The organism is Virgibacillus tibetensis, assembly GCF_036026595.1.
Lineage (GTDB): Bacteria > Bacillota > Bacilli > Bacillales > Amphibacillaceae > Virgibacillus_P > Virgibacillus_P tibetensis.
This window is the reverse complement of the sequence record NZ_JARZFX010000012.1, coordinates 1-57,671: the sequence shown is the minus strand read 5'-3', so window position 1 is coordinate 57,671 and position 57,671 is coordinate 1. Positions and strand designations below refer to the sequence as shown.

At 36.2% G+C, this 57,671-nt stretch carries 57 protein-coding genes, 5 pseudogenes and 1 riboswitch (1 of these 63 running past the window's edge); of the genes and pseudogenes, 21 read left to right on the top strand and 41 right to left on the bottom strand.

Translation table 11 applies throughout. The features are described from left to right. Both QGM71_RS17395 and QGM71_RS17390 read right to left on the bottom strand, forming a co-directional pair. Positions 1-1,580, bottom strand: partial view of a type I restriction-modification system subunit M gene (locus QGM71_RS17395; RefSeq protein WP_327608840.1) — the 5' portion only. It extends 13 nt beyond the left edge of the window; only the first 1,580 of its 1,593 coding nucleotides appear in the window; it begins with the start codon at positions 1,578-1,580; the stop codon falls past the left edge of the window. Between the two features lie 21 nt (positions 1,581-1,601). Then, a complete protein-coding gene (locus QGM71_RS17390; protein WP_327608839.1) occupies positions 1,602-2,168 on the bottom strand; it encodes a restriction endonuclease subunit S in 567 nt (188 codons plus the stop codon). A 425-nt stretch (positions 2,169-2,593) separates the two neighbouring features. On the opposite strand from QGM71_RS17390, the pseudogene QGM71_RS17385 reads away from it, so the two are divergent. Further along, positions 2,594-2,710 (top strand): annotated as a pseudogene (locus QGM71_RS17385) (DEAD/DEAH box helicase family protein); the annotation flags it as partial. Positions 2,711-2,733: 23 nt separating this feature from the next. Here QGM71_RS17385 and QGM71_RS17380 read toward each other — a convergent pair. The 5 genes from QGM71_RS17380 to QGM71_RS17360 all read right to left on the bottom strand — a co-directional run bounded on the left by QGM71_RS17380 (position 2,734) and on the right by QGM71_RS17360 (position 6,502). Beyond that, positions 2,734-3,090 (bottom strand): cupin, encoded by a 357-nt coding sequence (locus QGM71_RS17380; RefSeq protein WP_327608838.1) that lies wholly within the window; start codon positions 3,088-3,090, stop codon positions 2,734-2,736. Positions 3,091-3,249: 159 nt separating this feature from the next. After that, positions 3,250-3,561, bottom strand: a complete 312-nt coding sequence (locus QGM71_RS17375; protein ID WP_327608837.1) for a TIGR04104 family putative zinc finger protein — start codon at positions 3,559-3,561, stop codon at positions 3,250-3,252. Between the two features lie 913 nt (positions 3,562-4,474). After that, complete coding sequence (locus QGM71_RS17370) at positions 4,475-4,795, bottom strand: DUF3139 domain-containing protein (RefSeq protein WP_327608836.1); 321 nt, start codon at positions 4,793-4,795, stop codon at positions 4,475-4,477. 289 nt (positions 4,796-5,084) lie between these two features. Further along, positions 5,085-5,639, bottom strand: coding sequence for an alpha/beta hydrolase (locus QGM71_RS17365; protein WP_327608835.1), 555 nt, complete (start codon positions 5,637-5,639; stop codon positions 5,085-5,087). A gap of 248 nt (positions 5,640-5,887) precedes the next feature. Further along, positions 5,888-6,502 (bottom strand): dihydrofolate reductase family protein, encoded by a 615-nt coding sequence (locus QGM71_RS17360; RefSeq protein WP_327608834.1) that lies wholly within the window; start codon positions 6,500-6,502, stop codon positions 5,888-5,890. Between the two features lie 393 nt (positions 6,503-6,895). On the opposite strand from QGM71_RS17360, the gene QGM71_RS17355 reads away from it, so the two are divergent. The 3 genes from QGM71_RS17355 to QGM71_RS17345 all read left to right on the top strand — a co-directional run bounded on the left by QGM71_RS17355 (position 6,896) and on the right by QGM71_RS17345 (position 8,921). Then, complete coding sequence (locus QGM71_RS17355; protein WP_327608833.1) at positions 6,896-7,285, top strand: VOC family protein; 390 nt, start codon at positions 6,896-6,898, stop codon at positions 7,283-7,285. Between the two features lie 135 nt (positions 7,286-7,420). Then, entirely contained in the window at positions 7,421-7,741 is a 321-nt protein-coding gene (locus QGM71_RS17350; protein WP_327608832.1) for a hypothetical protein, read from the top strand. Between the two features lie 352 nt (positions 7,742-8,093). Then, on the top strand, positions 8,094-8,921 hold the full coding sequence (locus QGM71_RS17345) for a dihydrodipicolinate synthase family protein (RefSeq protein ID WP_327608831.1): 828 nt from the start codon (positions 8,094-8,096) through the stop codon (positions 8,919-8,921). A 338-nt stretch (positions 8,922-9,259) separates the two neighbouring features. Here QGM71_RS17345 and QGM71_RS17340 read toward each other — a convergent pair whose 3' ends face one another. Together QGM71_RS17340 and QGM71_RS17335 are read right to left on the bottom strand one after the other, a co-directional pair. Continuing rightward, the gene (locus QGM71_RS17340; RefSeq protein ID WP_327608830.1) at positions 9,260-9,397 is read right to left on the bottom strand and encodes a hypothetical protein; all 138 of its coding nucleotides are present in this window, start codon (positions 9,395-9,397) and stop codon (positions 9,260-9,262) included. 11 nt (positions 9,398-9,408) lie between these two features. Then, positions 9,409-10,686 carry a tetratricopeptide repeat protein gene (locus QGM71_RS17335; RefSeq protein ID WP_327608829.1) on the bottom strand — a complete coding sequence of 426 codons (1,278 nt, stop codon included), beginning with the start codon at positions 10,684-10,686 and terminating at the stop codon, positions 9,409-9,411. A 343-nt stretch (positions 10,687-11,029) separates the two neighbouring features. Between QGM71_RS17335 and QGM71_RS17330 the strand changes: the two genes are divergently transcribed. Further along, a complete protein-coding gene (locus QGM71_RS17330; RefSeq protein WP_327608828.1) occupies positions 11,030-12,268 on the top strand; it encodes a S8 family peptidase in 1,239 nt (412 codons plus the stop codon). Positions 12,269-12,339: 71 nt separating this feature from the next. Here the strand turns inward: QGM71_RS17330 and rbsK are convergent, their stop codons facing one another. From rbsK to QGM71_RS17305, 5 genes are all read right to left on the bottom strand, one after another. After that, the gene (gene rbsK, locus QGM71_RS17325; protein ID WP_327608827.1) at positions 12,340-13,221 is read right to left on the bottom strand and encodes a ribokinase; all 882 of its coding nucleotides are present in this window, start codon (positions 13,219-13,221) and stop codon (positions 12,340-12,342) included. Next, on the bottom strand, positions 13,214-14,209 hold the full coding sequence (locus QGM71_RS17320) for a LacI family DNA-binding transcriptional regulator (RefSeq protein WP_327608826.1): 996 nt from the start codon (positions 14,207-14,209) through the stop codon (positions 13,214-13,216). The genes rbsK and QGM71_RS17320 overlap by 8 nt, the downstream gene beginning before the upstream one ends. An 80-nt stretch (positions 14,210-14,289) precedes the next feature. Beyond that, entirely contained in the window at positions 14,290-15,234 is a 945-nt protein-coding gene (locus QGM71_RS17315; RefSeq protein WP_327608825.1) for a nucleoside hydrolase, read from the bottom strand. Positions 15,235-15,319: 85 nt separating this feature from the next. Beyond that, positions 15,320-16,549, bottom strand: coding sequence for a NupC/NupG family nucleoside CNT transporter (locus QGM71_RS17310; protein ID WP_327608824.1), 1,230 nt, complete (start codon positions 16,547-16,549; stop codon positions 15,320-15,322). 155 nt (positions 16,550-16,704) lie between these two features. After that, a complete protein-coding gene (locus QGM71_RS17305) occupies positions 16,705-17,814 on the bottom strand; it encodes a PfkB family carbohydrate kinase (RefSeq protein ID WP_327608823.1) in 1,110 nt (369 codons plus the stop codon). Positions 17,815-18,000: 186 nt separating this feature from the next. Here QGM71_RS17305 and QGM71_RS17300 point away from each other — a divergent pair, with 186 nt between their 5' ends. From QGM71_RS17300 to QGM71_RS17290, 3 genes are all read left to right on the top strand, one after another. Continuing rightward, positions 18,001-18,915 carry a DMT family transporter gene (locus QGM71_RS17300; RefSeq protein WP_327608822.1) on the top strand — a complete coding sequence of 305 codons (915 nt, stop codon included), beginning with the start codon at positions 18,001-18,003 and terminating at the stop codon, positions 18,913-18,915. Positions 18,916-19,169: 254 nt separating this feature from the next. Next, positions 19,170-20,300, top strand: coding sequence for a carbohydrate kinase family protein (locus QGM71_RS17295; RefSeq protein WP_327608821.1), 1,131 nt, complete (start codon positions 19,170-19,172; stop codon positions 20,298-20,300). After that, the gene (locus tag QGM71_RS17290) at positions 20,284-21,201 is read left to right on the top strand and encodes a pseudouridine-5'-phosphate glycosidase (RefSeq protein ID WP_327608820.1); all 918 of its coding nucleotides are present in this window, start codon (positions 20,284-20,286) and stop codon (positions 21,199-21,201) included. Before QGM71_RS17295 ends, QGM71_RS17290 begins: the two co-directional genes overlap by 17 nt. 546 nt (positions 21,202-21,747) lie before the next feature. On the opposite strand, the pseudogene QGM71_RS17285 reads toward QGM71_RS17290, so the two are convergent. From QGM71_RS17285 to QGM71_RS17275, 3 genes and pseudogenes are all read right to left on the bottom strand, one after another. Continuing rightward, positions 21,748-22,079: pseudogene (locus QGM71_RS17285) on the bottom strand (MFS transporter); the annotation flags it as partial. A gap of 90 nt (positions 22,080-22,169) precedes the next feature. Then, positions 22,170-22,616, bottom strand: a pseudogene (locus QGM71_RS17280) (JAB domain-containing protein). 477 nt (positions 22,617-23,093) lie between these two features. Then, complete coding sequence (locus tag QGM71_RS17275; protein WP_067730864.1) at positions 23,094-23,789, bottom strand: hypothetical protein; 696 nt, start codon at positions 23,787-23,789, stop codon at positions 23,094-23,096. A gap of 133 nt (positions 23,790-23,922) precedes the next feature. Between QGM71_RS17275 and QGM71_RS17270 the strand changes: the two genes are divergently transcribed. From QGM71_RS17270 to QGM71_RS17250, 5 genes are all read left to right on the top strand, one after another. After that, on the top strand, positions 23,923-24,447 hold the full coding sequence (locus tag QGM71_RS17270; RefSeq protein ID WP_327608819.1) for a hypothetical protein: 525 nt from the start codon (positions 23,923-23,925) through the stop codon (positions 24,445-24,447). A gap of 316 nt (positions 24,448-24,763) precedes the next feature. Beyond that, entirely contained in the window at positions 24,764-24,940 is a 177-nt protein-coding gene (locus QGM71_RS17265; RefSeq protein ID WP_084268874.1) for a helix-turn-helix domain-containing protein, read from the top strand. A gap of 257 nt (positions 24,941-25,197) precedes the next feature. Beyond that, the gene (locus tag QGM71_RS17260) at positions 25,198-25,740 is read left to right on the top strand and encodes a GNAT family N-acetyltransferase (protein ID WP_327608818.1); all 543 of its coding nucleotides are present in this window, start codon (positions 25,198-25,200) and stop codon (positions 25,738-25,740) included. A 40-nt stretch (positions 25,741-25,780) separates the two neighbouring features. After that, positions 25,781-26,638: an alpha/beta fold hydrolase gene (locus tag QGM71_RS17255; RefSeq protein ID WP_327608817.1), complete on the top strand. Its 858-nt coding sequence runs from the start codon at positions 25,781-25,783 to the stop codon at positions 26,636-26,638. 36 nt (positions 26,639-26,674) lie between these two features. Beyond that, entirely contained in the window at positions 26,675-27,163 is a 489-nt protein-coding gene (locus QGM71_RS17250; protein WP_407703048.1) for an AAA family ATPase, read from the top strand. A 711-nt stretch (positions 27,164-27,874) separates the two neighbouring features. Here the strand turns inward: QGM71_RS17250 and QGM71_RS17245 are convergent. From QGM71_RS17245 to solA, 4 genes are all read right to left on the bottom strand, one after another. Next, positions 27,875-28,534, bottom strand: a complete 660-nt coding sequence (locus QGM71_RS17245) for a methionine ABC transporter permease (RefSeq protein WP_327608815.1) — start codon at positions 28,532-28,534, stop codon at positions 27,875-27,877. Next, a complete protein-coding gene (locus tag QGM71_RS17240) occupies positions 28,524-29,564 on the bottom strand; it encodes a methionine ABC transporter ATP-binding protein (protein WP_327608814.1) in 1,041 nt (346 codons plus the stop codon). Before QGM71_RS17240 ends, QGM71_RS17245 begins: the two co-directional genes overlap by 11 nt. Positions 29,565-29,669: 105 nt before the next feature. Next, entirely contained in the window at positions 29,670-30,518 is an 849-nt protein-coding gene (locus QGM71_RS17235) for a MetQ/NlpA family ABC transporter substrate-binding protein (protein ID WP_327608813.1), read from the bottom strand. A gap of 34 nt (positions 30,519-30,552) precedes the next feature. Then, positions 30,553-31,707, bottom strand: a complete 1,155-nt coding sequence (solA, locus tag QGM71_RS17230; protein WP_327608812.1) for an N-methyl-L-tryptophan oxidase — start codon at positions 31,705-31,707, stop codon at positions 30,553-30,555. A 100-nt stretch (positions 31,708-31,807) separates the two neighbouring features. Continuing rightward, positions 31,808-31,909, bottom strand: a riboswitch (SAM riboswitch). Positions 31,910-32,209: 300 nt separating this feature from the next. On the opposite strand from solA, the gene QGM71_RS17225 reads away from it, so the two are divergent. Further along, positions 32,210-32,866 carry a 2OG-Fe(II) oxygenase gene (locus tag QGM71_RS17225; RefSeq protein ID WP_327608811.1) on the top strand — a complete coding sequence of 219 codons (657 nt, stop codon included), beginning with the start codon at positions 32,210-32,212 and terminating at the stop codon, positions 32,864-32,866. A 197-nt stretch (positions 32,867-33,063) separates the two neighbouring features. Then, positions 33,064-33,360: a hypothetical protein gene (locus QGM71_RS17220; protein ID WP_327608810.1), complete on the top strand. Its 297-nt coding sequence runs from the start codon at positions 33,064-33,066 to the stop codon at positions 33,358-33,360. A 100-nt stretch (positions 33,361-33,460) separates the two neighbouring features. Here QGM71_RS17220 and QGM71_RS17215 read toward each other — a convergent pair whose 3' ends face one another. Together QGM71_RS17215 and QGM71_RS17210 are read right to left on the bottom strand one after the other, a co-directional pair. Further along, complete coding sequence (locus QGM71_RS17215) at positions 33,461-33,898, bottom strand: GNAT family N-acetyltransferase (RefSeq protein WP_327608809.1); 438 nt, start codon at positions 33,896-33,898, stop codon at positions 33,461-33,463. A 76-nt stretch (positions 33,899-33,974) separates the two neighbouring features. Next, the gene (locus QGM71_RS17210; protein WP_327608808.1) at positions 33,975-34,994 is read right to left on the bottom strand and encodes a serine hydrolase domain-containing protein; all 1,020 of its coding nucleotides are present in this window, start codon (positions 34,992-34,994) and stop codon (positions 33,975-33,977) included. A 493-nt stretch (positions 34,995-35,487) separates the two neighbouring features. On the opposite strand from QGM71_RS17210, the gene QGM71_RS17205 reads away from it, so the two are divergent. Next, a complete protein-coding gene (locus QGM71_RS17205) occupies positions 35,488-35,820 on the top strand; it encodes a hypothetical protein (protein ID WP_327608807.1) in 333 nt (110 codons plus the stop codon). Positions 35,821-35,959: 139 nt separating this feature from the next. Here the strand turns inward: QGM71_RS17205 and QGM71_RS17200 are convergent, their stop codons facing one another. The 14 genes from QGM71_RS17200 to QGM71_RS17135 all read right to left on the bottom strand — a co-directional run bounded on the left by QGM71_RS17200 (position 35,960) and on the right by QGM71_RS17135 (position 47,315). Next, a complete protein-coding gene (locus QGM71_RS17200; RefSeq protein WP_327608806.1) occupies positions 35,960-36,619 on the bottom strand; it encodes a hypothetical protein in 660 nt (219 codons plus the stop codon). Positions 36,620-37,024: 405 nt separating this feature from the next. Next, complete coding sequence (locus QGM71_RS17195; protein ID WP_327608805.1) at positions 37,025-37,912, bottom strand: spermine/spermidine synthase domain-containing protein; 888 nt, start codon at positions 37,910-37,912, stop codon at positions 37,025-37,027. Positions 37,913-38,152: 240 nt separating this feature from the next. Then, entirely contained in the window at positions 38,153-38,863 is a 711-nt protein-coding gene (locus tag QGM71_RS17190; RefSeq protein ID WP_327608804.1) for a class I SAM-dependent methyltransferase, read from the bottom strand. Between the two features lie 129 nt (positions 38,864-38,992). Next, positions 38,993-39,376, bottom strand: a complete 384-nt coding sequence (locus QGM71_RS17185) for a hypothetical protein (RefSeq protein ID WP_327608803.1) — start codon at positions 39,374-39,376, stop codon at positions 38,993-38,995. A gap of 693 nt (positions 39,377-40,069) precedes the next feature. Continuing rightward, complete coding sequence (locus QGM71_RS17180) at positions 40,070-40,579, bottom strand: GNAT family N-acetyltransferase (RefSeq protein WP_327608802.1); 510 nt, start codon at positions 40,577-40,579, stop codon at positions 40,070-40,072. A gap of 49 nt (positions 40,580-40,628) precedes the next feature. Then, positions 40,629-41,147 (bottom strand): GNAT family N-acetyltransferase, encoded by a 519-nt coding sequence (locus tag QGM71_RS17175; RefSeq protein ID WP_327608801.1) that lies wholly within the window; start codon positions 41,145-41,147, stop codon positions 40,629-40,631. A 419-nt stretch (positions 41,148-41,566) separates the two neighbouring features. Beyond that, on the bottom strand, positions 41,567-42,178 hold the full coding sequence (gene wrbA / locus QGM71_RS17170) for an NAD(P)H:quinone oxidoreductase (protein ID WP_327608800.1): 612 nt from the start codon (positions 42,176-42,178) through the stop codon (positions 41,567-41,569). A 210-nt stretch (positions 42,179-42,388) separates the two neighbouring features. Continuing rightward, positions 42,389-42,796 carry a DoxX family protein gene (locus QGM71_RS17165; protein ID WP_327608799.1) on the bottom strand — a complete coding sequence of 136 codons (408 nt, stop codon included), beginning with the start codon at positions 42,794-42,796 and terminating at the stop codon, positions 42,389-42,391. 384 nt (positions 42,797-43,180) lie between these two features. After that, complete coding sequence (locus QGM71_RS17160; RefSeq protein ID WP_327608798.1) at positions 43,181-43,783, bottom strand: alpha/beta hydrolase; 603 nt, start codon at positions 43,781-43,783, stop codon at positions 43,181-43,183. Beyond that, a complete protein-coding gene (locus QGM71_RS17155) occupies positions 43,783-44,727 on the bottom strand; it encodes a ring-cleaving dioxygenase (protein ID WP_327608797.1) in 945 nt (314 codons plus the stop codon). The genes QGM71_RS17160 and QGM71_RS17155 overlap by 1 nt, the downstream gene beginning before the upstream one ends. Positions 44,728-44,763: 36 nt before the next feature. Next, entirely contained in the window at positions 44,764-45,372 is a 609-nt protein-coding gene (locus QGM71_RS17150) for a flavin reductase family protein (protein ID WP_327608796.1), read from the bottom strand. A gap of 22 nt (positions 45,373-45,394) precedes the next feature. Then, positions 45,395-46,330, bottom strand: coding sequence for a ring-cleaving dioxygenase (locus tag QGM71_RS17145; RefSeq protein ID WP_327608795.1), 936 nt, complete (start codon positions 46,328-46,330; stop codon positions 45,395-45,397). 156 nt (positions 46,331-46,486) lie between these two features. Then, complete coding sequence (locus QGM71_RS17140) at positions 46,487-46,942, bottom strand: MarR family winged helix-turn-helix transcriptional regulator (RefSeq protein WP_327608794.1); 456 nt, start codon at positions 46,940-46,942, stop codon at positions 46,487-46,489. A 157-nt stretch (positions 46,943-47,099) separates the two neighbouring features. Beyond that, the gene (locus QGM71_RS17135; RefSeq protein WP_327608793.1) at positions 47,100-47,315 is read right to left on the bottom strand and encodes a hypothetical protein; all 216 of its coding nucleotides are present in this window, start codon (positions 47,313-47,315) and stop codon (positions 47,100-47,102) included. A gap of 313 nt (positions 47,316-47,628) precedes the next feature. Between QGM71_RS17135 and QGM71_RS17130 the strand changes: the two genes are divergently transcribed. Beyond that, the gene (locus QGM71_RS17130) at positions 47,629-48,345 is read left to right on the top strand and encodes a ferredoxin reductase domain-containing protein (protein ID WP_327608792.1); all 717 of its coding nucleotides are present in this window, start codon (positions 47,629-47,631) and stop codon (positions 48,343-48,345) included. Between the two features lie 692 nt (positions 48,346-49,037). Here QGM71_RS17130 and QGM71_RS17125 read toward each other — a convergent pair. Then, positions 49,038-50,663: a Na/Pi cotransporter family protein gene (locus QGM71_RS17125; RefSeq protein WP_327608791.1), complete on the bottom strand. Its 1,626-nt coding sequence runs from the start codon at positions 50,661-50,663 to the stop codon at positions 49,038-49,040. Positions 50,664-50,840: 177 nt separating this feature from the next. Here QGM71_RS17125 and QGM71_RS17120 point away from each other — a divergent pair, with 177 nt between their 5' ends. Next, a complete protein-coding gene (locus QGM71_RS17120; RefSeq protein ID WP_327608790.1) occupies positions 50,841-51,218 on the top strand; it encodes a hypothetical protein in 378 nt (125 codons plus the stop codon). Positions 51,219-51,494: 276 nt separating this feature from the next. Here QGM71_RS17120 and QGM71_RS21880 read toward each other — a convergent pair whose 3' ends face one another. Then, entirely contained in the window at positions 51,495-51,575 is an 81-nt protein-coding gene (locus QGM71_RS21880) for a putative holin-like toxin (protein WP_407703047.1), read from the bottom strand. Between the two features lie 330 nt (positions 51,576-51,905). Between QGM71_RS21880 and QGM71_RS17115 the strand changes: the two genes are divergently transcribed. Then, positions 51,906-53,399: a BCCT family transporter gene (locus tag QGM71_RS17115; protein ID WP_327608789.1), complete on the top strand. Its 1,494-nt coding sequence runs from the start codon at positions 51,906-51,908 to the stop codon at positions 53,397-53,399. A gap of 685 nt (positions 53,400-54,084) precedes the next feature. Here QGM71_RS17115 and QGM71_RS17110 read toward each other — a convergent pair. Beyond that, positions 54,085-54,928: pseudogene (locus tag QGM71_RS17110) on the bottom strand (DUF4317 family protein); the annotation flags it as partial. A gap of 261 nt (positions 54,929-55,189) precedes the next feature. Beyond that, positions 55,190-56,857 (bottom strand): ribonuclease J, encoded by a 1,668-nt coding sequence (locus QGM71_RS17105; RefSeq protein ID WP_327608788.1) that lies wholly within the window; start codon positions 56,855-56,857, stop codon positions 55,190-55,192. 128 nt (positions 56,858-56,985) lie between these two features. Here QGM71_RS17105 and QGM71_RS21875 point away from each other — a divergent pair. Both QGM71_RS21875 and QGM71_RS17095 read left to right on the top strand, forming a co-directional pair. Further along, positions 56,986-57,222 (top strand): annotated as a pseudogene (locus QGM71_RS21875) (hypothetical protein); the annotation flags it as partial. A 22-nt stretch (positions 57,223-57,244) separates the two neighbouring features. Beyond that, positions 57,245-57,523 carry a c-type cytochrome gene (locus QGM71_RS17095; protein WP_327608786.1) on the top strand — a complete coding sequence of 93 codons (279 nt, stop codon included), beginning with the start codon at positions 57,245-57,247 and terminating at the stop codon, positions 57,521-57,523. Positions 57,524-57,671: the final 148 nt, after the last annotated feature.

Genomic DNA, 57,671 nt, shown 5'->3' with positions numbered 1-57,671 from the left:
CTAAACACCTCTAATGCACCCTTAATCCACTCTTCATTTTCTTTATCAAATTGTAGCGAAGAAATTGTCTCATATATGTTAGATTCTAATTCAGCTTTTTCTTTTCGTATCTCTTGAATCGATGAACCAAGTTCTTCCATATCCACCGGCTCTTCTTCTTCAAACGTATCCACATAACGTGGTATGTTTAAATTAAATTCATTCTCTTCAATCTCTTCAAAGGTTGCTAGATACGCAAATTTCTCTACGTCTTTTCGGTTTTTATACGTTTCTACAATTTTTGTAACATGTTCTTTCGTTAACTTATTCTGATTTTTTACTTTTTCAAATTCTTTACTTGCATCAATAAAGAACACATCACGGTTGTCTCGATTTTTCTTTAAAATAATGATGGTTGTTGGAATCGATGTCCCGAAGAATAGATTTGTGGGCATGCCAATAACCGTATCAATACTACCATCTTCTAATAACTTTTTACGAATGACACCTTCCGCAGCTCCTCTGAATAAAACACCATGTGGTAAAATAATCGCCATTTTTCCAGAGCCTTTTAAGTGATAGAATCCATGTAAAAGAAATGCAAAGTCTGCTTTTGATTTAGGTGCTAATTTACCATATCGGTTAAATCGGGAATCATCTAAGAATGACACGTCAGATGACCATTTGGCAGAGTAAGGTGGATTCATTAAGACAGAGTCAAATAGATATGGTTCATCTGTCGGCCAATCTTTATTTAATGTATCACCATTACGCAGACGCATATCTTCTTTACGAACTCCGTGCAAAATTAAGTTCATCTTTGCTAAGTTATATGTTGTTGTATTTAGTTCCTGTCCGTGATATTTCACGCTTTCTGGATAGTTCAGGTAGTTTCGTACATTAAGCATTAATGAACCCGAACCCATCGTTGGGTCATAGACACTGAATAACTTTTTATCCTCTTGATCAAGTGCAACAATTTGTGCCATCATATCTGATACTTTACTTGGCGTATAAAATTCGCCTGCCTTCTTTCCAGCTTCAGAAGCAAACTCTCCAATTAGAAATTCATAAGCGTCACCTATGACATCCCCATCATGACCCATGACATCAATCTCACTTAGCTTCTTCAACACATCAGATATTGTGATATTACGTTGTTGATCGTCTGACCCGAGTTTTTTAGAAGTTAAATCCAAATCATCAAATAGCCCACTAAATTGCTCATAACTCGTAGATAAACCTACGAACGCTTTATTTAAATCATTCAGTTGAAAGACGTTTTTTTTGGCTTCATCAGCCAACACATTAAATAAGTAATCTGGCTCGATATGATGTCCTAGCGTATCCACTAACATTTCTACTAAATCATCTTTTACATCTTCATCAGCAAGAAGTTCCCGATATAATTCAGTCTGTTTTAGTTGTGTGTCATACGTTTCTAGTGATTCATCAGCTAACTCAATCACTTTCACTAGTAATTTATCTGATAAATACTTGTAGAAAATTAATCCCAATAAATAATCTTTGTATTCGGATGCATCCATTTTACTGCGCAAACTATCTGCAGCACTAAATAACTTTGAATTTAATTCTGACATATTGAGTTCCCCACTTTTCTTTTATTCGTCTAATTTTTTCAGTACTTCAAGAAAAAGCAGTTCTTCCAAATCTGCTTGTTTCTTCGCTAGAGCTATTCGTTTCCTTAGCGCTAGATAAGCCTTTCCAATCACTTGCTGCTTCTCTACACTTGGCAACTTCATATCCAAAGACTTTAATATCGCTGGTGTTAATTTTGGAATGGTACTACCTTGCATGGAAATTGCCATTTGTTTCTTCATGGACTGTGATTCATTTAGTGCATAACATAAATAGCTCGGATCCAATTTTTTATCTTCTATCATCAGTTTAGCAAAGTTTTGATTAATAATCTTTCCAGCGTTCTTTTCACTCACGATTGCAGCTTTAGAACTAACAAAGCTAAATACTACATTGCCAACTTCACTTACATGAACATCAATTTTTTCAGCATTTTTATGAGATGGACTAGAATTTGAATCAAGATATAAACCATCTATATCTTCTGTTAAATCCTCGTATGAGTATATTTCTAAAGTTTGATTATGTATTTCATTTATTCGGGAAATATTTCTTCCTACTCTTACGCTTACAAACTCTTCAAGTTTCATGCCTCTCCCCTTCCATTGTGTAATTCTTTTAAATTACTCTGACGCACTCTAATCTTATCACGCATAAAACAACCCGTCAACGATAAATTGTAATTCGTTAAAATTACATAATATATGTTAACAGGTATATCTTATATTATTATTTTTTAATCAAGGACTGCTGATCGTCCTGCACAATTGGCTGCATTACAAGAATTGGATGACACCATGGAAGAGGACTACAATAAAACAATTGTCGTAATGACAACAGACTTGGAAAGACTAATTTGGCAGTATTTTTCGCTCAACGATTCAAAAGAATATTATTTATCGCCCATCGCGAGGTGATTCTTAAGCAGGCCTAAGAAAAACTTTGAACAGGTTCTTGGAAAAAGACTCGAAACACGATATGCTGTTCGTAGCCACTTTTACACTAAGCACCCAGGATCAACTACATAAATTGTGATCCGGAAGAGGTTATTGTTGATGAATTTCACCGTGCTACAGCCAAAAGCTATCAGAAGGTAATCGATTATTTTCAGCCAACGTTCCTTTTAGGATTAACAGCAACCCCTGGAAATGACATCTATTTCTTTAAAGTCATAATTGATGATGGATTTAACACTTCACTTTCTATGACAATAGCAGTTAACCCAACACTTGTTTTTGTTTCGTGCCATTCGTCTTTGTTCCAAAATACTGCATCACCAGTTCCCACTTGGTAATATTCCTCTTTTTCACCTCTTACATGTCCTTCACCATTCATAATTAAAAGAAGTTGAGGTACCACAGCTTTATGATAACCAATAATACCGTTTTCCTCTAAGTATATACACCCAATAGTAGTTGCCTTATCAGTCTGAATAATATGAGACATTACAAAGTCCGAATTAAATTTCGTTATCTTCTTACCATTATCTCTATCAAAATTATAAATCTCCAATACAAATCCCCCTTTTCACGTAACAAATCTTCCTTAATTAATTCTATTGCCTTCTTTGAAATTCATTCCTTTGTTCCCGGAAATAGTTCTCAAATATAAAAACGGACGCAATCCTTTTTAAAGAATAACTCCCGATTCTGGAATATTTTTTTAAAATGCTTATGTCTTAAAAAAGTTACTATACTCTTCCTTGCTGCTTATCTCCACCAAAAACGGGTAAAGTAACATTACTAAGAGGAATAAAACAGGAAATACGCTCAGCAAAATAACTCCCGGAATACTAAAGAAAATGCTGATAAGAAGTGGTAGTAAGATAATCAAGTTTAATGAGCTATTTTTCATTTTTGATTTTTGTGTTTGATATTGCTCTTCCCCGCAATAAGGGCAAGTCATTGCAGGATCCAAAGTAGTGGTTTTTTTGATAGTTTGTTTCCAACTCCACTTATTGTTGCAATTCTGGCAAGTAGGCATTTAATCTCTCCTTCCAAAATAGCCCTTATACGTAAGACATACGCCGACTCTTATTCCATTCTCGCACCCAATTCCATAATGAATTGCTTGCCAATACTACTCTTTTAAAGAAAAGGAACATCAGCTATTTAGCGTTTTGGTTGTCGTCATTGTTCTTACATCTTTTCTGACTGCACTTACATTTAAAATAGTCGAAATTAACGACAGAAATAGTCTTATGATTCCAACCGAAGAACAAAGGAGACATAGGACACTTTTAAATTTTGGTATATCAACATTTTTAAAACAAACGTCTCCTATTCCTGTAGTTAATCTCTTAGTTCCATATGTCGATTGATCTTCGCTGATAACACGCATACATGGGTTAATGACGATCTTAAACTTAGACTTTCGATGGCGCGTATAACCCCTGATCCAAAGAACGCTGGTTGGGAAGACGGGGTACCTGTTCATGAATCCAATTCATTTTGAGGTATATTAATTTTGAGTTGTCCATTAATAGTGCTTCCTTCTTAGGTTTATCTTCACAAGACCCGTATTCAAAACATGCACTTTTACACCTTTTTTTAAAAAGATCTTTTATTTTAATCCTCAGTTAACGTAGCTTACCAAATTCAGGGCGTTCTTTTTAGTCCCTGTATATTTCTCCTAATGCATAATATTGTAGCCTTCCTTGGTGAGTTGTTCCAATTGTCCTTCAATCTTGGTGAACAGTCGACAGCCTGGCATAGCCATATTTCATAAAAATCCCACTACACTTATGGTGCTTAGTTATGACACCTCTCAATATTGCTATTTTACGGGATTTTAATTTAGGTTCAAAACTTCTAAGTCCAATGACACTTAATATTGAAAAAAGGTGACCCTGATATTTAGAGGGCTACCTTATTGACAGAAGTATACATGAAATATATTATTCTATATGTTTATATTCATAATCTGCCTCTTGTTCACGAACAGGGCCAATTTGAATTATCTGTTTATTGTCCTTTTTATACTGGTAAGTAACATTGGGCTCATTTGTAAAAATTACTTCAGCAGTAAACAATGATAACTTTTCAAGTTTAGTCTCGATACTAAGTATATCGTCATCATTATACCCCTTTTCTGTAAGATAGGTATATGTATCTTTTTCTAAGTTATTGTTTTGATATTGGTAGTAACCGTAGGCGGAAATAGGAGTAATTATGATTAAAAAAAGTATTATAACAAAGATCCACTTCACAACGATCATAAAATACACCTCCTTATTTGCTTTTGTAAAAATATAAACATAGTAGCTTTACATATCCAAGCAAAAATTCTACATTTAGACTCGCTACTGGCTCCATTAATATTGCGCCCTTCTTATTTGATGGTTAAAATAAGCCTCCAAAGCAAGTCTGGGTATACCCTTGCAAAACCAAACTCGCTGTCGAATGACGCTTTTTCATTCCATTTACTGGTCCTTATACGCAAGACTTCTGCTTTTTATTCCGGGTTTGCGCCCGATTGTTGCAGATCGTCCCACTATACACTACGAATTACAAATCTTTGATATCGTCGACAAGTTCTGGCAACCCATTACTGAAATAGTGTTCATCACCATCGAGTGCGCGGGTAATTGCTTGTGGAAACCTCCGTGAGTAATGACCCAGGTGTGCAAAAGGCACTATTTCATCGGTACGACTGTGGTAAAAGAACACCTTAGATGTCTGGAGGAGACTCGAAACAAAATTATATGGCAGCGTGTATTCTTTGTTCTGCCAATCTTTGTCTTTGCCCCAGTAAGGTGCTGCAATCATAAATATTCCGGAGATTGATAGTTGGCAAGGTTCTTCTGAAAGATATTTTAACAGGACTGAACAGCCTAAAGAATGACCGATGAGAACCACCTCACCTTCTAATGCTGTGAGTTCTTTTTCAAGCTGAACTTTCCACAGCGTATATTCAGGATTTTCCGGATTGGGCATTTTCGGATACAACAAATTATATTCAGCACCGAGAGCCTTTTGTACATATGCTGCCAACTCATTACTTCCTTGGTGAAATTCTTGAGCTCCAGCACTATGAATGAATAATACTTGTTTCTTCGTCATAATTGTATACTCCCGTCTGGTTCTATTCGTATCACTTCGGTTGAATGTCCATCGATTTATATTTTATACCTTCATGCAGTATGGTTAAACTCACTAATTCCCCAAATGGTTCACATACCATATAGTGTTTAGCAAAGTTTGATTTAACTTCAGCGGGAATTTGTTGAAGACGAATCAATTGATCCTTCAGTTGCTTATTTCGGATTGGCACCCTTTTCTTGAATAACAATACTTCCAATGTATTACTATTACTTTAAAATTCGATATCTAAGATGGGTTACATCAGAGACCTCCGTCACTTTTATTTTCTCCAGTTGAATTTTTTCTGTACCAATATGATCAAACAATCGGATGCCCCTACCAAGTAGAACGGGTACTAAGTGAATCAGAATTTCGTCGACAAGGTTGGCCTTAATACACTGTTGAGCAACATTCGCAGTCCCTACACTGACATTTTTGGTCCCTGCAGCCAATTTCGCCTTCTTTATGGCAGAGCTAATACCATCTGTCACAAACGTAAATTGTGTAGACCCTTCCATAATTTTTTCTGGAACAGAGTGAGTGACAACAAAGACCGGAACACCTGGAATTGGGTGACTACCACCCCAACCATTTACAAGATCGAATGTTCTTCTCCCAACCACCATAGCTCCTGTAGATTCACTTGCTTCATCAAACATCTTCCTATTCGTACTGGATAACTTGAAAAACGTATTAAATTTACTAGGTATATCTCCGCTAAATAGCCAATCGTGAAGCGTCTCGCCTCCCTCACCTAGTCCCTGCTTCTGATTATCGTTCGGGCCGGCGATAAAGCCGTCCAATGACATTGATATGTCTAGAATAACTTTTCCCACTAGCATCCTCTTCTTTCTAATTGTTTCTTTTAGCTTACTTGAATATTGCCAATGAATTCAACCACCTGTGCCATGAAATTAATCCACTTAGGACATCGTTTTTTCCCACCCCTACCATGAAGAGAACTAGTACTATTGATCTCTATAAAGCTGCTATTCATTGTCTAAAATCATTACCACAGAGTCTCCTTGTCAAGAACCCAAAATAATATACCTAAGATAAGATAACTCGTTTCCCTAGATCGAGCCATTTTTTTGAAGGTAAATGGAAAATTTTATGTTAAAATATAAATATATATATTGTAACATTTGTACCAAACTTTCAGTTTAGTAAAGAAGCAATTTTAGCTATTATCATTAAATTTCATATAAGAAAAGAAATGTTTGGAGGAATTAAAATTGATTTTTGAAATGACTATTCAAGTTCGTGTTCAAGACATTAGAAAAGGAAAAAAGTGGTATCAAACCTTATTTAATAGGGAACCGGATTTTATACCCCACGAAGGTTTTGCTGAATGGGAAATTATTTCTGGTTGTTGGTTACAGGTTGCAGAAGGTACGCCGTCTGAAGCTAGTGGTACTTTACGGTTAGGTGTAACCGATATAGAAGGTGAAAGAGAGAGACTTGTTAGAGATTTAAATATTGATAATTTTGACATATATTCAAGGGATCAAGTTCCAGTAAAATGGGGTACATTTATAGACCCTTGGGGTAATCGCCTTGGTTTCTTTGAGTATTTGAATAAAACAGAACAAGAAGAACGTATTAAAACTATTGTTGGTAATTAGAAATAAAATTTATAATTTTTATGATAGGGGGTCATTTCTTAAGGAGTATGAATGCCCCTTTTTTATTGAACTTGTTGAAATAAAGGAGCAGGAATAATAAAAGTAAAGAAGTTAAAGAATTTGGGGGGTGAAATGATGTTTGTAAAGATTTATCAGTACCACATAAAAGAGAATAAAGTAGATGAATATTTATCTATTCAAGATAAGGTATCAAAAATTTATTGCAAGTATATAGATTTTCATACTATGTATTTTAATAGCAAAAATGATGATACAAAATGGTTAGAGATTACAAGATATAAAGATGAGGAAGAATATAACAAAAGTATAAAAATTATAAATGAACAAGAAGAAATTCAAGACCTGTTTAAAGGATTCCAATCGCTTTTATTAACTGATAAGAGTGAGATAAGTGAAGAAGACTTTATTGAAAGACAGGAAAAACGTAATTTTTAGGCTAAGTAGTTCCGTTTTGGTGGAGAAACATACGTAATAGCAAACTAATTAGCAGACCAAATCGCATAAATGACTTTGTCTCTTCTTTCTCCCTTATATATCAACAATTATTGGATACTAACATTTGAATTAGGATTCAACACTGTAACCCAAATAACCTAATAACAACAACTATTGCCAACATGCTAATTTTTGTTAATTGGTATGGGCTATTTGCTATGTTGATTTTTATAAATCAAGTAGATAATTTAAATTTTATGATAAAATAAATGTAGAGTTTGCGGGGATTGTTCTTAAACTAACTGGTTTAAGTAGATAAAAAGTAGATAAAAAGGAATAGGGGGATTACAAAATGCTAACAGAAAAAGTTCATATTGCCGTTCCAACCGCTTTTTTTGAAGATGAATCTTTAAATGTTCAAGGGACAATAAGCCATATAAGAGACCTGTATAAACAAGGAGTAAAATCTGTTCTTGTCTCTGGAACTACTGGAGAACAGCATAGTCTAAACCTCCAAGAGAAATTTGAAATAATAAGCGGTTTAGAACTGGAAGAAGAACTCATTAATAATATGGAAATTTTATTTGGTGTGGCTTCAATTAGACAGAAAGAGGCAGAGGAATTAGCTGAAAAGATTCGACATACAAAAATTTCAGGTATCATGCTTGGGTATTCACCGTATGTTATACCGACACAAGAAGAAGCATTCGCTTATACAAAGAGGATTATACACCTTAGCAATAAACCTACAATTTTATATAACAATCCAAAAAGAACTGGATTTGAATTATCAGAACAAAGTATTATTCAATTAAGTAAGATAGACTTAGTGGTTGGAATAAAAGATGCTGGCAACAAAGAAAAAGTTGAAAGAATAAAAAGCGGTATGCATAAAAACGATTTATATTTTTATGCTGGTGGAGAAGTGGATTTAGAAGAAAAAGTATCATATGGATATGATCGTCTCTCTTCCATAGCTGGGAATGTTTCCTCGACGGAAATTAGTCAATGGTTCCAAAAAATGCTTATGAAGCAAAAATTAAGTAAACAAGAAAGCGAAAAAATAGAATATATTATGGAACAAGTTTATCAAGGAAACGCTATTGTGAATCTGAAAAAAAACATTAATCATAAGGGTATTCCAATGGGGATTTGCAGGAGTCCAATAGGAAATATTTAATTAGATAGTATATTTCAGACTGATTACAAGGATGTTAATCTCATCTAGTAATATGAGGGTTTCGATTTACGTTACATTATTAATTTTCCCACCCAATGTTTTTCAACTGGTACTTAGTTGAACCAGACAATATAAAAAAATGCTTGAACATTTGAAAAAATGTCCAAGCGTTTTTAATTACTATTAGTTGTGCTTGCTATAGTGCGTTTAGTGTAATAATTACACTTTACATTTTCCCTATAGTATCGGGTCTTCTTACGTCAATGAAAGCGCGCCTTTTACCTGACCATACGTTTGGTGTTATTGTTAATGACTTTTCTGGAGCTTCATCCTACTAGTTAATATTCAGGGTGATCTTCATTATTTGCTTCAATTACAATTGTTCCATAAAAAATCATATCATTCGACTTCTCTAGTAAAAAATAACTTCCCATCAAGAGTGTTGACACCACCATAATATTCACCATTTTCTTCATCCTATTCCCTCCTATCTGTTCATTAATTTTTTTCGTAATTCAATGGACAATGAATAGTAGTAGCTGGATTTCTTATATTGAAAGTTCTTAGAATATATGTCAGCCAGTCCCTCGTAAGTTTCACATAAATTTATATTATCTTCTTTCGATTTAAAGAAAGGAACGGCTTCATCTTTGAGATATTCTTTAAGTCTATCATCCTCCCTGATTTCCAAATTTTTAATAGTTAACTTTAACTTGTTGGTAACGTCTTTTGGATGTATTTTTGAAAGGCCCTCATTTATCGTTTTTAAAGCATTTTCACTTTCATTCTTGCTTAAATACCCTTCCACCAGACCATAAACAGTATTGCCATAATTAGCTTCTGTGGGATGTTTATAGTTTAAGCTTTCTAAGTAATACGCAATGGATTGGTCAATATCTCCTTCTTGAGAATATAGATAGCCAAGGTTATTTAGTACTTTACCGGTTAGACCGAGGTCTCCAGATGACTTAGAAATTTCCAGTAAGTTCGTATAATATTCTTTAGCCACTTGGAACTTTTGTACCCTTGTGTAATTAATTGCCAGTATCAGCTGACAATCAATACTTCGAGGGTAATATGCCATTCTATTAAATAACTCCATAGCCTTTTCCCCATAATAAATAGCTAACGTTACATTGCTTACATGACTGTGTGTGAGGGCTAAGTGGTAAAACAACTCTTCATTGGAAATTTTCAGGTGTGTAAATTTTGCCTCTGCTTCACTAAGTAGGGCTAAGCCAGTATTGTGGTTTTTTCCAACACACTGAAATATGCCTTTAAAGTATAAGAAGTAACCAGACTGTTCATCTGAAAAGTTTTTTTCGTATTCGCTAATTTGATTTATAAGTACTTCTGCCTGATCCAAATCATTTATTAATAGGAGATATCTAATTTTGATTAATTCGAACCAGTATTTCAATGTTATTACTTGGACTTCTCCAGAAAAAATTTCTTCTAATTGTATGTAAGCTTCCTTTGCTTTATTGATATTTTTGAATTTAATAGACTTGAACCATTCTTCTAGCAGGTCTTTTGTTTCACGTCTGTATTTCTCCAAGGATTGTAAATCTACTTGTAATCGTTTCATTAATAGAGTTACTGTTTCAGCATTAGCATTATCAAGCTTACTATTTTCTAATTTACTTAAATAAGGAATGGAGCAAATCCCTGAAGCGAGTTTATGTTGGGTAGTCCCGGTATTTACTCTATAGTGATAAATTAGTTTTCCATAGTCAATTACAGGATAATCCTCTATTATATCCACTTCAATGCCCCTTTTTGTTAAAAATAGCCCTTGTAGATCCAATCATTATATAATCGATTATTATTTAAAAATGTTATTTTTTATATATTACCACTTTTTAGATAATTTATGAATGGATAAAAATGCCCATTATTATTAATTTGCTACTACAACTTCTTCATTTATTGAAAAAAATCGATAAATAACAATCTATTAAACTACTTTCTGCGGCATATTTTCTCAATACCAGACTTATGCGTTTTGTGTTAGTGTTAGTGTAGAATATTCAGATAAATAGTATATTCGCAATTTTACTCTTTACTACTGAGTAGAAAAAATTTATTAATAAGGAGAGGATTGGCAGATGAAAAGTTTAAAGTTAATTGGGTTAATGTTAATGATTGTTATTCTTATTGTACCTTCTTTTACCTCACAGGTTGATGCAGCTGAGAATTCAACAAAGTTACGTGTTCTGATTACCTCCACCAATGAAAATGCACAAGAGCGTGCAAAACAGAATTATGGGATGCGTTGGGATTTTAATCAGCAAGGATTTACAACAGATGTTACCACAGCCCAGTACCATGCACTTCAAAAAAATAAGAATCTAAGCGTAGAACTCGTTGACAAAGTTTTCTTGGATGCGAAGCCTGGATCGAATGAATCAACTGCACCTAACGATCAAACTCCATGGGGAATAGAGGCAATTTATCAAGACGATGCAATTAGTTCTACTTCTGGCGGAAGTGGAGTTAGAGTAGCTGTTCTTGATACTGGAGTAAATAAAGATCACGCCGATTTGTCGAGTAACATAGAGCAATGTAAAGACTTTAGCCATAGAAAATCAAATCTAATTGAGGGCGCCTGTGAAGACAAAAACGGTCATGGTACACATGTGTCGGGAACAGTCCTTGCTGATGGTGGTTCGGGTAGTGGTATATATGGAGTAGCTCCTGATGCGAAGTTATGGGGTTATAAAGTGCTAAATAACCGTGGATCCGGTTATTCAGATGATATTGCAGCAGCAATCCGACATGTTGCAGACGAAGCCAATCGTTTAAATGTAAACGCAGTTATATCCATGTCGTTAGGATCCAGTTCTGAATCTTCTCTCATTACAGATGCTGTAACTTATGCTTATAACAACGATGTATTAATAGTGGCAGCAGCAGGAAACTCCGGTCCGACTGCTGATACAATTGGATACCCAGCAGCACTAACAAGAGTTGTTGCGGTGGCTGCTCTTGAAGATGTACAGGAAAACGGAACATATCGTGTAGCAGACTTCTCATCCCGCGGTAATCCAGACACGGCTGGGGATTATGTCATCGATGTACGTGATATAGAAGTTTCGGCTCCAGGTCGTAACATTGAATCGACATGGTATGACGGATCGTATAATACGATTAGTGGTACATCGATGGCCACGCCTCACGTATCTGGATTGGCAGCAAAAATATGGGATGCAAACCCAAACTATACTGCTGAACAGGTCCGTACTGAGCTTCAAAACCGTGCAGAAAACAATGATATCTTAGGTGGATCTGGTGCATCGACAGGTGATGACTACGCATCTGGCTTTGGATTCCCAACCGTAAACTAGTCACGTGGAAGCTATTGGGACGTCTGTCATGCTTCAGAATCAAACTGAAGCATGAGAACGTTCCCATGCTCCTATTTTCTTAGAAAAGATTCCACCTCTGTTCGGGTAGGCATACCATCCTGAGCACCAAACTTTTGAATCGATAAGGCTGATGCTGCATTCGCAAATTTTATAGAGGTAGAGATAGGTTTTTTTTCAGAAAGTGCAACGGCTAGTGCCCCATTAAAAGTGTCCCCCGCACCAGTAGTATCTACAGCATTAACTGAATAGGCAGGTAAGGTCATATACTCGTCATTCATGCTATAGGAAACACCATGCGCTCCTTTAGTTACAATTAATTTATCATTAAAACCAGAGCTCCTATCCTTAAAGTCAAATAACTGCGTATATTCACTTTCGTTTGGTGTTATATACGTTGCCTTAGACCAGTAATCAGATGCGATTTTTTTGGCCGGAGCTGGATTTACTATAATTGGAATATTATATTCATTACATAGGTCAAGACAATATATAATGGTATCCACTGGAATTTCAAATTGTATTAGGACAAGATCGCTATTTCGTATGTCTTCTTTAAATTGACTAACATATTCTGGAGTCACTTTATCATTAGCACCCGGAACAATAATGATCCGATTATCATTATTGCTAAGTATAATGTTTGCAATACCTGTATTAATTTTAGGAGCCGTCTCCACCATACGGATAGACACATTTTCCTTCTTTAACGCTTTTAGCATATCAGCGCCATTTTGATCTTGCCCTACTTTGCCAATCATTTGTACGTTAGCACCTAAGCGGGCTGCTGCTACAGCTTGATTAGCTCCTTTTCCTCCAGGCTTCATCTTAAATTGGTCACCTATAACTGTTTCCCCTTGGTTTGGCAAGCTTTCAGTAACTGTTACCATATCTGTATTTATACTTCCAATTACCGTAATAATAGGGCTATTCATTTATAAACCCCCTTGTGTTTTTCGTAGTTTCTCCCTTAATTAATTTAGTTGAGAATTTATAGTGTAATTTCTCTAAATCTAGTTTTTCTATTTGTTTGTATAATAATTCCACCGCCATTGCACCCATCTCATATATTGGCTGCTCAATGGTAGTTAAAGATGGTGACAGCATTTTACCCAACTGTATTCCGTCGAAGCCTACAATCTGAAGATCATGTGGGATTAATAACCCCACATGGTTAGCTGCTCGCATCACTCCAGCAGCAATTAAATCACTACCGGCAAATATTCCATCAATCTCTGGATTATTTTGAAGTAATTGATAAGCAACCTTTTCAGCAGTATAAAGATCATAGTCTGTTTCTACTATTGTATATTTAATAGTAGACTCTTTAACCGCTTTCAAAAATCCTTTTTCCCGGTCATCAGCAGGACCAACTCCACTTGGACCTCGCACATGTGCAATTAATTTGCAATTTACCTCCATGAGATGTTTTGTTGCTTTAAATGCCCCTTCCTCATTGTTGGCCATTACAGTAGGTATTTCATTTTTTATAAATCTATCTAAAGCAACCACTGGAAAATCAAACTGATCATAGTTTTCTACCTCTAATTGACTTGTAGATATTATAAAACCATCGATATATTTTTGTTCTAATGACTTTATATAATCCATTTCTTTTTTTGCATTGCCATCCGCATTACACAGTATTACTGTGAACCCGTAAGATAGTGCTTTATCTTCTATAGCTCGTGCTAAAGCTGGGAAAAACGGGTTAGTAATATCAGGTAAAATCAGTCCAATCATGCTTGATCTTTTTTTATATAACGTTCTAGCAACTAAATTGGGACGATAATTTAAAGCCTCAATTGCTTCTTTTACTATTTTCTCTGTCCCTTCACTAACAGTGTCTTTATTATTTAAAACTCTTGAAACTGTAGCAACAGATACATTTGCATATTTTGCAACATCTTTAATACTCACCATTTTAGTTTATCCACCTTAAGATACAATGTATTTAAAATTACTATAGCAGGTTTTAAATAATAAATCAGTATCCATAAAGCTTAATCAGAATAGGATTTTAGAGCGTTTGTAAATAAACCCCAAAATTTATCTGAATCTAATTGATATGCAAAATTAACATTTGGCACTCTTCCACTTACATGAAGACTATCTACACAAGTCATCCCATAACTAAACTCCCCTTTTGTCTCAATGTCTACACGGACATTTTTTAATTCGAAAATGGAAGGGTCGATTAAATAGGCAGCCGTACAAGCATCGTGTATCGGTGCACCTTCAAATCCGAATACATCTTTATATGTCTTAGCAAAGAACTGTAAAAGCTCAACAACAAAATTAGAAACTGAGTTATCAATAACAGCTAACTCACGAATTATTTCTTGAGTCGCCAATGCTTGATGCGTTACGTCTAGACCAAACATAGCAATCGGTACACCACTTTCAAAGACGACCTTAGCTGCTTCTGCATCTACATATATATTAAATTCTGCAGCAGGAGTCCAATTTCCAAATGTACCTCCACCCATTAATACAATTTCTTTTATTTTGGGAATAATCTTAGGCTCCCTTATCATAGCTAGTGCTATATTTGTAAGTGGACCTGTTGGAACTAACGTAATATCATTATCAGAGTTTAGGACTTTTTCAATAATCAAATCAACAGCATGCTGGCTAACAGCTTTTTTTGCTGGTTCACTTGGAAGTGAAGGCCCATCCAGACCAGAATCGCCATGAATTTCTTCAGCTATTTCTCTTTCTTTAATTAAAGGTTTCTCTGCGCCTTGTGCTACCGGGACATCTTTTAGTCCAACTATGTCACATACATTAAGTGCATTCAACGTATTTTTTTCTACTTCAACATTACCTGCAACAGTTGTAATAGCTTCTATTTCAAGGTTACTAACCTCTGAAGCTGCCAATATAATTGATATTGCATCATCATGACCTGGGTCACAATCTAATATAACCTTTACATTTTTGTTCATTTCAAGCACTCCTTCATTTGAACTGTTGTATTTAAAAGAATAATTATTATGAGCACACTATTCTTTTATTAAAGTTATACGGTTTTTAAATAAACATCCCTGCTATAGCAGCATTTAATAATGATGCTAACGTACCTGCAATCATTGCCCGCAGTCCTAATTTTGATACATCTTTTCTTCTTTCTGGTGCAAGGGAACCTAAAGCACCAATTTGGATTGCGATCGAACCGAAATTAGCAAAGCCAGCCAGAGCAAAGCTTAAAATCATCCCTGTTTTAACTGAAAGTGTATCGATTATCGGTCCAAACCCAGCATATGCCACAAATTCATTAACTACTATTTTTTGGCCAATATATTGTCCAGCTATTACCGCTTCGTCCCATGGTACACCAATTAGAAATGCTAAAGGAGAAAGCAGAATTCCAAGTATTCCTTCCATGGTTAGATTATCTATCCCAATAAAATCTCCTACTATACCAAAAATACCATTGATGAGAGCGATTAATGCAACGAATGCTAATAGCATCCCTGCAATCTCTAACACCATTTTCACACCAGTTGACGCTCCTCTTGCAGCAGCATCAATTATATTTGTTGCCTTTTCTTCATCTTCTTGGATAGTAACTTCTTTTATCTCTTCACTATTGGCTAGACTTTCTCTGAATTCCTTTGGTAGAGGAATAACTATTTTCGCTATTAACAAGCTGGAGGGTGCAGCCATGAAGCTTGCAGCTAAGAGATATTCAAGAGGTATGCCTAACATGGAATATCCTACTAACACCGCACCGGAGACAGACCCCATCCCACCTACCATTATGGCAAATAGTTCAGATTCATGCATTTTTTTAATAAATGGTTTTACTACTAAAGGTGCTTCCGTATGCCCAACAAAGATATTTGCAGCAGCAGCTAACGATTCTATTTTAGTAGTACCTAATAATTTCGATAATGCACCACCAATAATTTTAATAACCCACTGCATAATACCTAAATAATATAGGATTGAAATTAAAGATGAAAAGAAAATAATGATCGTTAACACTTCAAACGCAAAAATGGTACCTTCACCAATTAATGGTCCAAATAAAAAAGAAATACCTTCATTTGAATAGCCGATAATTCCTTGCACCATAGACGACAGTCCCTCTAAAACGGCTCGTCCAATAGTAGATTTTAATGCTAGATATGCAAATAGCAACTGGATCGTTAATGCCAATAAAATAGTTCTCATATTAATATCTTTCTTATTAACACTTAAAAGATATCCAATACCTAATACGGTGATTATTCCAACCAATCCCCATAATAAATTCATCCTGCCACCTCCTCATATGATAATGTAACCCGTTACAGTAACCGGTTACAATATAATAAAAGCTAATTTAATATTTGTCAATAAGAAATCACGACGACGGTTCTCATGCTTCAAAATCATTTAAACTGAAGCAAGCGAACCGTCCCATGATTCTTTTATTTGAAGGTTTTATCACGTAGGTAAACTTCTACTAATTCGTGAATCTTCTCAGGCTTTAAAAGCGTTGAAACTGATCGCTCACTTTGCTGGGTTAGTGCATAACCAGCTAGACCTAACTGGCAAGCGCTTCGTAGTGATTCATCACTCATGATTCCATAAATAGCACATGAAGCAAACGCATCATCACTTCCTGTACTATCCACCATATCAGTCTCAAAAGGTGCCAAATGACCAGACTCCTTAAGGGAAGAATAATAAACACCTTGACTGTCAAGCATAATAATTACTTTTCTAACCCCACGCTGTCTAATTTCTTCACAAGCCTGCTGGCAAACCTCGACGGAATTTATCTTTTCTCCAATTAGCACTTCTGCTTCTTCTTGGTTGAGAAGCAGCACGTCTACACCATCAAGACAATGAGGAAGCTTTTGTACTTTTGCTGCAGATACAGGGTTAATATACAGTACGATATCTTCATCCCTGCACCGTTTAATTAAATAATTTATACAATCTTCTGGAATGTTTGTATCCAAAAAAACAGCCTTTGCTTTCGCAATATAGGACCATTTGTCTTCGATCATTTCAATGGTTATATATTCATATATATTCATATCTGCCATAGAGACAACCATCTTACCCGTAACATCCAATAAAGCAGTATATGTTCCGGTCCGCTTTGAATGCAGCACCCAAGCTTGGCTCACATCCACCCCTTGGTGTTTAGTTTCATTCAGCAGCCAGTCCCCCTCCGCATCATCTCCTACGCAGGTTATTAGGGAAGTACTATAGCCCAGCCTACTTAAGTTCTCAGCGAAATTTCGTGCGACACCACCACAAACTTCAGTTATTTTAACTGGGTTTGATGTGTGCAAATGCACCTTCTGATCTGACTGCGCCTTCCGATCTGTGTTTGTACCACCAATACAGACAACGGATGACTGGTTCTGTATAACATAAGCGCGTCCCTTAATCTCTCCACGCCTTGTCAAATTAGCGATATAATTGGCGACTGCCGAACGTGATAGACCAACCTTTTTTGATAATTCCTGCTGTGAGATGAATGGATTCATTTTAATGTGGTGTAAAATCTGATTTTCCTTATTCACTAAAAATAACCCCATTTCCTAAATAAAAATAGCCTTTATAGATAAACCAGGAATCTATTTGATTCATTTATGTTAATTAAATATTGCACAAAAGTCCAATCTATGATTATATTAAAAGCTATTAATTTTTTTCCTTTTTATCCTTTTTAAAAAATCGATATATATTAAATAGAGGAGGAAGTTCAATTGAGATTATGGTTTTATCCTCTGTTGGTTATTATAGCAGCTAGTAGCTATGGTGTCGTATCAACTATTGTGAAGCTAGCTATGCAAAGTGGTTTTACAGCTTCAGAGGCAATTACGAGTCAGTTTTTTATGGGATTTCTCCTAGCATTGTCTATTTTCCTTTTATCTAACGGAGCAAAGTTAAATATGAATGGCATAAAAATACTTATTACCTCGGGAGTACTAACAGGCTTAACAAACATTTTTTATGGACGTTCTTTAGTCTATTTACCTGCCTCACTGGCAGTTGTCCTTTTGTTTCAATTTACATGGATAGGTATGCTGATTTCTTGTATCGCTAAACGTCGACTTCCAAGCAGAATTGAGTTTATTTCCTTAGTCGTATTATTTGCAGGAACTATCCCAGCCGCTGGTTTGCTTGATGTTGATTTAACCCAAATCGCCATACAAGGATGGTTGTGGGGACTTGCTGCAGCAGTCGTTTTTTCTTTATTTATATTTGTTAATGGAAAACAAATTAAACACATGACCACGTCAAATCGATTATTACTCATTTCTTTCTTTGCATTTATAACGACGGCTATTTTTCAATCACCTGAGATCATTTGGAATGGCACATTATTTAACCAGGGGCTTTGGGTATATGGCGTAGCATTGGGCTTATTTGGCATGATTATTCCGGTTTTTTTATATACAATTGCAGTACCTAAGGTTGGTTCAGGTATGTCATCTATATTAAGTGCTTTCGAATTACCCATAGCTGTCTCTGTGTCTGTATTATTACTAAACGAAGCTGTTACACCTGTACAAATTATAGGAATCCTAGTCATTATTATCGGTATAGGTCTACCGACAACACGAACCAATGAGGTAGTGCATTTTAAAAAACATAAACAAAAGCTCAGAAAATCCTGAATTTCCCCTTGAGCTTTCTTCGATATTTGCCATAGAAAGCTTGCTTAAGATCTTAATAAGAAAAAGAAGTTCGAGCTGGACATGGTTATTTTGTATGATATGCTTGCTGGATTACTTCTTTGCATGCAGAAAAACAAGTACCTCATCTATCATAAATAGATGAGGTTTTTTGGTGTAGAATAAACATGGGAATCTCTTTTAAAAAATCACGATTCCTTCATTGACTTTTTTAAACGATAGCGTATACTAAACCTATGTTTGTAACAACAAACTTTTGTTTAACCTCGGAGAAGGAGGGGGTAAAAATCACATTCAATAGTAAAAATAATCACAACCATATTGTTACCAGCTCTGAAATCAATGAGACAATTACTTCAAGTGAATTAGAGAATTCCACATTATCAAAAGAAAAAATTGCTGAATCAGCTGCTTCTAAGGAAACGCAACCTATTATTTGTATAGGCGGAGCTAACGTAGACAGGAAGCTTTATGCAAAAAATAAAATTGTCAGCGGTACATCTAATCCAGTTCAATCTTCCAGAACAGTTGGAGGAGTTGCAAGAAACATTGCTGAGAACCTTGGTAGGCTGGGAGAGAAAGTGACATTCCTTTCAGTCGGTGGTCTTGATTTAGAGTGGCAGGAAATTTATGAAGCATCTTCTCCTTTTATGAACCTGGATCATGTGGTTCAACTTGAGCATAGATCAACGGGTTCATACACAGCAGTATTAGATACGGATGGTGATCTATCTATCGCACTAGCCGACATGGATATTTATGAGGAAATAACCCCTGCGTTATTGGAGGGGAAAAGCGATATTCTAAAAGAAGCTAAGTGCATTGTCGTAGATTTAAATTGTCCAGGTGAAACAATAAATTTCCTTTGCCAATTTACAGCAAAGCATGAGATTCCTTTGGTTGTAATTCCAGTTTCATCCCCGAAAATGGACCGCCTTCCAGAGTCACTTAGCTCGGTAAGCTGGCTCATTGTAAATAAAGATGAAACAGAATCCTTCTTTAAAGCAAAGCTGCAAAGTTACAATGATTGGGAGAATTCGGTTACAAAATGGCTGGAGCTTGGTGCTAAAAATGTCATTGTCACAAATGGAGCAAAAGGCGTAATCGTTGGTACTGAAACTGGTGTAATCCGTCATTACCCAGCTGTTGAAACGCCATTAGTGGTAGATGTAACGGGCGCAGGAGATTCATTTTGTTCAGCTATTATTTACTCATGGCTAAAAAATATAAAATTAGATAGTATTATCAAATCCGGTTTGGTAAATGCCCACAAAACAATTGTTTCAAAGTATACAGTAAGAAAAGAATTATCCGAAAAACAGATTAAAATAGATATGGAGGAAGTTTTAAATGAAAAAATACATTGAACTGTCAAAAGAAGTTAAAGAAGCAAAAGAAGCAGGGAAAGCGATTGTTGCTTTAGAATCAACTATTATCTCCCATGGGATGCCTTACCCTCAGAATGTTCAAATGGCTCGTGAAGTTGAAGAAATCGTTCGTAATAATGGTGCAGTACCAGCAACAATTGCGATTATGGACGGAAAAATTAAAATTGGCTTAACAGATGATGAATTAGAGCTATTTGGTAAGAGCTCAGGTGTTGCTAAAGTATCCAGACGTGACCTGGCTCAAATTATTGCGACCAAACAACTTGGTGCTACAACTGTTGCTACAACAATGATTTGTGCTGATTTAGCAGATATCAAAACGTTTGTAACAGGTGGTATTGGTGGCGTTCATAGAGGCGCTGAAACTTCTATGGACATATCAGCTGATTTGGAAGAACTGGCGCAAACAGATGTAGCTGTTGTTTGTGCAGGTGCTAAGTCCATTCTCGATTTGGGACTTACTCTAGAATACCTTGAAACAAAAGGCGTTCCTGTAATTGGTTATGAAACAGATTGTCTGCCAGCTTTCTATACAAGAAAAAGTAAGCATCAATTAAACTTTTCAACAGATTCTATTGATGTCATCGCAGAAACAATGAAAACAAAATGGGAATTAAATCTCCATGGTGGTATCGTAATCGCGAACCCAATTCCAGAGGAGCATGCTATGGATGAAAGCTATATCAATGGCATTATAGATCAAGCAATCAAAGAATCCGAAGAAAATAACATTATTGGCAAAGACAGCACTCCTTTCCTCCTAGCAAAAATCAAAGAATTAACTAATGGGAAAAGTCTTGATGTCAACATAGAACTAGTAAAACACAACGCTAAAATTGGCAGTCAAGTTGCAGTTAGTCACAATAACAAAATGAAATAATTGGAATCATAGGAATGTTATTCTCATGCTTCGCAATCAATTAGAACTGAAGAAAAAGAACCGCAGCTATAAACCTAACGGGTTCCGTTACCTATCGTAAACATTAAAAATGTAACGTAAAATGACCATCAATTTGTATGCTAATTTGATGGTCATTTTTTTGTTGGTGTAACAGTATTATCTTTATAATACACATTAAAATTGTAGTGTAATTTGTATCCCAATTTGTTAGGTGACAATGGCTGTATCTACATTTTGACCTACAAATTCGCATGCAAATTTGCATACATAAATTTACCATTAAATTGGATTTTTCGCTTGATTTTATAAGGTAATCTGATTATTTATGTTAAACTAAATATAGATATTGTGAACGATTACACTTAACGGGGCAGGTTAATGAAATAAGAACATAGTGGATATGAGTGATCAAGCTCTTTTATAATAAAGACTTTTTGAATAAGTTTAATGTAATTGAGAAAGTGAAAACGTGTATTTATACAAATAAAACCCGAGCATATTATTACAAGCTCACGGTTTTGTTAATTACTTTTGGGTTTGTTTTGTTAATGAAGGCAAAGTTTCATTTAATCGAATAGCTGCTAGTAGACCTGCACTTAATGGTAATAGAGCTACTAAGCCAATTGCCCAATTAACATTTAGCATATCTGTTAATAACCCTGCAAATAATGCTCCAAATGCATATCCACTATCCGCCAAAAACGATAAACCCCCATTGATGAAGCTCTCCATTCTGGCTGTGCTACATCACTAATTGAAGCTTGTAGGGTTGGATATACCATTGCGGTTCCTAAACCTAAAAGAATAGCTGCTATCAACCATAGGCTATATTGGTTTACAAATAAAATCATCCATAGACAGGAGTTGGCTTAACCGTATCACAAATCGGACTCTTAGTTGCTATTTATCCAGCTTCGTGGGGATTTTTCCAATTATTCACTGGAGCGTCAAGATAAGTAACCTTTTTCCTTCATACTGAAATATTTGTTGGAATTTCTACCAATAATAATGTGATCTAAAAAATCAATTCCAATTATTTCTCCAGCTCTATCTAACCGTTTGGTAATCTGTACGTCCTGGGGGGATGGTTCGGGATAGCCACTAGGATGATTATGAAATCCGATGATAGATGCTGCATTGTTAAGTATAGCTGTCTTGAAAGTTTACATGGGATGAACGGTGGTTGCACATAATGAACCAATATGCGCCCGATGGACAGCTACTATCTCCATCTTTACATTGAGACAAGCGACCAGAAAAACCTCCCTATCTTCATCTCCAATCAAGTCGATTGCCAAATCAGCAGCATCAGGGATTTGTCTAATAATTGACCTTTTAACCTCTACACTCGTAACTACTTGCTTAATTCGTTGGATTTCGTAAATTGTTTCCATGATAATGTCCTCCTTTTTGTGTTAGCTTAGTGAAACCAGAAAGCCACCCTTTAATGAGTGACTTTCGCTACATATGATTATCTAGTAATACCAATCAATCGTATTTGCAAGTTATGCAAGGGGTACCGCCAACATTTTAACGAAAAAATACGCTAATCCAATATTTGGAACATAAAAGCCGAATTCTCCTACGCTAAGAGGATCCGGCCTTGTAAAAAAAGGTAATTTATAATTACCTTTTTTCAATATCCATATTAAATTTATGTAGCTTTAAAATAAAGTTTGATCATTTCTACTTATGTTGTTCCACAAAAGCGCCCTTACTTGAAGAAGCCACTAAAAAGTCGATTCCTTAACGTACAGGGAATCGACTTTTTTAGGTTGAAAATCTGCTTAGCGTACAAAATTTCCGAAATGTTGGCGTATCCCTTACTTGTACTGTCAAGGTTGCCGACGGTTTAAAAGCACAGGGCTTTATTAATGATAGTTAGTACTTTGGCTATTGTTTGAGTCAACCATATCATTTATTTTTTCTCTTGCTTGTTCAACCATTTCATCGGCAATCATGACTATGTCCGTATCGAATTTTCCTTCTGTTGGGACATCAAATTGAAGTTTCTCTGCATAAGGTGCTGGTCTATTCAGCATATAAGCAGACATAACTTCACACAGGAGATCACGAGCTTCTTCAGAGTTTAGCTTTTCTGTAACAATATCATGCATTACGTTAAGGGCAGTAAAATTAGCAGCCTCTATATCACAACGGGAAGATACCTCTCCCCTTGTCTTTTCAACGATAATACTTCCATCAAACTTCGCTAATTCGCTCAACTTCTCTGGTGGCACCTTATAATTAATAACATTTTCGATTACATCGGTATGAGGTTGTGGAAAATCATGTGGAATTTCATCTTGATAAACAATAGTCCGTTTCCATGGCCCATTGTTATACCAGATTAACCGACTTGGAATCGCTTCATTCGGAGGACCATATTGTTCAATTGTAAGATTTGCTGATTTCTTTGACATAGCATTCCAATCATTAACAATCGCATTCACTGACTCCATACTTTCAAAAGCTTTAGTGGTTTTCTCAGCACCCCCAACGGACTGTACTTTAAAATCACTTCTCATGGCAATTGCTGCAGTTTTTAGCTTTTCTTCTTGTTCCATAATATACCTCCATTATAATAAGTTTAGTTTATTATTTGATAAAATCTTTATATTAATCATTTTTATAAAGAAAGAACCTAAATCTAGGCTTCCACATATGTTGATTACTAACTGATGTTTTGGAGGTATAAAAATGAATAATGATTATCAGAGTTGCGTAGACCAAATTTTAAGTGCTTGGGAACCGAAACAAAAAGAAGGTGCTTTAAAAATAATTCAAAAGTATGGTTACCCTCAAGAAGCTACTGCAAGCAGATTGATTTGGTACAATAACGGTGTTTGGAAGAGAACGATTGTTCACCGAGATGCAGTACCACATTGTTTTCCTACTCTTCATCCTGACTTCCTTGAACAAACCATTGATTACAGAACGCCTTTAGATGCCTTTGATGCACTTGCTTATTATGATGGGAGTGTTTACCCCGACAGAACAAAGGGTGAAGTTTCTGTATTTTGTGATAAGGAAGAGATGAATACATTGTCTTTGAACCTATTCCATGATATTGTGACGTGTAAACGAACTGTTGAAGAAGCAAGAAAGTGCTACACAGAAATTGCTAAAAACTACTTGTTGAATGGTATTTCTTCTCCATATTTAGAACAGTTATTGTTCCCTCCTCAACATAATACAGCAGACCCTGATGTTAGATACTTCTAATATCCTTTTTAGACTCGACTGAGTATGATTTTTTGACTAAGTTTAAGTCGATAAGGCGAAAAATAAACAACTCTTTTTTGAAACGCCGCATTTGTCAATTGAAGAATGCGGTTTCTATTGTTGAAAGTAAAATTTGTATTTAACGATCTTCCACAATCGGGCATTTAACGGAACAACTCTATTGTTACTTAAGAGTTGCCTAACCACTTTTCATCTTCACTATAAAAACACCCCTTTTGATATAGTGTGCACCCCTTAAAATAGACGTTGAAAAAACCACCGGTTACAACGTACGATTTTTAAGGGGTGCATTTTTATGGCTATAAAAGGACAAAAGAAAAGAACTTACACATTCGAACTAAAAATGGAAGCATTAACGTTAAAGAAAAAAGGTTGGACGAAACGACAGATTGCCAATAAATTAGGGATTAATGATAAGGATTTGATCAAGGCTTGGGTACGAAAATACCGAGCGCAGGGAGCCATGGACTAATTTTCATCTTTTTATGTGGCAAACATTTAACAAGGTAAATTTCCTCCTGACGTCGCAAAGTGGGGAGAAATAAATAGGAATTAAACAATAAACCTTATTCAACAAACTGGTGCTTTAACACAATAAGGATATCGTTGGTATGGCAGCCTATTCTGTGCTATCTGGCAGAATAGTGGAAGAAGGAGAAGCACCTGTTTTGTCGAATTTATACTATAGGGTAAGTTCAGTCCGACTGTAATTTAAGGAGATGATTATAATTGTTAAGTTCAGAGAGACTTCAGTTTCGAAAAATGGAAGAAAATGATATTGAAAAGTATCACTCTTGGAGAAATGATTTAGATGTAATGAAAACAACAAGCCCATCATTAGATTTATATTCTCTTGATGAAACAAGAAGTTTTGTAGAAAATGTTATTCTTAATTCAACTTCCTCCAAGAGCTATATTATTAAGGAGAGGGTTGGTAATATTGCAATTGGTGTAACGTCACTAATAAATATCGATACAAAAAACAGAAATGCTGAGTGTATTATCGATATCGGTGAAAAGGAATATTGGGGTAAGGGATATGGTACAGAAGCTCTAAAAATGTTACTTGAATATGCTTTTTTAGAATTAAATCTACATCGTGTTTCACTAAGGGTTTTCTCACTTAATGAAAGAGCTATACATATCTATAATAAACTTGGCTTTATGGAAGAAGGAGTAATACGAGAGAGTTTATATAGAAATGGAAAATGGCATGACATAATCATTATGGGTGTTCTTAAAGGAGAGTATTTAAGCAAGCATAAAAAGTGATATGCATTGCTACAAAATAAATTAGGGGAGCAAAGAAAAATTGAATGATGTAAATAACAACACAGTCAATTTAATCAATGCTGATTTTCATGGAATACATGTTAATTTAGTAGGTGATGGTGAAGCTATTGTATTCCTACATGGTGGACCTGGAAGTGAACAAAGTTTTTTCCTACCACATGTTTTACCCTTATCACAACAATTTAAATTAGTGTTTTATGATCAAAATGGTTGCGGTAAATCAGAACCGTCAATTGATAATCAGTATTCAATGATGAATGAAGTAAACACATTAGAATTATTACGGAAAGAATTAAAACTAGAAAAAATTAACCTTTTTGGAGAGTCATGGGGTTCAATGCTAGCTTTGCTGTATGCAACTACTTATCCAGAAAGAGTAAATAAAATTCTTTTAACAGCTGCAATAGGAGTTACAGCTGAAGGCTTCAAAACTTTCGGTATAGAACTTGAAAAAAGGTTATCGGAAAACGATCAATTAAAACTATCTAAATTAGAAGATGGTCTTGAAAGCGGACAATCGTCCATCAATGATATATTATCAATTCTCGATAAATACTATGTTTTTTCTGAAGACTCTTTGAAAAAGAAGGCAAATACATCCATTAAGCCTAGGGTTAACCAGCAAATTGGAGAAGACATTATAAAAAACTATGACATAACCAATAAATTAGATACCCTTCATCATATTCCCATTTTAGTTGCACAAGGTAGTGACGACATATTAACTCCAAGTCTGATTAAAGAATTATTAGTGGATTATATTCCTCATGCAAAACTAATTGAAATAAAAAACTGCGGTCATTGGACTGTTGTCGAAAAACCAGTTGAAATGAATGATATTGCTAAAGAATTTTTTAGCTCTAATATATTAAGCTAAAGGGTGCTTTGCTTGAAATAGAAAGAATGATTTGTTATTAGAATACATATCATTGGCGGTTCAGGAAGTGGGAAGTCATATATAGCCAAGCAAATAAGCAACAAGTTTAATATTCCCCATTTCGATTTGGATGATATATTTTGGGATAACCAGGCTGATGAGTATGGGATTAAAACTCCAGAATTAGAAAGAGATGACAAACTGAAAAAGTTAGTGGAACAGCCCTCTTGGGTAATTGAAGGCGTATATTTTAAATGGGTTAAACCAAGTTTTAAAATGGCTGGTAAGATATTTATTTTAAATATTCCATTGTCACTGCAAGAAGAAAGGATTTGGAATAGGTACGCAAAAAGAAAAATAGGAGAAGTAACTTCTGTTAAGAAAGAAACATTACAAAGTGTTAGAGATTTAATAGAATGGAACAGAAGATATAATCAGGAACACATCCCAAATTTTATTAAAGATAATGAATTTAAGAGCAAAATTATCCACTTGAAAATAATGAAGATATCTTCAAATACCTAATTTAGTTATTAAGTTAACGGGTGCTTTACTTGAATAAGCAATTGAAAATAAATATAAGAGAAACATCAGTTAAGTAACTGAGGATTTTCTACTTTTGATTACAAATCCCCCTACAAATTCGATGCAATTAGTTATGCAATTTTAGGTACATTTTATAGTGTAGTTTCGAGTTTTGCGATAGGTAACGGAACCCGTTACTAAAAATCACCTAAGTCATGTGCATGACTTAGGTGATTTTTTGAGAGGTAAGATAGTATAGATTTTTGGCTGTAATTAATTCTTACACTTAAACAGCCACGTCCACCCCAGCGCCCAGAGACTAGCCAGACTTCCTTCACCTCCGTAATCTAACTCAACATTGGCTTCCTCCGGATAAGGAAGGCCGACTAAAACCGGGCTTGTGCTCAGGCGCCGGCATACCCCTATGAAGGGGCATGTTTCCTTTTAGATGAACTTGACTTATCGCCAGAAATGGCGAAAGTCTAAGTGAATCTTATACTCTGGAGTGAATCTCCTGCGGCAGTGGAAGATCGACTAACTACGCCGCTTTGCGCGGCAACGTCGACCCACCCGCGATGCGCGGGCGCAGTCCGTACGTCCCTAAACGGGCGCTTGCGCTTTTGTTCCTCACGGGGACGGTTCTCATACTCCACTACCATTCAACAATTTCGGGAGTCGACCTTTTAGGACAAGTACTCTCTACTAAATCCATTATTTCCTTCTGATTTTTTTTGAGACTACATTCCCAATCGATTGGACGACTTGGACCATTACAATTAGGGTAATTACGGTTATAATCATAATGTTTGTTTTAAACTGATTATAGCCATAGGTAATGGCCAAGTCTCCGATGCCCCCACCGCCTACTGCACCTGCCATGGCTGACGCACCGATCAGACCGATGGTTGCGATCGTTAAGGCTAAAACGAGGGAACTCAGTGCTTCTGGAAGCAGGAATCTCCAAATAATTTGCCATGGCGTTGCTCCCATAGCCTCCGCTAATTCAATCGTTCCAGCGTCAACTTCAAGCAATGAGTTTTCCACTAAACGAGCAATATAGAAGGCGGTATAAAGGACAAGTGGCACAATGGCCGCAGTTGTTCCAATAGATGTTCCAACAATAAAACGTGTAAAAGGTGTAATGGCAACCATCAAAATAATAAATGGAACCGAACGGAAGATATTAATTACTACACTAAGTATATTAAAAACAATCTTGTTCTGTAAAATGCCATTTTCTCTTGTAATAACAAGGATGATACCGACAGGCAAACCAATAAGTACGGAAATGATAAGTCCGGCAAATACCATGTATAATGTTTCATTCAGTGCGGAAAAAAATTCAGGCCAGAACCAAGGTTCAAATTGCATCTTGTGTTACCTCCTTTATGATTACTCCTTGTGACTTCATATAGTGAACAGCACGATTGATTTCTTCCTTATCCCCTTTTAAGAAAACAATCAAGTTTCCAAATGGCTTCTCCTGGAGTTCTGTTATCATCCCATGGACAACATTGATATCGATTGAAAAATGCTTGGCCGTATTCGATAGCAAAGGGGCTCCTGTTGATACTCCTTTGAAAAGGACTCTATAAAATCCTCCCACACCTATTTGATTTTCATCATTAATAAAGGATTTTACAGATTGTGGTGTATTTGTATTAAGCACAGTCCGCACAAAACTTTCTGCAATGCTTGTTTGCGGCTCTGTAAACACATCGACAACCGACCCTTGTTCAACAATTTCTCCATTCTCCATGACTGCCACTCGATCACAAATATCTTTAATGACATTCATTTCATGTGTAATCATTAAAATGGTCACCTTGAATTCATCCCGTACTCTTTTTAATACCTCTAAAACAGCTTCGGTCGTATTTGGATCAAGGGCCGATGTTGCTTCATCACATAAAAGGATGTCCGGATCTGTTGCTAGTGCACGGGCGATACCAACACGCTGCTTCTGTCCCCCAGAAAGTTGTTCTGGGTATTGATTTGTTTTATCACCCAAACCAACAAAATCTAATAATTCCTCAACCTTCTCTTTTATTTCTTCTTTTGGTTTACCTTCCAATATAAGTGGCATCGCAACATTGTGAAAAATTGTTTTGGATGAAAGTAAGTTATATTGCTGAAAAATCATTCCAATCTTTTTCCTGCTTTTTCGTAAGTCTTTCGGTGCTAGATCCAATAAATCAATACCATTAATGAAAACCTTTCCGGAAGTTGGACGTTCTAGTAGATTCACACAACGGATTAAGGTACTTTTACCAGCACCACTAAAACCTACCACCCCAAAAATTTCACCTTTATCAATGGAGAGATTGATGCCTTTTAATGCATGAACTTTCTTCTCTTTCTTCTTTCCATACTCTTTATAAACATCTTTCAGCAGTATCATATGTTTACTCTCCCCTATAAAGTTCGTAATTTTTAATATAATTTAGCATCTTTAAAAATACTAGCCTGCTAGTAAAACAAACAGGCTAGTATCCAATAAAGCTATTTAATTTTGTTTGTAATCGTCCAAGTAAGAAATCGGTTCTTTAACAGGTACCGCTGCTCCACCGAACTCTTCCTCTATAAAACTAGATACTTCGTCGCTATGATAGATTTCTACAATTTTACTATAGCTTACATTGTCTTTTTCATCTGTAGGTGCAGCAATGATATTAATATAGGATTTATTACCCGAATCCTCCCTGAATACCGGATCATTTGTTGGATTTAAACCGGCTTTAATCGCCATATCTGAGTTAATGACAGAAGCAGCGGCATCCTCTAAACCACGAGCAGTTTGTCCGGAATCAACGGGGGTGATTTCAAGATTTTTAGGGTTTTCTGCAATATTCTCTGTTCCACCTTGTCCATCAAAGTCCTCTTCCAATGTAATGAGTCCTGCTTTTTCTATAAGGAGTAGCGCTCTACCTAGATTTGTCGGATCATTCGGTATAATAATCTGATCGCCTTCTTCCAGGTCACTTATATCCCCTTTATCCTGGGAGTAAATTCCCATCGGCCAAATGGATGTTGTTCCTATCGCTGATAAATCAAGGTCTCTTTCGGTTATGAAGTTATCAAAATACACAACGGTCTGAAAGGCATTTAAATCAATTTCTCCACTATCCAAGGCAAGGTTTGGCTGAACGTAATCATCAAACTTTACAATTTCAAGGGTAATTCCTTCCTCTTCAGCTAAGTCTTTTACAAGATTCCATGTTGGTATTTCTGCTGAACCAACTCCTACTTTAATTACCTCATCCCCTGAATTTTCTGTAGAGCCGCAAGCTGCCAGTAAAAGTAATGATACACCAATTAAAAATACAAACGTCTTTCCAATTAAACTCTTTTTCATTCTATTTTCCTTCTCTCTCATAAATTATGTTTTTTTATTTTTTGTTGAATCGACCTGGATCAAAGATATCGATTGGTAATACAGGCTGTTGACCTGTTGCTAATTGTGCTGCAATTTTCCCCATAACTGGTGCAAACTTGAAACCATGTCCCGCCATTGGTCCAAGAAGTGTTACATTATCATAATTTGGTGCAGGACCGACAACAAAATTTTCATCCGGTGTATTCGTATAAAAGCATGTCTTCGCTTTAATAGGTTCCTCTTTAAGGTTCGGCAAATATTTTTTTACGAGTCGATTCACTGGTTCCAAATCCGTATCATGAATTTCTCTGTCGACATTCTCCGGATGATCAACCGATTCACCACCGTGATGGATGGCAACTTTTACAGTCTTCCCATCAAGGCTTGGGAAACCATAAAAGCCTAGACCGTCCTTAACTCGGGAAAATATCGGAAAGTTTTCCGCTTTAAACAATTCAGGATTTTTCGCATCATACCAAACCAAAACCTGGCGTTCAAGTTCTACAGGCAAGTGAACATCTGGCAAAAGATCTGTCGTCCATCCGCCTGCTGCCACAACAACCTTTTTCACTCTAAAATGCGTATCACCACACCAAATGGATACACCGTCAGGATCTGGCTTGATTGCTGTCACACGGCTGTCAGAATATACAGTCCCACCAAGCTCTTCGCCTCGTTTTACAGCTGTTTCAATTGCTAGTTCTGGTCGAATGAACCCGGCTAATTGTTCATGGATCACTTTATGATGATCCTGAAAATTAATCGTTGGAAAATGCTTTCTTGCTTCTTCTCCCTTCCACGCTTTATGCGGAAGCTTGTACGTATGGACACTTTCCTCTACCGTTTCTATAAATAGATCCCCCTCAGGACCAAACATTGTTCCACCATTTTCAGTATAGATTTCTACGTTTGTTTCAGCTTCAAGCTCTCTCCATAGGCCACGTGCTTCCTGCAGCAATGGAACATAATCTACACCTTCTCCGTAGGCCGTCCGGAAAATCCGTGTTTCCCCATGGCCTGCACCATGTTCATGACCTGGTCTATATTGTTCAAACCCGATTACGCTTTCTTCCATTCTAGCAAGCTGCCAAAATGCAAAACTCCCCATCGAGCCTAATCCAATCACCGCTACATCTGCATCTAGTTTTTGTTGTATTTTCTCAGTCATGTTCCTGTCTCCTTTTCTGATGTTTTTCTCTTGAAATGCAAATGCAAGAACGAAAAAAACTCTTCATTATTAAAGAAGAGTTTAAACTGAGTTATCACTCTTCTCATCTGCCTAGCATCGCTAGCTGGAATTGGCACAGTACAAGCATTTGTCTGTTGCCGAGGCGTCTTCGGGCCAGTCCCTCAACCTCTCTAGATAAGAAAAAAATTAATTATGTAATTTGACAATATTCTACATAGTTCTACACGAATTGTCAAGTTTTCTATCATGGAAGCGATTCTCATGCTTCCAGTATGCGAACAGTGCCTGCCACTGTTCGTACAATTCTACACCATGGTGAATTATACCTTGTTAAACTAACGCACCATAGTTAAAGACCGTAATTTACTAAAAATAAAGATAATTCACTAAAAATAAAGAAAATTGTAGTATAATAATACTGGAACACTACATCCAGAAAGCCTTGTTCAGAAATTAAAATTATTGAAGGAGTCGATGCACGTTGACAAAGGTAAACGAACAAACTTCCGATAAAGAACAAACCGTTTTTCATCACGTCGAAAACCGGTTTCAAACAGAAGATCGAGAGATTCATATTGTTGCCCGTCTGGAAGAACCGCTCGTGGTAGTTTTAGGGAATGTATTGTGCGATGAAGAGTGCGACGAACTCATTCGATTATCAAAAGATAACATGCATCGTTCAAAAATCGGAGATTCCCGGGAAGTAAATGAAATTCGAACAAGCAGCAGCATGTTTTTTGAAGAAAATGAACATGACATTCTGTCTACCATTGAAAAAAGAGTATCCAATATTATGAACATCCCCGCCGAACACGCAGAAGGGCTCCAAATTCTAAAATATACGCCTGGACAAGAGTATAAAGCTCATTTTGATTATTTCTCAGCTACAAGCAAAGCTTCCAAAAATAATCGGATCAGCACGCTGATCATGTACTTAAATGAGGTCGAACAAGGCGGAGAAACCTTTTTCCCCGAGCTGAATTTCTCCGTTTCGCCGAAAAAGGGGATGGCGGTTTACTTTGAATACTTCTATACCAACCACGACCTAAATGAACGAACCTTACACGGTGGATCGCCCGTAATCGCAGGAGAAAAATGGGTAGCTACACAATGGATGAGAAGACAAAGAGTTAGATAATCAATACAATCATAGGGACGGTTCTTCTCATGCTTCCAGTATGCGAACAATGCCTGGCAATGTTTGTATAATTATTCGTCATAAAGAAAGCATGAATCTAGTTGATGGTCTTATCCTTAACCGAACATGCTAAAGACGCTCTCCAGTGTCGTTAACGCCCCCAGTGTTTGCATAGGATAGTCAAGAAGATGGAGGAAATGGGGTCAATTGTTTTCCAAAATGAAATTCTTGAATTATCCACGTCAATAAATGCAGGGTATACCCTTCTTGCAGCAGAATCTGCCTACTATCATCATGACATGCTACAGAGCAATCTGGAAGGATTTGGAACCGATGTCCGTGTTATACTTGAAGTCGGTGTAATAACTAACGCCAACCACTATTTACAGGAGCAGCAAGAACGCCGTTTGTTAGTAAAAGCATTTGAAGATGTTGACGTATTAGTGGGCCCTACCCTTCTAATCACAGCACCACGTATTCAGCCGATTCATTAAATATGTTACTCTCATCACATTAATATAAGGAACGGTTATAGTATGTATTTTTTAATCGTATCATCTTTAACTAAAGAGAGTGCGTTAGTTCGATAGCAACTTATTTCAAAGACGCTTTGAATACAAAACTTACTTTTTCATAACCCATTCTATTTTCATAAAAACGGTGTGCATTCGTACGCTGTAATCCCGAAGACAAAGCAACACTTTCATAATTGTTTTCTTTTGCCCATTCATGAACATATGAAAGTAGCTTTTCACCATACCCTTTTGAACGCTTATTCGTTGCGGTCACTAAATCACATACCCATACAAATCTACCATAATATAATGTTATCATAGGCATAAAACCAGTTACCGCAACTATCTCTTCTCCATCAATTAAAGCAAACATTTTATATCTATCTTTCTCTTTTGCCTCTAAAACTAAATCGACATATGTTTCTTCGTTGAGGTGAGTTCGTAATTGTTTCATAACTGGAAATGCTTCTACTATTTCATTTTTTGATTGAAGTTCTTTAATTGTTAAAGTATCCATCATTATTCCCCTTTTTGAAATTTTAGCTAAGTTTAACATAGCTTCTGTAATTAAAACTGTGTTGACACTTGAGCATTTAGTTAAATAAGCATGTCATTATAGTATCGCCAAATTTTCGAACATCGGCTAAATAATCAAATCCATCAGGAGAGCCAAAACTATTAAATGCACGCACTGCAACGAGATTATGCTGCGGTATAACCAGGAGAGTTACTCCTGTATAGCCTAATATTTGATAGGAGCATTTCGGTACAAGTTGACCAATTTCTGTTTTTCTAGCAGGTAAGTCTTTTACGAACCACAAATAGCCGTTTTGTGGTAGTTCAGTATCTAATAAACTGGGGCTTTGAAGGGATGTAGCCATATCTATAGTTTTATTTGCTATAATTTGTTTCCCATTTACATATCCCTGTTTAAGATGAAAATATCCCCATTTAGCCAAGTCCCTTGGTGATACATACATATTCATCTTGTCGCCGTCGGTACTATTACTTGTAGTCCAACTTTTATCATTAGGTTGTCGTATTACATCAACAAGTTTTTCATTTATTTCACTGTACCATCCTGTCTCCATTAAATTTAGAGGTTTAAGTGCTTTGTTAATTACTATCTCAGCTACCGATTTTCCAGTTGTATTTTTAACGATTTGCGTCAAAATATTAATTCCAATACCTCGGTACGCCCAATTCTTACCTGCCTGAAATTCTCGGGTAATCTCCCCATTAACACTCTTTAAACCATGTGTATGTGTTAATAAATGTCTTATTGTAGTTCCATTTAATATTTGCATCTTATTCAGTGGAAGGTATTTTAGAATTGAGTCATCTATTGAGCCTATGTACCCTTCATTTACCGCAAATGCAACTGCGAAACCTATGTAACTTTTCCGTACTGATGCAACATGAAACTGTGTGTCTTTTTGTATAGGTCTTGCATTGGGTTCCTTAGAATGCTCCCCCCAATATTCTTCTGTAACTATTTTATCATTATGAATAATAAAAGCCGATGCACCTGAACAGTCTACTTCTTCAGATGTTTTCCTTACATTAGATACTACTAAATCAAACCGTTTGTTTTTCTTTTCATCTATTATCATTATTCCACTGCTTTCTTTAGTTTCATGATTGTTACTTTATTCGACATAATAGAAAATAAATCCTCCCCCTTATTGAAATGATTTCTTTAGTTTTGGGTGATTCTCCGGGGACTCACTTGAAAAATAGGAAAGCAGCTCATTTGGCTGGTCTGGAAAATCATATGTAATGACTGCTTCCCGTAAGCGTCAATGCCAATGCAGTCAGCCCATCTGTTCCACAGGTGCCCGCCCGATACCAGGATAAATTCGTCTATGATGCAAAGCTTCTAGTTAAACCGAACGGTGGCAGGAACTGTTCGGTTTTGTGCAACAGGCGTTTCAGCTAAGTTGTTCCCTTCATTATAATGCATAGGACGAGCCCCCGCATTCACTTCGAGTCCAAAACATGACTGAAGCTTTAAAAGTGGATTAACAAGATAAATATATGTTAAAGATAAAGAGAATGAGAATTAATTCTATGCTGATAAACAACTACTTGAAGGGAGTAAAGACAATGGAAGAAGCAATTTCGTTAAGCGCTTTGAAAGCTTTAATCGAAAAGAAGATAAAGAAAAAGACGCTTATAAAAGTAATGTGGAATGACGTTGAAAAGATCACGCTTTTTATAACACCAAATATGAAAATCAACTCTTTTATTTTTGACGATAAAGAAGGCTATTTGTTTTACGATCAGGAAGGAAATCCCGTGTCGTATGAAATCCCATGTATTCTGTCAGAAAGTGATGTGGTGAATGGAAAAGCGATGCTGGAAGGAAGGTTAAGGATTAAGAATCAGCCTTTATCAAAGGAAGAAATACAATTTTTAAAAGAATATCATTTGCAGTAATACGAGCAGAAGGCGTAACATATATCGTTTTGTTCTGGTCGGTCTTTTTTCTCAAAATAAGTATCCCCGCTACATTGCCAAAAAAAGCATGTAACAGGGATTACGTAATAGCTACTAGATTAAAATAAACACATACCTATTAATCTTTATAAGACACAATAACCCCTTCTGCATTCAACGTGACATGCTGCCCATCCTGGAATGTGATTTCAAGCGGATGTGTCTCTGTCTTCCTTTTCGCAAACTCCCACTTCCAGGCTGGTGGTACAAGAACGACAAAGGAATCGCCTCTTCCCAGGTAATTCGCTTCATCAGGTTCAACTTCTGTCCCATGCCGGAGCGGGACTCCGATATCCTGCAGCTCTTCTCCGACCTGGGAAAGATATGGCGTCGTTACTGCAACTTCACTTACATCGAAGAATGCCTCCTTCGTCAAGGGGCCGAACAGATCTCGATTCCTGCGGGCAATTAACTCGATCAGGTTCCCTGCAGGATCTTCAAAATAAATGGAATCTGCACCAAGACTTTGGTAGTAAATTTTGTCTACGCCCCCGCTTAGGTTCAATGTCAATTTACTCTCTATCCATTCTTTCATGATGATAAACTGATTACCTGGAGTATTGATTGCGAAATGGTAAAATGATGGCGTTTCCGAGTGTTGGAATGTAATATCTGTCTCTCCTACATTCACAGTGAAATATTCACTTCCCGAATCCGTAATATCCAATTCCAGTACATTTGCATAAAAACGCTTCATTGGCTTTAATTTGTTTGTATAAAATAATACCGATTTAAACATGACCTCACCCCAATTTGTTTGAACTACATAGGCTAATAGCCCTTTCTATCATTATATCACTTTATGAGACGCACGTTATTTTTTTCATCTCCCGTATGGACAATTATATTACCTTTAAATTCTCCAAGAGGATAGTTATTTAACTACATAGAATGTCGTCTCTTCATCTATGTAACACACATGTTTAGAAAATGTATCTATATATAATAAAATCACCAGCTCTCTACATGGGGATGCTAAACCTTCGCCCGCGAAAAGCGAATATCTTTCCGAAGCACCACATAAGAACCCATCTCTGAAAAGGACTAGCGTGCAGGATCACACCCCACGGACTTCTATATTCTGTTTGGCTCAGAAGACACAAATAAGCGAACCTCTTTTTGAGGATCGCTCACTGTAACTCTGTTATAAATAGCACAAGATAGACTTTTCAATCCAATACGTAAATACAGTATTGGGACTAAGTCTTTCATATTTTTTCATTTTTAAATACATGTCTATTCCATCAGAAACATCATGCCATAAATCTGTAAAAACAAAGTCATATTTACTTGTAGACATGTTTTTTTCTGCGAATTTAAAAGCGTCTGCTTTAATGATCTTAATCTTTTCGGCGTTTTTGAATTGTGGTAAAACATATTTATTAAAAACATTAATAATATCTTCATTAATTTCAACTACCGTGACGCTTTCAACAGTTTCCTTTTCAGAAACCATATAGGCATAATAACCAAGACCAAGTCCAAAAGTAAGTACGTTGCCAAACGCTTTATCAATGTCTTCTTTCATCGTTTCTATTTCATTTGGAGTAATCGTCATCCAGATTCTATCATTTTCTAAAATTGCTGGAAACATGAATTCCGTTTCGAAAAATCCAATTTGGGGAATTTGCCTTCCCTCTTTTGTTTTCATTATGTCATTACAAACAAAACCCTCGAAAGGTTTATATTTTTCATATTTTAATTCCGTATTGCCGATTTTTATAGTTGGTATCTTGATATTTTTATAATAGGCATTGTTATAATAATCATTTGCCTCAAGCTTATGAATCATCTTCTTAAAATACTCGTTGAACAATTCCTTATCCTCAGGATTATCAACAACATCAAGTCCAAAAGCAGCAGCTAGTATTACAAGAAAGGCATATTCATGAGATACACCATCTTTAACAAGCTCATCAATTTCTTCTTTGTTAATAAAGTCAGGTGCATTATTCAAATAATTACTTAGTAAAGCAAATACTTTGTAATTATCTTCTGTTATTTTATCAATTATTACTGTATTGCGTTCCATATCCTCACCTGATTTTTTAATATTTTTAACCCTATCCTCCAGAAAGCTGCTTTGTTTAGCAAATAACTTCTGAGCGCTGTATTTATTTTAACATATATCTTAGAAATCACTTGTAGCATAGGGGAAATTCTATTCAAGTAGAGGCCAATTTATAGCAACTTTAATAAAAAAGATGACACAGTGGAAATTTGAATTATGCTAAAATTTTTCTGATTCCGCTACGAAAAACACACTACGCTTTTACCGCTCCTGGTTCCTTACAACATATGTAATAGCGTTGGTTTTTAATAATAATGATTTTTCATTTCGAGTAATGTTGTATTCTAATGGTTTCACTATTGTTTGCAATACCTCCCACCCTGTATAAATGCTACTTAATTTACTCATCATATCTTCTGTGGAAAGGTTAACCTCCATTAGTGCATCTAATTTCTCGTTGGTTTTAACATCAATTTCTTCAACCTCTGAATTTACTATGAGGCAGTTTATTCCATTTATTCTTGTACCATACGCCATTTTTTCAATCACGGCTTCCAAAATGACTTCTGAATGAACGTGTTCTAATGTTGATACTGCAACGATAAAATCATACTCATCTGGCATTATTTCATAGTATCCTATATCTGCTTTCTCTGTTTGGATTGTATCTTCAACCTTATATTCTTTACTATATTTTTTTAACTTACTTAATGCTGAATCCAATAAATCAACACATACAACTTTACCATTATTATCTCTTATAGCTTCAGCCAAAGGAATACTGTTTCTACCCACACCACACCCTAAGTCAAGTACATTCAGATTCTCTTTATTTTTAAATAAAGGTAATAATTCCATTACAGTTTTAACAGGCTTGTATAACCAAGAACCTTCTTCAAATAATGCATAGTTTTCATAGCAATAATCATGATATTTCTTTTCTTGCTTTCGAATAAACTCTATTCTATTCAACGTTTTTCCTCCAGGGATCGATTTTTATATAAAAATTAACTCTTTTACACCTTGCCCCTTTCGTTATACAAGATCGCCGTATTGACAATCTCCTTATTCCACTAAACACAGCTTAATGGATAACAATTTCTATTTCATTCTTTCCAGGATTAAATAATCCTTTGATTTAAATATCGTTATATCGTGTATTTCTGCATACTCAATTAAATGCTCATATGCTTTTTGGGGTTCGAGCACAGCTAATCTAATGTTGATTCCTTTATTTATTTTTATAATTGCAGCTTTTTTAGCCCATCCAACTCGTATAAATTTCACTTGATTTATTTGATCAGGATAAATTTCCTTTTTGATAATAGATTTATTAAATAAGAATATTTGATATACCAAATGGTCAGTGTGGATTGTAAATTTAAACCGAAAAGAAGCTAATATTATAGTTAATAATAAAATAGATAAGAATAGAGATAAAGTTCTTCCATAATAATCTGCTAATACACTCCATAAGATTGTCATAAAAAAAATACTAAAAATCGGCAGTCTTTGTGGTCTTACATCATATGCGATTTATCTCACATCCCCTCAAAATCTCTTTACTCAATTATTGTTCATCACAGTAATTGACTGATTGCTTGATTTCTTATCATTATTTGAAACACCTTGTTTTAAGATATAATGAAGTAAAGTTGGTCCTTTACCTGTAAAAATCAGGTATCGTAAAATAAATGAATTACTATAATTGCTTGAATAGGCAATATCTTCCCTTCCTATAATCAGCTGTTTACCGTGTAATTGCTTATACGAATATTTCTGTTAAAAAGTTTCATTAAGAATAGTCTTGTTACATTAACGGCCGGTTAGTTCTAGAACATTTCTCCACAATTTTACAGTTAAGTCATTTTTATTAGACTATTCTGCCACGTACTTCATTTACAAATATTTTTCTTTTACTAACGCAGCATTATATACAGTATGGTTTTCGACCGTATTCAAAGTATTTAAAGATATAAAAATGGCTCTAAAACACCAGATTTCTAACTTCGTGGAAACAATATATACAGTAATTATTTATAGTATTCAACGTACACAATGATAGGACTTTACTTGGAGAAGTGGGTATGATAGGCTCGATTACCTGCTGAAACCCTGCTTCAGCCGTTACTGTATATAACTGCTCTTTAGCTTAAGAATACATATTAGAATGATTCATTATACTTCATTGTGTAATGCTACTTGCACTATTTGTTTTTCTCCGTTTTTCTCAAATACTTTATATTTCTGCATCCCGATTTTCTCCGCTACCTTTTGTGATGGAGTATTTTTAATTGTGGTGTATGAAAATACCTTGGGATATTTTAAAACCATAAAGGCGTAATCCCTACAGGCAATTGCAGCTTCTGTTGCATATCCTTTATTCCAGTAGTCTTTTATGATATGAAATCCAATTTCAGGCACTGTTTCTCCTTCAATAAATTGCATTGTAATTCCACAGTCTCCAATGAGATTATCTCCATCTTTTAAAACTACAGCCCACAACCCGTGGTTATATTTTTTATAATTATCAATGTTCCATTGAATCCAGCTTCCAACCTTCTCCGTACTAAAAGGTTCAGGATAGAATTGCATTGATTCTGGATCAGAAAGAACTTTTGATAACTGGTGTGTATCCTCCAATACCAATTCTCTTAAATATAATCTTTTTGTTTCAATTATTTTCATGTAAATCACCTTCTCCTCTAAACTATCCTGCCAGTTAATTGAAGAATTTTTAATTCTTTTTTATACGTTTTTGATATTTACTATGACTATCCGTTAAATCAACAAGTTCAAATTCATTATTCTTATAAAAGGTATTTAATTTTATATTATCAGCAACACAATCCAATCTAAGATATTCTTTATCCATTACATTGTTTTCTATCCAAGCCAAAATACTTCTACCTAAACCTTTCTTCATATATATGGGAATAATTGCAAGTCTATGTAAGTAAAGTGTTTTTGAGGTAATATCCTTTCCCCAAATATGCCTGTCCCATTCACTTTGTTTAGATAAAAGTGTAAATGTAGCCACAATATCGTTATCATTCAAAATAATATACGTTTCTTGTTTGGATATGGCTTGTTCAATCTCTTCATCATCACCTCCATCTAACAGAAACCTCCATTGATTTATTTCATTATCTTTCATCCATTGAGCTATCTGTTTTAACATTTTAATTACCTTACTACTATCGTCATTCGTAGCAATTTTTATATTGAACCCTTTAAGACCTTCTATGTAAACCAAATTCATTTCCTCCTCTTATCTTTCATTAGATTTTGATATTTTCAATCCGAAAAAAACAATAATTTATTTTTCATTTGTATTCCCCCTCTCCTATTAGTTAGCAATAAAAAGCACTAAAAAGTTACTAATAAAGGCATTGAACCTTATTTAACAATCCTGTTGTAACCATCAAGTAAAAATGAACATTTCTCCACAATTCCATAGTTAAGTTTAACATAATATATCTGAATTTTTAATAAAATGAATAATGCTAAATTGAAATTGGTTTTTAATAAGAAAAATAAGCGTGTTTTTTATAAAGCAAAAAGCCCTGCTAAATGCAGAGCTTTTCTAATATAATTTATTATTTAAGTAATGTTTTGTACCTCAAAAAAGAACCCGTTAAATTAAATGACTCTTTCTAAAAGTATGGCATTAACTTATTGATTTCCTTTTTGAACCCATTCTGCAACTGTAACGGTACGTTTAGCTTGATGCTTCACAGCACCTTCAACATCCTCGATCATTTTACCATCTTGATCAACTGTTACACTTGTTCCATATGGATTTCCACCTGCACCATATAGTACCGGATCAGTATAACCTGGTGTTGCAATAATCGCACCCCAGTGCATCATAGAAGTATATAAAGATAACAAGGTAGCTTCCTGACCACCATGTGGATTTCCAGCAGAAGTCATTGCGCTTACTACTTTATTCACTGTCTTACCGCTTGCCCAAATTCCACCTTGTATATCAAGAAACTGTTTCATTTGTGATGGCATATTTCCAAATCGTGTTGGAACACTAAATATAAAAGCGTCTGCCCATTCAAGATCATCTGATGTTGCCACTGGAACGTCTTTTGTTGCTTCTACAGTTGATTTCCACGCTTCATTTCCTTCAATGACTGATTTAGGAGCTAATTCTTCTACTTTAAAAACTTTAACCTCAGCACCTGCTTCTTTTGCACCTTCTTCAGCCCATTTTGCTAATTGAAAGTTTGTTCCACTCATACTATAAAATACTACTGCTAATTTAACGTTTGACATATTTTGCATCTCCTTTGATTTTCCAAATAATTTATCAAAAAAACCCATTTATTACACCCTCTACTTATTTATTTTTAATACCCTTTATAAGGACCACCTCCATTGAAAATTAATGACTTTCAATGCTTTACTGTCCTTCTTATTCCCTATTTGTATGATTTTTATAATAAATCAGGGTATAAATCTCCACTTTTATATTTTTGTGATGATTTAGCCATTGAATTCCTCTGATTGCCTGCCTTTAAACAGCAATTGACCAAGGGAATATAACTTACTGCCATTCAAGATCAAGTGAATAGCAATAATCAGTAGTACAAGATCGAAAACATAGCCATTTAGAAATCCATTTGGCAAATTCACAGTAAATATTGCTCCAATCATTATAATGCCAAACAATAGTGATACTATCCGAGTTCCTAAACCAAGGATAATAGCAATACCTCCTGCTATTTCAATAGTACCTACTGCATAAGCAAGGAACCCTGGAATTCCTATACTTTCAAACCAACCTACTGTATTCTCTATACCGCCTTGAAACTTAGCAACTCCGTTTGCTAAAAAGACAAGACCTAACGTGATGCGAAGTAAAAACTTTCCAATTTCATTTGTGTTTGTCATAAGATGCCCTCCATTATTTACTACCTTTTTTGTCTCCATTTAATATAATACCATCTAATATATTTTGAATTCAAGATATTTGTTTGCATTTTTACAAAGTTTTATTTGAAGAGATAGGAAAGCATCAAATTTTTGGCTGCAATTAATTCTTACAATTAAACAGCCACGTCCAGCTCCAGCGCCCAGGGACTAGCGAGACTTCCTTCACCTCCGTAATCTAAGTCAACATCGGCTCCCTCTGGTCGCCGTGTTTCCTTTATCTCCTGCAGCTCAGTCCAGTCCGTACGTCCCTAAACGGGCGCTTGCGCCTTTGTTCAACAATCCAATTCTATCGTTAAACTAACACATACTGACTTTTTCTTCTTAGCTTGATACAATGCCTTATTATAAATTCGAATACCATTTACTAGCAGCTTCAACTTCTCCAGGTGTTAGTTGATGACCTCTATCTTCCCAATGCATTTCAACTTCTACGTTTGTCTTTTCTAATATTGACTTTAATTCCATGGATTCAGCTGGCGAACAAATTGGATCGTTTGTTCCAGCCGCAATAAAGACGGATTTTCCCGACAAATCAGGAATCTCCATTCCTCTTCTAGGAACCATTGGGTGATGAAGAATAGCACCCTTCAACGCATGTTGATAATGGAATAATAAACTTGCAGCTATATTCGCTCCATTTGAGTAACCAATGGCAATAATATTATCTCGATCAAAATCGTACATCTCTACAGCTTCATCAAGGAATTGATTTAATTCTTTGGTACGAAGTATAAGATCTTCTTCATCGAAAACTCCCTCTGCCAACCTCTTGAAGAAACGGGGCATTCCATTCTCCAGAACATTTCCACGCACACTTAATACAGAGGCTTCGTCGTCAATTCTACCCGCAATTGGCAATAGATCTAATTCGTTTCCTCCCGTACCGTGAAGTAAAAGTAAAGTCGGTTTATTGGAATCTTTTCCTTTATTAAAAATATGTTTCATTATTTATCCTCCTCTAGCACTTGAACCTTCACAGAAGGTAAGGCATCTTCTAGTTCATCTCTTTTTGACTTTAACCATGAAGGTAGCATAAGTTTTTCCCCTAGTTCGTTCAGTTGTTCATCAACAGCAAAGCCTGGTGAATCGGTTGCTATTTCAAAAAGAATGCCTCCTGGCTCATGAAAATAGAGTGCTTTAAAATAGTTACGATCAAGAATTTCTGTTGGGTGGTAGCCATTTTCCTGCAGAAGTGATCTCCACCCATGGTGTTCATCGTCATCTTTTGCTCTCCAAGCAATATGATGAACAGTACCAGCCCCCATCAAATCACGAACAGATGGAGTGAGCTTAATATCAATTGTATTGCCGAGCTGTGCTTCAGATTTAAATCTAAGATAGCCCTCTTCTTGACCAATGCATTCAAGCCCCAAAATATTCTCAAGTACATCTGCTGTTTTATTTGGCTGCGCAGAATTTAACGTTGCTCCACCAAATCCTTTTATGCCAACCTTTGAATCGATATCTCCAATGTTCCAATTATTTGTTGGTCCTTCATTTCTTTCTACCAATTCTACTTGAAGACCATCAGGATCTTTAAAATTTAAATATGTTTCCCCAAACCGAATGGATGTCTCAGTCTCCACCCCGAATTTTTGTAAACGGCGCTCCCAAAATTCAAATGAATCGGCCGGAATGATATAACTCGTAACTCCAACCTGTCCTGTTCCAATACGTCCTTTAAGCTGTTTTTGCCATGGGAAAAATGTTATAACAGTCCCTGGGTCACCAGATTCATTACCAAAATATAAATGATACACTTCTGGCCGATCAAAATTTATCGTCTTTTTTACAAGTCTTAAACCAAGTACACCTGCATAAAAATCAATATTTCTTTGAGCATCGTTAACCATCGCCGTTATATGATGGATCCCTGCCGTTTTTGGCATGCTCTCCCCTCCATTTATAATAGAATTTTTAACTTACTATTTAGGTCTTGCTATTGAAAAAGCATCACCAATTTTTGCATAATCATGCCCCGCTAACCGGCTGATGGCACCTAAACCTCTTGGGTCAATTCTTCCATTTTCATAAATAGCATTATCAATATGAAACTGTACAACCTTACCTATAATCAGATCACTGCCAGGTGTACCCCCATCTCCTAATTCTATCGAATGCTCGAGCGAACACTCCATTCGAATTTTAGCTTCTTTTACCCCAGGAACAGAAACTTTAACACTGTCAATCGGTGTTAATCTTGCTCGTTCAATTTCACTTTGATCAGGCGTAAGGCTTGCAGCTGTTTCGTTAATTTGCCTTACATTTTCTTCATCAACAATATGAACAACAAACTCCTTCGAGTCTAAGATATTTCTTGATGTATCCTTTAGTTTCCCCTCTGACCGCTGAATAGCTAATGAAACCATTGGAGGGTTGGATGAAACTATATTGAAATAACTGAAGGGAGCACCATTCACCGTACCTTCTTTTGAAACTGTAGTGACAAAAGCCACCGGTCTTGGGATAATACTACCTGTTAAGAACTTATAATTTTCTCTTTCGGTGTTTTGAACTGGGTCTATTGAAAGCAAATAAATCATCCTTTCACGATTTTTAGTCTAACTCCCTAACCTCAAACGGAATTACTTGTTGTTCAACCTTTGCTCTATGGCGTTCATATTGTTTCGGTAACATCAAATTTTCTCCCATTGTTTCTTTTGATTCATCAATAGCAAATCCTGGAGGGTCTGTAGCAATTTCAAATAGTATTTCCCCATGTTCTCTAAAGTAAATAGCATTAAAATAGTTCCTGTCTTGTACAGGGGTGACACCATATCCAAAACTTTCAACATATTTTTTCCAGTCAAGCTGATCTTGATCGTCACTTGCTCGCCATGCAATATGGTGTACTGTACCTACACCCATTTGTCCACTGCCAACGGTTGTTAATTTTAAATCAATTACATTGCCTATATCACTGGATGAACGGAAACGAATAAAATCTCCTTCTTCTCCAACTCTCTCAAGTCCCATTACGTTTTCTAGCAGTTCTGCAGTTTTTTCTGGTTTCTTTGATAAAAGTGTTGCTCCACCAAAACCTTTGATTGCAGTATCAGATGTTACTTTACCAAACTGCCAGGTGTTCTTTTCCCCTTCTTCCCTTTCCACGATTTCCAGATGAAGTCCATGGGGATCATCAAATTCCAAGTATTCCTCTCCAAAACGCTCCGTTTTTGTAAAGATAACATTGAACTTTTCCAGTCTGTTTTCCCAAAATGCCATTGCACCTTTTGGAACAACATAGGAAGTTACCCCTACCTGACCATTACCGATTTTCCCTTGATAGGCATTTGCCCATGGAAAGAACGTTATAATAGTACCCGGCTTTCCACCATCGTCTCCAAAATAAAGGTGATACGTCCCCGGATCATCAAAATTTACTGTTTTTTTCACTAGGCGTAATCCTAAAACACCTGCATAAAAGTCTGCGTTTTCTTGTGGATGACCTACAATTGCTGTGATGTGGTGTATACCAGTTGTTTTTTTCATTTAATTTCAGCTCCTTTTCTTGATTTTATGGTTCCTAAATTTCATTTTAATTCTTACCCTTTTAATACCAGGAATAACATATCTTGAATTCTAAATAATCGATTAAAATAGTATGAATTAATATATTTTGAATTAAATATATTTAATTAAAAAAAATTATAGACTTTGGGCATGGTGTCCTAATTTTTTTAATTGTTCAATTAGAACTTCTTTTTCTTTTACGTCTAATCCACCACATATTTCCTGCATTGCTTCTCTATGTTTTGGAAAGACATCATTCATCAGTTCCGTTCCTGCTTCTGTTATTGCTGCGAATGTTATACGCCGATCTTTAGGACAAGGTTTTCTCTCTATTAATTTCTTCTTTTCGAGCTTATCTACAACATAAGTAATACTGCTACTTGCAATCAATACTTTTTCGCCAATTTTTTGGATTGGTTGGTCACCTTTACTATAGATTAATTCCAGAACGGAAAACTCCGTTGGATTTAGTCCTAAACATTTAATGTCCTCTTCCACACGCTTTTTGATTGATTGTAACGCCCTGGACAGAACAACAAATACCTTTAAAGACAAATCCTCTTCATAATGCTTCCTACCTTTTTCATCCATCTTATCCATTCCTTTTCACATATCTCGAATTCAAGATAATTATATAATAACTTAGTTGCATAAGTCAACTGTTGAGGAATTAATAGAAAAGAGCTTATTCACATGACTATGTTCTGGCACCCCACTTTTTAAGTTTTACGCTCATGAACTTACTCATTTATGCACCCACTCTTTTTCTAACAGCCCCAGCAGAAAGGATATTTTCCAGCTTAAAAATCCGAACCCTCTTACGCCAATAACAGTATGCAGCAATCGATTCGTTATTCACACTCAATACTTTGATGAATCTTTGTGTGACATTATGGTTCTGATCCATATAGAAAAGAATTATCCTTTCCTTGTTTTCCATTGAACGAATTAATAAACCTTTCATCTAACCCACCTCTATATTAGAACGTACGTTCTAATTATTTGTACTTATAATACCATAAATTTAACAGAGTGGGAAGAATATTTATTATGGTGACAGCGACTATTTAGAAGAATTTCATATGATGGTCATCCAATTTATGCAAAGTTGTCCAGGAAAGTAGAGGTGTTTAACTTGTGTTCAACAATCGGGATTGTTTAGCACAGTATTCAATTTTCTGGCCATTATATTGAATAATCCGGTTAATTGAGAATTGTTATCACCTAGTGTATATTAAATAGTAACGATATATATAATTGATTAAGGAGAATATATAATGCAAATATACTGGACTAAAATAAATAAGATTATTGATGAATCGCCTGAGGTTAAAACGTACTTTCTCGACTGTCCGGAAGACTTTACATGGGAAGAAGGTTCCCACACCCACTTCGCATTGGAAGGTTTTAATGCCGGAGATAAACCAAACAAAAACATGGTTCGCCACATGTCAATCTCCACCTTACCGCAATCAAATTCAATCGGAATTACAACTCGCATCCGAGAGCAGTGTTCTGAGTTTAAAGCGATTTTAAGAAATCTTGAAATCGGCAATCAAGTTGCACTATTTAAAACACATTCGAATGTACCGCTTAGAAGAGAAGACAAAAATGTTTACCTGCTGTCATCAGGTGTCGGCCTGGCAACTTTCAGACCGCTAGTACTTGATTATTTCGAACGTGCTGAAAACGTCAATCAAATTCATTCCCTGAACATCGATTCATCAAAAGAGTTCCTATTCACTAATATTTTTAAATCAGCACCTGACAAGAATTTCACATCACAGTACGTCGATAACCGTAAAGACTACTATGAAGAAGTGATAAACCTTGCTGCAGACAAGGATGGACTCTTCTATGTTGTCGGCAGCGACGAATTCCTCGTGCAGAACATTGAAGTACTGCGTGAGCAGGGTGTTAAGCCGGAACAGATTATGCTCGACAAGCATGAACAACAACTGCCTAAGTTTTTATCATTCGAATTGTCAATTTAACGAGATAAATAATTTCTTGGCAGATACTAAATAGATGTTCCAGTAACTGGTGCTTTAGTTGAAGAATCGTTGAAAATAAATATAAAGACATAACTAAATGGGAAGAATGAGAATCCGAACAATTGGAACTTAGCGTAGGCAAAATACGCAGACTCCTGTGGGAACAGCACGAGCTGAAGATCCATTGTGTGAAGTGCTCTTCTTCACACAGTTAGCTGAAGCCGTGCCCACGGAAAGCGAAGTATTTTGCCGAAGCGGTACATTTGCTCAGGTGTTAATGGGTTTTTCTGAATAATTCCTCTTTTGTCCCAACCTCAGCTTGTAGAGAAAGTAGGTGTTGCTTTCTCTATAAGCTTTTTTTATTCAGTTAAATTGATGTTAACGTGGTTAATTTTAATGAAATAGACTGCCACACACTTAGCCTAGCTTGGTAAGTGTGTGGCAGTCTTCTTCATGTTCTGGCATGCTGCGGTGAGTAAAACTTGTTCACCTGCATTGTGCAATTCGTTATGCAAATGTAGAAACATTTAATAGTATGATTTCAAGTTTTGCGATAGGTAACGGAACCCTTTATAAAAAAGTAAGCCCTCTTAAATTTGGAGGGCTTACTCATCTTGTATCTATTTGGCTTTGTCTATAACTATCCCTATTGATCGTGATTCTGATACCTAGTCCACTACTTTTATAACGCCCTAATCACCTAGTACTACTTCTGCGATATTTACCGCATGGTCACCAACTCGTTCAAGGTTGCTTATAATATCAACAAAAACTATACCTGCTGTGCCACTGCATTTTGCTTCATTCATGCGTATGATATGCTTTTTACGGTAAGTTCTTTCCATTTTGTCTATTTGATCCTCTTTTTGTATAACTTCCCGTGCAGCATCACTATCGTTTGTATCCAGCGCTTCAACAGCTTGTTTCACCGTTTGAAGGGTTAAATCGAACATCGTATTAAGATCTTCCATTGCTGGTTCTGTTAAATTTACTTTGTTTAATATTTTATAATCAATTAATTCTACTACATTTTCAAGATGATCTCCAATTCGCTCAATATCGCGCACACTATTCATTAATGAAGTATGTTTAGCACTTTCAGACTCTGTCAGGGAACCCGCTGATATGTCTACCAGATAACCCGTTATTTCACGATCAAGGTTATTTATTGCCCCTTCAACCTGCAGAGCAATTTCAGCGTGTTTCTTGTTCTGTGTTTTTACATATAGATGCGCCTCTTCCAACCCTGTATGAGCATAGTCACCCATTCGTATAATTTCTGATTTTGCCTGATCCAATGCCAAAGCAGAAGATTGTTGTATAAAAATCGGATCTAAGTGTTTCGGTTTATATTCAATTAGCGTATCTTCTCCAGGAATCATTTTTGTAACGAGCCAAGCCAATGCTCCTATAAATGGAAATTGGACTATTGTGTTAAGAATATTAAAACTACCATGTGCAAAGGCTATTGTCATTTCTGGATTTAAATTAAATTGAGTTTGCAGTAAAGTGACTAACTGCGTAAATACACCAAGTAATAATAGAACAACAGTCGTTCCAACTACATTAAAAACAACATGTGTAGCAGCAGCTCTCTTAGCTGCTACGGACGCTCCTAATGCTGCTAAAACGGCAGTAATTGTCGTACCAATATTATCACCAAACAATACTGGAAGAGCGGCATCTAATTCAATTGCACCTTGACCAAATAACGATTGCAGAACCCCAATCGTTGCACTAGAACTCTGAACAATTACTGTAAATACTGTACCAATTACTACCCCTAATATTGGGCTTGAACTCATGCTTACGGTTAGATTATGAAATGCTTCCAAGCTGCGTAATGGGGACATACCACTACTCATTAATTCTAAACCTAAGAACAAAGCACCAAAACCAAACACTGTTTGACCAATGTTGCTAAATTTAGGATTCTTAAAGAAAAATATTAGAAAACTTCCCAGAGCAATAATAGGCAGAGCGTACGCCCCGATATCAATACCAATAATAAATGCAGTTACAGTAGTACCTATATTCGCACCCATTATTACTCCGATTGCCTGTCTGAATGTCATAAACCCTGCATTAACCAAACCAATGGTTAATACGGTCGTACCTGTACTGGTCTGTAGAAGTATTGTTACAACAATACCAGCTAATACACCCATAAAGGGGTTACTTGTAAATTTATTTAAAATCTCTCTTAATCTATCTCCCGCTATTCTCTGTAATCCATCTCCCATGTATTTTATACCTAAGAGGAAAATTCCTAACCCACCGATAAACTCAAATAGTAACGTCTGTACATCTATATTCAAGGATTACTCCACCTTTCATTTTTTGCGGATACTTATCACAAGCATTTATCATTCTAATTATGACACTTACATATGTAAACAGGATTCCTAGAAACTTTACAAAAAATTTACATTCAACTAGATGAAATATAACTTCCAACTGTTATGTTTTGCCTATTAATTGTACCTTATACATGAATGCTTTCTTATAGTGTCAAACCGTTTTCTTTGGTTGTCTCCCGAGTTGAGGCCGCTGTCTCCCGAATAGTAGCTGCTGTCTCCCGAGTTGAGGTTGCTGTCTCCCGAACAGTGGCTTCGCTCTCCCGAGTTGAGGTTGCTGTCTCCCGAACAGTGGCTTCGCTCTCCCGAGTTGAGGCCGCTGTCTCCCGAACAGTGGCTTCGCTCTCCCGAGTTGAGGCTGCTGTCTCCCGACTTGTGGCTTCGCTCTCCCGAGTTGAGGCTGCTGTCTCCCGTATAGTGGCTTCGCTAATTTTAGATGTAATAGATATACTGCAGCATTTTATTTACAGGGATATTTATAGGATGGATTGGATTTATCTGTTTTTGCTAACTTGAGGACTCACTTTTAGGTTATTTCTAGTGTTGCCTGCTTTTGACTGGCTCTGTGCAAAAAAACTACCTGTTACCTATTGATTTCATATTGTGTAGTATCTTACTGTTTTCATTTCCAAGAACATCGGGTATAATAATTATAGATACTTTGTATACATTAAAAAGAGACCGCTAGTGCTGATACACTAACGGTCACATACAATAGCCCTTCAAGGGGGCAGCTCACATTTTAGAGACAAAATAACTACCCTAATTAATGCTTACCAGGCTTTAGGGTGGTTATTTTTTTTGATTTGACAGCACGACAACCATTAATGTTCCAAAAGAAATCATTAGAACAAGCGATTCAAATACCGTCATCAGGCATCACCCCCCTCCGTATTTAGAGGTCAGGAGTGAGCCACCACCCATGAAAGCCTTATTGTACAAGTACTAGTATAACAATGAGTAACTATTTTTAACAGAACATATTTTCCTATTTTTATATGAGGCTCGACTATTAGCGAAAGGATCATCAATTCTTCTTCATTAGTAATCTCCCCACACGTAGTTCGTTTAAATTGAAAGACAGTCTCATAATCGCTATATATTTATTTAGATCATTTACAGGCTTTTGTATACCACTCTACATAAATTGACATACTAACTTCATGATTATGGAGATCATCAAAATGCATCAGGGGGGTTAGTATGAAAAGAGTTTCAAGGGTTTTTTACATAACAGCTGCATTGATTATCGTGTCCGTTTTATTGGGAGCCCTTTTCCCCGCAGCTTCGGAACGAATAACAACGGATCTAAAAGCGTTCCTCACAGCTACTTTTGGCTGGTATTACATGTGGATTATGATAGGTTTCGTCGCTATCTCCTTCTTCATTGGGTTTAGTCCTTTTGGGAAAATCCGATTAGGAAAAGATGATGAGAGACCCGATTTTTCGACACCATCCTGGATTGCCATGCTTTTCTCTGCAGGGCTTGGTATTGGTCTCGTCTTTTATGGTGCTGTTGAACCGCTGCTTCATTCTTTTTTAGATGCGCCATTATCCGAACCTGGTTCAGATCAAGCAATTAGAGAAGGCCTTGTTTATACCTTTTTCCACTGGGGACTGCATGGTTGGGCCATGTACGGATTGGTCGCACTATCACTTGCTTTCTTCCAATTTCGTAAAGGTGAACCCGGCTTAATTTCTTCCACATTAAAGCCACTTTTTGGTGATAAAATGAAAGGGCCGTTAGGAAAAGCGATCGACGTACTTGCAACATTTGCAACCATATTCGGGGTTGCCACCTCACTTGGTTTTGGGGTTTCTCAAATTAATGGAGGACTATCACATTTATTCGGAATTGAGGTCGGTTTCGGGACACAATTTATCATTATTTCTATCATTACTGTGTTATTTCTTATTTCTGCCTGGTCTGGCTTAAGCAAAGGGATCCGTTATTTATCCAATACAAATATGGTACTCGCCATTTTATTGTTTGTTGGTATATTATTCGTTGGACCAACATTGCTAATTCTGAATATGTTCACGGAAACGTTTGGATATTATCTGCAAAATTTCTTACAGATGAGTTTCCGTACTGCTCCTCTTGGAACTGATAATCGAGAATGGTTGGAAGCCTGGACTATTTTTTATTGGGCATGGTGGATTTCATGGGCACCATTTGTCGGTATGTTCATCGCTCGTGTATCCCGCGGTCGAACAATCAGACAATTTATGATTGGTGTCATGATTGTTCCAACAGTGATTTGTGCGATCTGGTTCACAACCTTTGGCACTACAGCAATCAGCGTTCAACAAAGTGGAATTGATTTAACTCAATACGCCATAGAGATCGTGAACTTCCACATGTTTGATCATTTACCTTTTTCCTTTCTGTTTTCACTAATTTCAATTACGCTAATTCTAACCTTTTTTATTACATCTGCTGATTCAGCAACCTTTGTACTCGGCATACAAACAACAAATGGTTCTCTAAATCCAGCAAACACCGTAAAAATCGTTTGGGGGTTAGCACAGTCATCCGTTGCTCTTGTTCTGCTGTACGTTGGTGGACTAACAGCTCTTCAGAATACGATTATAGCTGCTGCATTTCCATTTTCCTTTATTGTTATCTTAATGGTCGCTTCTCTCTTAAAAGCGCTTACCAATGAATTAAAGCTGATGAAGAAAGGTAAAAAGTAATGATATAGCTCGAAGCTTTTTCAAGCGAAACCACGGGGACAGTTCCTTGTCCCACGTTCACTCTCATTTCAACACAAGGACCCTGTCCCTGTAGTATACCGAGTGTGATAACAACCTTCTTTAACTAACTAGCTTAAACAAGAACAACTCCTCAAGGAACAAATGAAAAAAATTTTGGTGAAAAGATTTTGTAACTAAATAAACTAGAAAAAGGGATGCTAATGAAAAATAGCATCCCTTTAAAGCAGAATTAATTATCCGTGTTTCGAGCTGTCGATTTACCTTTATTTCGTCTTTGTTCATCAGGTCGTTTGGCTTTATTATCTTTTTTCTTTGGTGCATGTGAGTCTTTAACCATTTTCATCCCTCCGTTTAATTTAAGTATCATCATAGAGTATTGTTATCGGTTTGTTTGGAAATATTCATTGGTTAGTTGCGAATAAAAATCCTCATTTGGCCAACCGTTCTTTATACGGTCCGTAGTTGTAGCTCTGAGTAGTTGTCGCTACTTAGTACCTTTTTCTCATTATTAGTATAGCTTTTTTGAACTCTTACTTATTAGCAGTCTAGGACAGGCTCTTATATTCTGAACGAGTACGCAAGAACTTTTGATCTAGGTCAATCCCCCGCCTCACTCAACTGGAGGGCAGACAATATTGGTACGGCATATTATTCTTCAACATCTTTAGCCTTCTGAAACAACCTCTGGGATCATTTCGAATCCTTCGATTAACGGATTTTCTTCTAATTCAATCATAAGGTATAGCTTCCCATCAAAATGTACTTGTCGTACATGTCTTAATTCTTGTGGACTAATAGACATATCCGCTACTTTTGTTTTGACCTTAATTGATTTCGATTTATATTTAGGTATGATACTACTCGCTTTAAACTCGTATTTCCCGTCATCAATCACTGTCTTAAAAGCATCTTCTACCTTCTCCGTATTAACATCCTCTACTCCACTGCTTTTCAAAACTTTTTCTACATCTCTATAAACTATTTTGGTGTCTCTTCCTCTTCATTTTCTTCAACGACACGATGAATCTCATTATATACATTGAAAAGTGTAGCTGTATTGATTTTCTCACCAGTAACCTTTTTAACAATTTCCTCAAATACTACTTTATCGTCCGCAGCAGTCATTATTTCTTCCGCATTTAATACTTCTTCTATGTAATGATAATCTAGTTCATATGCTTTTCCTGCCGAACATCTGCAGCATTATCCGTAAAGCATGGGAATAGAAATCCAGATATTGGAGCTTTTAAATTGATAATTGGGTCCACGATAAAGCTATATTTGAACTCCTTCTCCACATAGTCAAACAGCAATTCCTTCTTCTGATCTTGTGTTTTATTCATACTACATAGAATTAAGGAATGGGAATATACCGTATCTCGTTCACTTTCTTCCGACTCTTCACTACGGTGTTTCATCGGCTTCATATATCCTCCGCGAATAAAGGTTACGACGATATCCATTTCATATTGCTTATCCTTCAGCATTTTCTCTAGAAAAAGAAGAACACTTTGAATGGTAAGATGTATTTCACAGAAGGTTTACTTGTCATGTGACGTCATCGGCACTAGGACGTCCTGGGACTGCGCTCTGCTCGTCCCACCGAAAACATTTGTCTGTTGGAGCTGGACTTGGCTCTTGCTGTCAGAGAATTTTATAGAGCCAAATTTATATGCTTTTCTTAGTTCAAAAAAAGACCAATGCTCTTTATTTTCCTAAAGCATTGGCCGTACATACTTAAAACAGCTTTTTATCGTTTACTCTTCCGATTAAATGTCCAGCAATATCGGAACAATCATTGGCTCCTTCTTCGTACGGTCTTTTACATATTTTGCGATCGACCTTTTGATTTGTTTTTTCATCGTATTCCATGAATATCTATTTGCTTCATGTAGCTCGTTAATGGTTTCGATTGTAATTTGGTGCATTCCTTTTCGGAGTTCAGAGAAACTCTGATCCACAAATCCACGAGAAATAAATTCGGGTTCTAAGAGCAATTTTTCTTCCTGCTTATTCATAGGTATGATAATCATGAGCATACCATCCGTAGAAATTTGTTTACGGTCACGTAATACAAATTCCATATTCCCTACATCTACTCCGTCGACATATGTGTCACCGCTCGGTATGTTTCTCGTACTGCGGGCAGTAGAATCTTCAATATCCACTACATCACCATTTTTCAATATAAATGTATGACCTTCCTCTACACCAACGGATTCTGCGAGCAATCGGTGATGATGCAGCATTCGATATTCACCATGAATAGGTATAAAGTATTTCGGCTTCATAAGGGTAAGCATGAGTCTTAAATCTTCTTGATAACCATGACCTGAAACATGCATTCCCGAACTACTTCCTGAGCCATAAATAACATGAGCTCCAAGTTTATATAAGTTGTCGACTATGCTAGTTACATTCCGTTCATTCCCTGGAATTGGACCAGCTGCAAGAATAACCGTATCTTCCGGTAAAATCTCTACATCGCGATAGTTTCCAGTTGACAGTCGATTAAGGGCTGCCATAGTCTCTCCTTGGCTCCCGGTACATAGAATCGAAACCATTTCTGGCGGCAATTCATTACTATCACGGGCATCGATTAACATGCCTTTAGGTACGGTTAAGTAACCACGATCCATCGCAACCTTTACTACATTTACCATCGACCGCCCAAGTAAGACTAGTTTGCGCTTACTTTTATGCGCAGCATGGACAACCTGCTGGATACGGCTAACATTGGATGCAAAAGTAGATACAAAAACCTTCCGTTTTGCCTTGATAAATATCTGTTCCAGATTTTTACCTACCATCTGTTCGGAAGGAGTATACCCAGGTCGTTCTGCATTGGTACTTTCCGATAATAAAAGTAGCACTCCTTTTTCCCCGATTTCAGCCATTTTGTGAATATCTGGTCGTTCATTATTTGCAGGGGTTAAATCAAATTTGAAATCCCCAGTATGTACGATCGTTCCATTAGGTGTATCAAATACAACCCCTAAACAATCTGGAATACTGTGGTTCACTTTGAAAAAGCTAATTTTTATTTCACCGATCTCGACTACTGAATTGGGGTTGATATCAATTAGTTCACTTTCTCGTAATAATCGATGTTCTTTTAATTTGATCTCAATTAACCCCAGTGTGAATCGGGTCGCGTATACTGGAACATTTATTTTTTTCAAGAAGAAAGGAATACCCCCAATATGATCCTCATGGCCGTGTGTAACAATTAAAGCACGCACTCTGGTCTGATTTTCAACAAGGTAAGAAATATCGGGTATTATTAAATCAATTCCTAATAAACTCTCATCTGGAAACTTATTTCCACAATCGATGAGAATAATATCGTCCCCATATTCGATGGCGTACATATTTTTCCCGATTTCATTTAACCCACCAAGGGCAAAGACTGATAAAAGATTATCTTTTATTTCCATATTAATCCCTCCCAGTTACAACTTTTGGTTAGTATACCCTTGTTTTTTGATTTTATCTGTGGGAGATATTTCTGACATAGCAAGAGCGATTGCTTGTTTAGAGTAAAAAACTTAATCACCCTGTAGAAGCAGAGTTTTATGATTCCTTTAATGATGAAAATGAACGTGGATCGGCTGCTTTTGAAGCCGTGTATCCGATAATAAAAGACATAGAACTGGATCGTGATATGACAGATGAAGAAGCTTTTACAACATCTCTTCAAGCTTTTAACATACCTGATAAACTCGCAGAGGGCTTGGACACGCTTTGTTGTGGATGGGCAAGCCGAGGTGTTGCATTTGGAGATGGAAAGGTAAAACATTAATGTATCACCTGTACAAGAGGATATGGATTTTAATCAAGGTAAAGAAGAAAACGAAGGTACAGTATCCGTGGATGAAGGCCTAAAAGTGTATGAGAACAATTGCTTATCCTGCCAAGGCGCAGAAGGAGCAGGCGGTCATAATGGATCAAATTTACAAGGTATAGGTATGGATAGAGAGCAAATAATTGAACAAGTAAAAAATAGAAGTGGCGGAATGCCTGGATTTGAGGGTACGTTAACAGAAGAAGAGATAGAAGCAGTCACAGAATATCTCTTAAGCCTTGAAGAAGAAGGCGGTTAACTAGAGCATAAAAAAGGTAGTCATCCATCTGATTGGGTGACTACCTTATTGTTGTTAATTTGCCGTGGCTTTTTCTGTTAATGGAACGTGGATTAATCGATCGTCCTCATCAATTGGATTCCCACGGGTATCATGATTATTGGTAATC

What these genes read in the sequence shown, in the direction of transcription:
- QGM71_RS17390 (WP_327608839.1), bottom strand. Translation starts at nt 2,168, where the DNA reads ATGAAACTTGAAGAGTTTGTAAGCGTAAGAGTAGGAAGAAATATTTCC.
- QGM71_RS17375 (WP_327608837.1), bottom strand. Translation starts at nt 3,561, where the DNA reads ATGCCTACTTGCCAGAATTGCAACAATAAGTGGAGTTGGAAACAAACT.
- QGM71_RS17370 (WP_327608836.1), bottom strand. Translation starts at nt 4,795, where the DNA reads ATGATCGTTGTGAAGTGGATCTTTGTTATAATACTTTTTTTAATCATA.
- QGM71_RS17365 (WP_327608835.1), bottom strand. Translation starts at nt 5,639, where the DNA reads ATGACGAAGAAACAAGTATTATTCATTCATAGTGCTGGAGCTCAAGAA.
- QGM71_RS17360 (WP_327608834.1), bottom strand. Translation starts at nt 6,502, where the DNA reads ATGCTAGTGGGAAAAGTTATTCTAGACATATCAATGTCATTGGACGGC.
- QGM71_RS17350 (WP_327608832.1), top strand. Translation starts at nt 7,421, where the DNA reads ATGTTTGTAAAGATTTATCAGTACCACATAAAAGAGAATAAAGTAGAT.
- QGM71_RS17345 (WP_327608831.1), top strand. Translation starts at nt 8,094, where the DNA reads ATGCTAACAGAAAAAGTTCATATTGCCGTTCCAACCGCTTTTTTTGAA.
- QGM71_RS17340 (WP_327608830.1), bottom strand. Translation starts at nt 9,397, where the DNA reads ATGAAGAAAATGGTGAATATTATGGTGGTGTCAACACTCTTGATGGGA.
- QGM71_RS17330 (WP_327608828.1), top strand. Translation starts at nt 11,030, where the DNA reads ATGAAAAGTTTAAAGTTAATTGGGTTAATGTTAATGATTGTTATTCTT.
- rbsK (WP_327608827.1), bottom strand. Translation starts at nt 13,221, where the DNA reads ATGAATAGCCCTATTATTACGGTAATTGGAAGTATAAATACAGATATG.
- QGM71_RS17320 (WP_327608826.1), bottom strand. Translation starts at nt 14,209, where the DNA reads ATGGTGAGTATTAAAGATGTTGCAAAATATGCAAATGTATCTGTTGCT.
- QGM71_RS17315 (WP_327608825.1), bottom strand. Translation starts at nt 15,234, where the DNA reads ATGAACAAAAATGTAAAGGTTATATTAGATTGTGACCCAGGTCATGAT.
- QGM71_RS17310 (WP_327608824.1), bottom strand. Translation starts at nt 16,549, where the DNA reads ATGAATTTATTATGGGGATTGGTTGGAATAATCACCGTATTAGGTATT.
- QGM71_RS17295 (WP_327608821.1), top strand. Translation starts at nt 19,170, where the DNA reads ATGTTTGTAACAACAAACTTTTGTTTAACCTCGGAGAAGGAGGGGGTA.
- QGM71_RS17290 (WP_327608820.1), top strand. Translation starts at nt 20,284, where the DNA reads ATGAAAAAATACATTGAACTGTCAAAAGAAGTTAAAGAAGCAAAAGAA.
- QGM71_RS17275 (WP_067730864.1), bottom strand. Translation starts at nt 23,789, where the DNA reads ATGGAACAAGAAGAAAAGCTAAAAACTGCAGCAATTGCCATGAGAAGT.
- QGM71_RS17270 (WP_327608819.1), top strand. Translation starts at nt 23,923, where the DNA reads ATGAATAATGATTATCAGAGTTGCGTAGACCAAATTTTAAGTGCTTGG.
- QGM71_RS17265 (WP_084268874.1), top strand. Translation starts at nt 24,764, where the DNA reads ATGGCTATAAAAGGACAAAAGAAAAGAACTTACACATTCGAACTAAAA.
- QGM71_RS17245 (WP_327608815.1), bottom strand. Translation starts at nt 28,534, where the DNA reads ATGCAATTTGAACCTTGGTTCTGGCCTGAATTTTTTTCCGCACTGAAT.
- QGM71_RS17240 (WP_327608814.1), bottom strand. Translation starts at nt 29,564, where the DNA reads ATGATACTGCTGAAAGATGTTTATAAAGAGTATGGAAAGAAGAAAGAG.
- QGM71_RS17235 (WP_327608813.1), bottom strand. Translation starts at nt 30,518, where the DNA reads ATGAAAAAGAGTTTAATTGGAAAGACGTTTGTATTTTTAATTGGTGTA.
- solA (WP_327608812.1), bottom strand. Translation starts at nt 31,707, where the DNA reads ATGACTGAGAAAATACAACAAAAACTAGATGCAGATGTAGCGGTGATT.
- QGM71_RS17220 (WP_327608810.1), top strand. Translation starts at nt 33,064, where the DNA reads ATGGGGTCAATTGTTTTCCAAAATGAAATTCTTGAATTATCCACGTCA.
- QGM71_RS17215 (WP_327608809.1), bottom strand. Translation starts at nt 33,898, where the DNA reads ATGGATACTTTAACAATTAAAGAACTTCAATCAAAAAATGAAATAGTA.
- QGM71_RS17210 (WP_327608808.1), bottom strand. Translation starts at nt 34,994, where the DNA reads ATGATAATAGATGAAAAGAAAAACAAACGGTTTGATTTAGTAGTATCT.
- QGM71_RS17205 (WP_327608807.1), top strand. Translation starts at nt 35,488, where the DNA reads ATGGAAGAAGCAATTTCGTTAAGCGCTTTGAAAGCTTTAATCGAAAAG.
- QGM71_RS17200 (WP_327608806.1), bottom strand. Translation starts at nt 36,619, where the DNA reads ATGTTTAAATCGGTATTATTTTATACAAACAAATTAAAGCCAATGAAG.
- QGM71_RS17195 (WP_327608805.1), bottom strand. Translation starts at nt 37,912, where the DNA reads ATGGAACGCAATACAGTAATAATTGATAAAATAACAGAAGATAATTAC.
- QGM71_RS17185 (WP_327608803.1), bottom strand. Translation starts at nt 39,376, where the DNA reads ATGACAATCTTATGGAGTGTATTAGCAGATTATTATGGAAGAACTTTA.
- QGM71_RS17180 (WP_327608802.1), bottom strand. Translation starts at nt 40,579, where the DNA reads ATGAAAATAATTGAAACAAAAAGATTATATTTAAGAGAATTGGTATTG.
- wrbA (WP_327608800.1), bottom strand. Translation starts at nt 42,178, where the DNA reads ATGTCAAACGTTAAATTAGCAGTAGTATTTTATAGTATGAGTGGAACA.
- QGM71_RS17165 (WP_327608799.1), bottom strand. Translation starts at nt 42,796, where the DNA reads ATGACAAACACAAATGAAATTGGAAAGTTTTTACTTCGCATCACGTTA.
- QGM71_RS17160 (WP_327608798.1), bottom strand. Translation starts at nt 43,783, where the DNA reads ATGAAACATATTTTTAATAAAGGAAAAGATTCCAATAAACCGACTTTA.
- QGM71_RS17155 (WP_327608797.1), bottom strand. Translation starts at nt 44,727, where the DNA reads ATGCCAAAAACGGCAGGGATCCATCATATAACGGCGATGGTTAACGAT.
- QGM71_RS17145 (WP_327608795.1), bottom strand. Translation starts at nt 46,330, where the DNA reads ATGAAAAAAACAACTGGTATACACCACATCACAGCAATTGTAGGTCAT.
- QGM71_RS17140 (WP_327608794.1), bottom strand. Translation starts at nt 46,942, where the DNA reads ATGGATGAAAAAGGTAGGAAGCATTATGAAGAGGATTTGTCTTTAAAG.
- QGM71_RS17135 (WP_327608793.1), bottom strand. Translation starts at nt 47,315, where the DNA reads ATGAAAGGTTTATTAATTCGTTCAATGGAAAACAAGGAAAGGATAATT.
- QGM71_RS17130 (WP_327608792.1), top strand. Translation starts at nt 47,629, where the DNA reads ATGCAAATATACTGGACTAAAATAAATAAGATTATTGATGAATCGCCT.
- QGM71_RS17120 (WP_327608790.1), top strand. Translation starts at nt 50,841, where the DNA reads ATGCTTTCTTATAGTGTCAAACCGTTTTCTTTGGTTGTCTCCCGAGTT.
- QGM71_RS21880 (WP_407703047.1), bottom strand. Translation starts at nt 51,575, where the DNA reads ATGACGGTATTTGAATCGCTTGTTCTAATGATTTCTTTTGGAACATTA.
- QGM71_RS17115 (WP_327608789.1), top strand. Translation starts at nt 51,906, where the DNA reads ATGAAAAGAGTTTCAAGGGTTTTTTACATAACAGCTGCATTGATTATC.
- QGM71_RS17105 (WP_327608788.1), bottom strand. Translation starts at nt 56,857, where the DNA reads ATGGAAATAAAAGATAATCTTTTATCAGTCTTTGCCCTTGGTGGGTTA.
- QGM71_RS17095 (WP_327608786.1), top strand. Translation starts at nt 57,245, where the DNA reads ATGGATTTTAATCAAGGTAAAGAAGAAAACGAAGGTACAGTATCCGTG.